Below are 55,932 nucleotides of genomic sequence, written 5' to 3' on the forward strand. Positions count from 1 at the left end.
ACCAGGCCGACGAGCATGATGAAGAACGCCATCAGGTAGACGACGTGCACGCTGTCCGAGAAGCCGACCTTGAACGGGTGGGCGACGACGTCGGTGAGCTTGTTGATGAACGACGTGTCGCTGAGCCCGCCGCCGCCCTGCGCCTGGGCCAGCAACTGCTGCTGAGCCGGGTCGGCGGCGGCCTTGACGAACTCGGGGTTCTTCGCGGCGTCGGCGTACGCGTCCTTGATGTTGCCGGGCAGCACGTTGAACAGCACCGACAGGAAGACCGCGGTGCCGAGCGTGCCGCCCATCGAGCGGAAGAACGTGACCGCGCCGGTGGCGACGCCGATCTCCCGCGGGGACACCGCGTTCTGCACAGCGGTGATCATCGGCTGCATGTTGCCGCCGAGGCCGAGGCCCATCAGGACCATGACCAGCATGGTCCGCCACAGCGGGGTGTCCGCGCCGATCAGCGAGAACAGGAACAGCGCGATCACCATCAGGGTGCTGCCGATGATCGGGAAGATCCGGTAGCGACCGGTGCGGGAGATCAGCTGACCGGAGATGATCGAGCCGGACATGATGCCGACCACGAACGGGATCATCTGCAGGCCGGCCGCGGTGGCCGAGGAGCCCTTGACGATCTGCAGGTAGAGCGGGACGGTCATCAGGCCGCCGAACATCGCGATGCCGAGGATGGTGCTGGCGCCGGTGCCGACCGCGATCGTGCGGTTGCCGAACAGGCGCAGCGGGAGCAGCGCCTCCTCCTTGTAGGCCCGCTCGGCGAAGATGAACGCGACCAGGCCGATCACGCCGATCGCGTAGCAGGCGATCGACCGGCCGGAGTCCCAGCCCCAGTCACGGCCCTGCTCGGCGACGGTCAGCAGCGGCACCAGGCCGACGATCAGGGCGACCGCGCCCGGCCAGTCGATGCGGTGGTTGACCCGGGTGTGCGGCAGGTGCAGCACGCGCGCCACCACCAGCATCGCGGCGATGCCGATCGGCACGTTCAGGTAGAAGACCCAGCGCCAGCCGTCGACCCAGAGCAGCGTGTCGGCGCCGGCGAAGAAGCCGCCCAGGATCGGGCCGAGCACGCTCGCGGTGCCGAAGACGGCCAGGAAGAGGCCCTGATACTTGGCGCGCTCGCGGGGCGGCACGATGTCGCCGATGATGGCCAGGGCCAGCGACATCAGACCGCCGGCGCCGATGCCCTGGATCGCCCGGAAGGCGGCCAGCTCGTACATGTTCTGCGACAGGCCGCAGAGCATGGAGCCGACGATGAAGATGCCGATGGCGAACAGGAAGAACGGCCGCCGGCCGTAGATGTCGGACAGCTTGCCGTAGAGCGGCGTCGAGATCGTCGACGTGATGAGGAACGCCGTGGTGGCCCACGCCTGCAGGTTGAAGCCGTTCAGGTCGTCGGCGATCGTCCGGGTCGCGGTGGCCATGATCGTCTGATCGAGGGCGGCGAGGAACATGCCCATCATCAGGCCGCCGAGGATCGTGAGGATCTGGCGGTGGGTGAATTCCGCGGCCGGTTTTCCGACCGCCGTGGGGTGGCTCACAGGTTCTCCCGTGGTGGTGCGCCGAGGTCGGTGCGCAGCAGCGCCTCGACGGAGGTGTTGAACTCTTCGAAAAGCCGGGCGAAAGCGTCGACCCGCTCGGCCGGCCAGTCGCTCAGCGCCCGCTCCAGCAGGGCGATGCGGGCAGCGCCCAGGCGCTCGCACGCCTCGAGCCCGGTCCCGGTGACCGCCAGCCGGGAGGCCCGGCCGTCCGCCGGGTCCGCCTCCCGGCGGGCCAGACCGGCCTTGACCAGCTGGGCGACCTGGCGACTGATCGTCGAGGGATCGGCCTGCTTCAGGTCGGCCAGGTCGGTGACCCGCATCGGACCGTTCGCCCGCAACGGCAGCAGCAGCATCAGCGCGGAGAACTCGGCGCCGAGATCCCCGGTCTTGAGCATGCCCCGGAACCGCGGGCCCATCCGGATCAAACGGATGATCTCGTCGGAGAGCCGGGCGACTCCGGGGTTGGCTTCCTGCTGGTCCTGCACGTGGTGGCCGTCCTCCTGGGCGCCGGGTCAATGCGTGTAGCGTACAAGTTGTTGCGTGGTGAACGCATCTCGGAGGTCAGCGCATCCGCCAGATCCCGGTCCGCAGCTCGCCGGTCTCCTCCAGACTCTCCGGCACGGGTACGACATATTCGGTGACCAGTGCGAAGAGCCGCTCCGGGAAATACCCCCGGCCGGGGTCGCCAACCAGCACCGATGCCCCGTTCCGGCGGAACGCGCGCAGCTGGGCGGTGATCTGCGGGGCGACCGAGGGGCTGTAGTAGACGTCACCCGCCAGCACGACGTCCGGCTGCTCCACGGCATCGGCCAGCGTGACGTCGTTGGCCACCGCGTTGCGGCGCGCGGCGGCGACCGCGGCCGGGTCGATGTCGGTCGCGGCGACCTCGGCGGCGCCGGCACGGGCGGCGGCGATCGCGGCGACCCCGGAGCCGGTGGCCAGGTCCAGCACCCGGCGGCCGGCCACCTCACCCGGATGATCCAGCAGGTGACGGGCGAGGGCCTGGCCGCCGGCCCAGACGAACGCCCAGAACGGCGGCGGTGAGTCGCTGTGGAACTCGCCGCCGGTCAGGTCGAAGAGCCCGAGCGGCGCGTCCACGAGATGGAGCGAGATCTCCGGGGCCAGCGGCACGGGCAACAGCGCGATGGGGACGTCGAGCACGCGGCGATTCTCCGCCCAGGGCCCGCTTCGCGCTCGCGGTTTACCGCAGATTCATGGCGTACGGCGATTTGCCGCTTTTCTCAGATGGCGGCGTGACCCGCCGGGAGCTTCGCCCGGTACTTCGCGCGCAGCTCAGCGGCCCAGGGCGTGTCCTCGTCCTCCAGCAGGGGACGGGTGGCCAGGAACGCGGCGGCGGTCAGCGGACGGACGGCACGCTCCGGGGAACGGCCCTCGGCGGCGGCGATCAACTGGTCGAACGTGGCCACGTCCACCCGGACACGCTCGGTGTCCAGGCGGTAGCTCCCGCTGTTGCCGACCACCACGGAATCACGGCCGTGCACGCCTGGCTCCAGGCGGTCGCGCAGCACCTTCAGATCGGCCTTCACGGTGGCCGGCGGGGCGCCGATCAGGTCGGACAGCTCCACAAGGGACTGCTCGCCGTGCAGCGCCAGGAGGGCGAGCAGCTGACGCGGGCGGTCACCGCCGAGGTCGTCGCCCGCGAGGCGGACGCCACGGGTACGGACCTCGATGCGGCCGAAGAGCTGGATGTCGTACATGATTCAGAATCGTGTCCGTCGCCGTCGTGGACCGGCAAGCCCCAATGCGGGGGGTGCCCTCGGCCGAAAGACTGGTGAGAACCACCGCTCGGGTGGCAACCTGGCGTCGCCGTGGCACAACGCTCGCCTATTGGTAGGGCGGCACGGTGGTGGGTAGTCCTTAGACTGCGCGGGGCCCGAGCGGGCTGACCGTTGGACAGAGGATGGTGTGCGCATGGGGAACGACGAGGCGATCCGGGTGCTCGTCGTCGACGGTCACCAGACCTTTGCCGAGCTGCTGGGGCACGCTCTGGCCGGGCAGCCGGACCTGCTGTGGGTGGGGCACGCGCGGACCGGTCAGGAGGCGTTGCACCTGGCGTCCGAGCTGTCGCCGAACGTGATTCTGCTCGATCCCGACCTGTCCGATGCGGACGGCCTCGCGATCGCTCAGCTCATCCTGGTGCGCCAGCCGGACATTCGTGTGGTGATCCTCACTGCCCGCGAGGACCCGGCCCAGATCGGCCGGGCCACCGCGATCGGCGCCGCCGGTTTCATCTCCAAGAAGGGCGCGCTCGCCGACGTGCTCAACGCCCTGCGGACCGCGCACAGCGGCGGCATGACCGTCTCCACCGACATCATGGCCCGCCTGCTGCGCAGCACCAGCCCGGCCACCGTGACCAAGGCGCCCAGCGGGCTGACCGCCCGTGAGGACGAGGTGTTGCAGCTGATGGCGGCCGGTCTGGACGCGCGTGCGGTGGCCCGCCGGCTGGGCATCAGCGTGCACACCTGCCGGGGCTACCAGAAGGCGGTCCTGGCGAAGCTCGGCGCGCACAGCCAGCTCGAGGCGGTGGCCATCGCCACCCGGCGCGGGCTGGTGCGTCCTGAGCTCCGGTGAATTCCAGGTTTCGTTCATGGATCACCTGATCCGCGCAGCGCTGCTATCCGTGTTCTCTTGCGGGCGCCACGTGACGGCGCTGCAGGGGAGAGGACATCGGCCGTGGACCGCATCGCCATCGACGGCGTGATGCCGGAGTCGGGAGCTCCGGCGCCGTCACCGTCACCTTCGTCATCCTCGTCGGCCGGGTCCTCCGCACTGCCGCAGCGCCGCAAGGACGGGCGGGACCGGATCTATCGGCAGCCGGCCGGGCAGCAGGGCAGCTCCGCGATCGGACCGGTCGAGCCGCCCGCGGGTGGCTGGTTCGGGGACGCCGAGGACGCGGGCGGTTCCGAGCCCGTGCCGCCGTCACCGGGCGCGCCGGCGACCTCCTCCTACGAGCCTTCGAGCGGGGCGCACTCCTACGAGCCGCCGGCCGCCGCGCCGGACTACGGGCCCGCGTCGCCTGGCGGGCCCGGGCGGGCGTCGTTCGGTTTCACCGCCGGCCCGATCAGCGGGAACCGGCCGCTGGGCGGGCGGGACGACGACGGCGCTTTCCCGGTGGCCGAGCCGGAGGCGGGCGGGCTCCCGGTCGTCCGGCGCCATCCCGGCGAGCCGCCGGCAGCCCCGCCGGTGGCAGCGGCCGCGGACCGGGCAGCGCCGCAGGCGCCTGCCACGCAGCCGTCCCCGGTGGACAGCGGCTTCCCCTCGTGGGAGGGCGCGACCTGGGCGGACACGCTCGACGTGCCGCGCGCGATGCCCGGTCAGGCGCCCGCCGCCGCTCCCGCCACCCGGCCCGCGCCGTTCGTTCCGCGCCGGCGATCGCGGCTGGTCACGGCCGGCATGAGCCTGCTCGGCACGATCGCCGTGCTGGTGATCGCGGTGACCGGGGTCGTCTACTACTCCGGGCCGGATTCGAAGATCACCGACGTGCTGAACCTCGGCGGCGGCAGCTCCACGACGACCACCTCACGGCTGGTCACCGCGCCGATCAACGGACGGACCAAGGCGGCGTTCGAGATGCTCGCGGCCAGCGACCGGATCCGGGTCTCGATCGCCGACATCGGCGACGACCTGTTCCGGATCAGCACGCCCGACGGCTCGCCGCTGCGACCCAGCCCGCAGCTCACCGACGATGCGGTACGCCTGCAGGTGAACCGCGACGGCGCCGGAACGGACGGCCAGGTCGAGGTGGTGCTCGCCGCGCGCGTGCGGTGGACGCTGCGCTTCTCCGGGTACGCCGCGGAGTGTGACGTCGACCTCGGCGAGGGCCGGGTGGACGGGATCGAACTGGTCGGCGGGACACGACGGGCCGTGATGGCGCTGTCCAAGGCGTCCCGGACCGTGCCCGTGAAGATCGTCGGCGGGGTGGAGGACCTGACCCTGCGCGCGCCGGCCGGGAACCCGATCCGGGTCAAGGTCGGTGGCGGGGCGACCACGGTGACCGCGGGAGCGCGGACCCTTCGTGATGTGGCGCCCGGGTCGACGCTGACGCCCAAGGACTGGAACACCACGGGACGGTACGACGTGGAGACCGCCTCGAAGATCGCGCTGCTCAGCGTGGAGGCGGGGTAGGGCGGGCGCGCGTGATCGCGTACCGGCGAATCGGTTGATCGTGATCGCAGGAAACGGGCCCTCCCGGTGGGGAAGGCCCGTTCCGGCGTGGATCAGGACAGGACGCGCAGGCGGACCGTCTGCTCCATGGCGCGCAGCTGCTCCAGCACCGAGTCGCTGTAGCCCTTGCCGATGTCGGTGATCAGATATCCATACTCCCCGCGGGTGCTCAGGAGCTGACCCTCGACGTTCACGTTGTGCTCGGCGAGGATGCGGTTGACCTGGGCCAGCACGCCCGGGGTGTTGACGTGCACGTGCACGATCCGGTGCAGGCCCGGCTGCTCGGGCAGGACCACGCCCGGCAGGTTCACGCTCAGCGTCGTGTTGCCGTCGATCAGGAACTTCGCCAGCTTGTTCGCCACGAAGCCGCCGATGTCCGACTGCGCCTCCTCGGTCGAACCGCCGATGTGCGGGGTGAGGATCACATTCGGCAGGCCGCGCAGCTCGGACAGGAACTCGTCGCCGCGACCCTTCGGCTCGGTCGGGAAGACGTCGACGGCGGCGCCGGCCAGGTGACCGCTGCGCAACGCGTCCCGCAGGGCCAGGTGGTCGACGACGATGCCGCGGGACAGGTTCAGGAACAGGCTGCCGGGACGCATCCGCGCGAACTGCTCGGCGCCGAAGAAACCGGCGTTGCCCGGGCGGCCGTCGACGTGCAGGGTGACGATGTCGCTGGTCTCCAGCAGCTCGTCCATGCTGGCGCAGCGGTGCGCGTTGCTCAGCGCCAGCTTGTCGGCGGTGTCGAAGAACGAGACCGACATGCCCAGGTTCTCCGCCAGGACCGACAGCTGGGTGCCGATGTTGCCGTAACCGACGATGCCGAGACGGCGGCCGCGGATCTCGTGCGCGCCGTCGGCCGACTTGTCCCAGACGCCGGCGTGCATCAGCGCGTTCTTCTCGGTGAGGCGGCGGGTCATCGCGATGATCTCGGCGATCGCCAGCTCCACCACCGAGCGGGTGTTGGAGAACGGGGCGTTGAAGACCGCGACACCCGACGCCGAGGCCGTGGCCAGGTCGATCTGGTCGGTGCCGATGCAGAACGCGCCGATCGCCACCAGGCTGTCGGCGGCCTCCAGCACCTTCGCGGTGACCTTCGTCTTCGAGCGGATGCCCAGCAGGTGGACGCCGGAGATGCGCTCGATCAGCTCGGCCTCGTCCAGCGCGCTGGACACGGACTCGACCGCGAAGCCGTCCTCCTCGAGCCGGGACACCGCATCCGGGTGGATGCTCTCCAAAAGCAGGACTCGCACCTTGGCCTGATCGATCATCATCTTCCGTTCCATGTTCCGTAGGCCGCCGGGGCCTAGATCGGGCCGCCCGGGCCGCCACACCGAAGCCCAGTTCACAGGGCGTCAAGGGTAGTCCCCTCGCCGGGTGCGGACCGGTGCGGTGTGGGTGGGGTCCCATCAGCCGGTCGGGTCGCCGGGGCCTTCGGCCGGTGCTCCGGGCGGGTCGGTCCTGGCTCGCGCTGCAGTACGGGTGGGTGGTGCGGGCGGTTCAGCGGGTCTTCTGACGGAGTTGCCCGTGGTCGTTGCCTTCTCACTCTCGTTCCTCGTGGATGGGCCCGCTCTTGTGCAACGCGCGACGGGGATCGTGGCAGCGCGGGCCGGCGGGCGGAAACGGATTTTCCCGGTGGCTGGGCGCGGCTTCTGCCGGCTCGCGGGCCGGTCCGGGGAAGTGTCGTACCCCGGCGGGAGGATTCCGCCATGACTTCATCGCGTATCGAGATGGTCCGTCCGGCCGGCACCGCGGCGCGCGGCGCCGCGCCCGGTTCTCCCGGCACGGCGCCCTCCTCCTCCGGCGCTGCGCCCTCCAGCGCAGTGCCGGGGGAACGGGAGGCCTGGATGGCGGAGCTGCGGCAGCGGGCCGCGCGGTCCCGGCAACGGCGGGCCGACGCGGCCGCGGCCCGGCAGGAGACGGCGCGGCGCCGGGCTCACGGCCTGGTCGAGCGGCACGCGGCACGGCTGATGCGGGCCCGGGCGCGCCCGCCGGAATAGTTCGTGCCACTTTCGGGTGATCCCGCGCCGTTCGCTCGGTATTTTAGGGCGTGTCCCGCCGATGACCGCGCGGGCGAGGTAGGGGCCGATGGGATCACTGGGGTGGGCCGCCGGGTTGTCCGTGCTGTCCGCGGCCGCCTACGCGGCGGCGGCCGTGGCGCAGGAGCGTCTCGCCGGGCACGGCCATCGTGGGTGGTCGCGCTGGGCCGTGGCGTTGCTGCTCACCGGTGCCGGGGTCACGCTGCACGTGGTCGCGCTGAAGTTCGGGACCGTCGCCGTGGTGCAGGCGCTCGGCACCCTGACGCTGCTGTTCGCGCTGCCCATCCACGTCGTGCGATATCGCAGCCGGGTCACCGCGGCGGCCTGGCGGGACGCTTCGCTGACCGTGGCCGGGCTGGTGCTGATCCTGTCGCTGTCGGTGGACTCCGGCGATCCGGCGCTGCTGACCGAGCGGTTCGTCCGGGCCCTGTCGTCGATCACCGCCGCGGTGGTGGCCCTGTGCGCGGCCGGCGCGTGGCGGTCCGGCCCGCGGATGCGCGCGGTGCTGCTGGCCGGGGCGTCCGGGGTGGCGTTCGGGATCGCGTCGGTGTTGTCCAAAGCGGTGCTGGCGTCCTTGACCAGCGGCGGCGCGGCGCGGGTGTCGGCGACCGCCGCGGTGCTGGTGATGGTGTTCGCGGCCGGCGGTTACCTGCTGGGCCAGCTCTCCTACCGGGGCGCGGGGCTGGCGGCGCCGCTGGCCACCGTCAGCGTCGTGAACCCGCTGGTGGCCGCCCTGGCCGGGGTTGCCGTCCTCGGTGAGGGCGTCCGCTTCGGGACGGTCGGCCTGGTGGCCGCGGCGCTGGCCGCGCTGGTCATGACGGCCGGGGTGATCGGGCTGGCGCGGCGCAGCGCCGGGCCGGTCGACGAGACGGTCCCCGCCGCGACCTGACCGGCGTCCGCTTCCGTGCCCGGCGGCCGCTCGCGACACCGGCGGCCCTTGGCGACGAGCGCCGCCGCGGTGGCGACGACGTCACGGGGCGCGGGGCAGCAGCACCGCGACGTCGAGGCCGCCCTCCTCGCGGGCGTCGGCGCGGACCTCGCCACCGTGGGCGCGGGCGACCGCCCGGACGATGGAGAGGCCCAGGCCGGCGCCCGGAGACACCAGCCGCTCGCTGCGGTACCGGTGGAACGGCTCGAAGAGGCCCGGGACCTCGTACCGCGGAATGACCGGCCCGGAGTTGGCGACGCGCAACTCGACCCAGCCGTCCGGCCTGGTCAGTGTGGTCACCCTGACCCAGCCGTTCACCGGGACGTTGTGCCGCACGCCGTTCTCCACCAGGTTCTGCACCAGACGTTCGAGCAGGACCGGGTCGCCGAGGACGGCCGCCTCGAACGGCTCGGCGACGACCTTGACGGTGTCCGACACCGCCACGTGGTCCACGATGTCGGCCAGGTCCACGTACGACCTCTCCGTCACCTCCCGCTCCGACCGGGCCAGCAGGAGCAGCCCGTCGATGAGCCGGCTGTGCCGATCGTTGATCGCCAGCAGGGTGCTGCCCAGCTGCCGGACCTCCGGGGAAGCCGTCTCCGGGGTCAGCGCGACCTCGAGCAGCGTCCGGTTCAAGGTCAGCGGCGTGCGCAGCTCGTGCGAGGCGTTGGCGATGAACCGGCGCTGCCCGTCGAACGACTGGTCCAGCCGCGCCAGCATCACGTCGAACGTGTCGGCCAGCTGCTTCACCTCGTCGTCCGGTCCCGTCATGCTGATCCGCTCGTGCAGGCCACGATCGGCCGGGGACTCGGCGATCCGCCGCGCCGTCGCGGTGATCTCGTGCAGCGGCTGGAGCAGGCGCCCGGCGACCAGCCAGCCCAGCGCGATCGTCGCCACGCTCACCACGACCAGGGCGATCATGCCCTGGGTGAGCAGGGCGTGCATGGTGTCGGCCCGGGTGTCCTTGATGATCATGTTGACGGCGGGCTGCCCGTCCGGGCCGATCACCGCCTCGGTCGCGCGCTGCATGCTCCCGGCGGTCACCTGGTCCCGCCCGACCAGCAGGTAGATGGCGCCGAACAGCACCAGCCCGGCCAGGACGAACATGCCGCCGTAGACCAGGGTCAGACGGCCCCGCACGGTCAGATCGAGATTCATCGGATCCGATACCCCACTCCCGGCTCGGTCAGCACCACCGGCGGATCGCCGAGCTTGCGGCGCAGCTTCAGGATGGTCATCCGCACGGCATGGGTGAACGGGTCGGCGTTCTCGTCCCACGCCTTCTCCAGCAGCGTCTCGGCCGAGACCGCGGTGCCGTCGGCCCGCAGCAACTCGGCGAGCACGGCGAACTCCTTGCGGGACAGCGGCACGTAACGCCCGTCGCGGTGCACCTCACGCCGGTACGGATCGAGGCTGATCCCGGCCCGGCGCAGCACCGGCGGCGCGGCCGGCCGGGCCCGCCGCCCGAGCGCCGCGACCCGCGCCGACAACTCCCGGAACGCGAACGGCTTCGGCAGGTAGTCGTCGGCGCCGAGAGCGAGCCCGGCGACCCGGTCGTCGACGCCGGACGCCGCGGTCAGCATCAGCACCCGGACATCCGCGTTGCGCTCGGCCAGCACCTGGCACACCTTGTCGCCGTGCACGACCGGCACGTCCCGGTCCAGCACGACCACGTCGTAGTCGTTGACCTCGATGCGTTCCAGTGCGGAGCCGCCGTCGTAGACGACATCGACAGCGTGCGCCTCGTGCCGCAGGCCCTGCGCCACCGCGTCGGCCAGCAACGGTTCGTCCTCGACCACCAGGATCCGCATGACTCCCATAGTCGCAAGATCGGGTGTCAACTCGGTGTCACCGTTTTCCTTGACGCCCGGGAAACCAGCGCCTCGCTCTACTTCGATGCGTGGCAGCCGCACGGCTGCCGGCGAAGGAGACGACGATGAGGACCAGAGCGATTCTCGCGGCGGGCCTGATGCTCGCCGCGAGCATGGCGGGCTGCGGCAAACCGGCCCCGAACGACTCGTCGGTAGCCACCGCCCGGAGCGGGCCGGCGTCGGCGAACCCGTCCGCGTCGGCCGCCGGCACGATCGACCCGGACGCCCCGCTCAAGTTCTCCCGGTGCATGCGGGAGCAGGGCATGACGTGGTTCCCGGACCCGAGCGACGGGAAGCTGAGCATCAGGGTCCCGGACAGCGTCAAGAAGGAAGACTTCGACAAGGCGCAGCAGGCCTGCCGGAAGTGGGCGCCGGACGGCGAGAACGCCCCGCCGCCCAGCGCCGAGGACATCGAGAAGACCCGGCAGATGGCCAAGTGCATGCGGGAGAACGGGGTGCCCAACTTCCCCGACCCGGGCCCCAAGGGCGAGATCGGGATCGACTCGAAGAGCGGCATCGACCCGGACTCCCCGACGTTCCAGGCCGCCGAGAAGAAGTGCGACAGCAACCGGCCCAAGGGCCCCCGGGACGTCACCAGCGAGGGCGGGACCAAGGGCGGCGGAGCATGAGCCGCAAGTGGACGACCGCCGCGGTGGCCGGGGTGCTGGTGGCCGGCGGCGTGACCGCGTACCTGCTGATCGGGGGTCTGCCGGAGGCCGAGAAGCCGGCACAGGCCGGCGCGGGCAACCTGCCGGCCGCGACCGCCGACGTGACCAGGACGACGCTGGTCGACAAGGAGAGCCACGACGGGACGCTCGGATACGGCGACACGGGCACGCTCGCCACCCGGCTCAGCGGGACCGTCACCTGGATGCCGGCGACCGGCGCCACCATCAAGCGCGGCAAGCCGCTGTACAAGGTGGACAGCGAACCGGTGATCCTGATGTACGGCACCCTGCCCGCCTACCGCGCACTGAGCTCCGGGTCCAAGGGCACCGACGTCAACCAGCTCGAGAAGAACCTGTGGGCGCTGGGCTACCGGGGTTTCACCGTCGACAGCACGTTCACCTCGGCCACCGCCGACGCGGTGCAGGAGTGGCAGGAGGACCTCGGCCTCGACGAGACCGGCACGGTCGACCTGGGCCGGGTCGTCTTCGAACCCGGCGCGGTCCGGATCGACTCCCGGACGGTCGAGCCCGGCGCGACCGCCCAGCCCGGCACCGAGATGCTGCAGACCAGCGACATCGGCCGGGTCGCCACCGTCACGCTCGACGTCGCCGATCAGCGGCTGGCCAGAAAGGGCGCGAAGGTCGACGTCACCCTCCCGGACGGCTCGACCGTCCCGGCGAAGATCTCCGGCGTCGAGACCACCGTCGAGGAGTCCGACGACCCGAACGGCGAGGACGAGACGAAGATCAGCGTGACGATCGGGTTCACCCGGGCACCCGCCGGGCTGGACGAGGCCGCGGTCACCGTCCTGTTCGTCGCCTCGCAGCGGGAGAACGTGCTGACCGTCCCGGTCAACGCGCTGCTCGCCCTCAGCGAGGGCGGTTACGGCCTGCAGGTCGTCGACGGCGCCACCACCGAGGTCGTGGCGGTCGAGACCGGCCTGTTCGCCGACGGGCGCGTCGAGGTCTCCGGCGGGGACCTCGCCGAGGGTACGAAGGTGGGTGTCCCGGCATGAGCTCGGTCGTCGAGCTGAGCGAGCCGATGCCGGCCGCGCCCGCCACCGGCCCGGTCATCGAGCTGAGCCGGGTGACCAAGAGCTACCCCGGCGGGGTCACCGCGCTGCGCGACGTGGACCTGACCGTGCGATCCGGTGAACTGATCGCGATCGTCGGGCCGTCCGGCTCCGGCAAGTCCACCATGCTGCACATGATCGGGACGCTGGACCGGCCGACCACGGGCGACGTCCGGATCGACGGGCACGACGTGGCGGCCCTGTCCGACCGGCAGCTCTCCGCGCTACGCGCCCGCTCGATCGGGTTCGTCTTCCAGCAGTTCCACCTGGCGCCCGGCCGCTCGGCGGTCGCGAACGTCGCGGACGGGCTGCTCTACTCCGGCGTACCGCGAAAGGCTCGGGAAAAGCTCGCACGGGACGCGTTGATCCGGGTCGGGCTCGGGGATCGCCTCGGACATCGCCCGCACCAGCTCTCCGGAGGGGAACGGCAACGCGTCGCGGTGGCCCGGGCCGTCGCCGGCAACCCGGCCGTGCTGCTCGCCGACGAACCCACCGGCAACCTCGACTCGGTCGCCGGCGCCGGAGTCGTCACCCTGCTGCGGGAACTGAACGCGGCCGGCACCACCGTGCTGGTGATCACCCACGATCACGAGATCGCCGATTCGCTGCCACGCCAGGTGCCGATGCGGGACGGGCGGGTGGTCTGACATGCCCCGCACCCGCACCCTGCGGCCGGCCCGGCTCAGCGCCACCGACCTGTTCCGGCTCGGCGGCTCCGGCCTGCGCGCCCGGCCGCTGCGCGCGGTGCTCTCCGCGCTGGGCATCGCGATCGGCATCGCCGCCATGGTCTCCGTGGTCGGCATCGGCACCTCCAGCCGGGCCGCCCTCGACCGCGCACTCGCCCAGCTCGGCACGAACATGCTGACCGTCGCGCCCGGCAACACCATGTTCGGCGAGGACGCGACCCTGCCCGACGACGCGCTCCCGATGATCGAACGGATCGGGCCGGTCACCGGCGCGACAGCGGTCGGCACGGTCGCCGGCACCCCGGTCTACCGCTCCGACCGGATCCCGGCCGGCGAAACCGGCGGACTGTCCCTGCAAGCCGCCCAGCTCGACCTGCTCACCACGGTCGGCGCGACGATCAACCACGGCACCTGGCTGAACGCGGCCACGGCGAACTACCCCGCGGTCGTCCTCGGCTCGGCAGCCGCCCGGCGACTCGGCGACGTGCCGTCGGTCTACATCGGCGGCCGCTGGTACCGGGTGATCGGCGTGCTCGACGCGGTGCCGCTCGCCCCCGAACTCGACGGCGCCGTGCTGATCGGCTGGGAGGCGGCGAAGCAGTACCTGAGCTTCGACGGGCACGCCACCACGATCTACACGCGCTCGGTCGAATCGCAGGTCGAGAACGTCCGGGCCGTCCTCGCGGCCACCGCCAACCCGGAAAGCCCCGACGAGGTGAACGTCTCCAAGCCGTCCGAGGCGCTCACCCCGAAACGGGCGGCGAACTCCACGTACAACGCGCTGCTCCTCGGCCTCGGCGCGGTCGCGCTGCTGGTCGGCGGCATCGGCGTGGCCAACACCATGGTCATCTCCGTGCTGGAACGCCGAGCTGAGATCGGGCTGCGGCGCTCGCTCGGCGCCACCCGCGGCAACATCCGCGTCCAGTTCGTCTCCGAGTCGCTGCTGCTCTCCGCACTCGGCGGGGCCGGCGGGGTGCTCGGCGGATTCTTGGTCACCGGGCTCTACGCGATCTCGCGGGACTGGCCGACAGTCGTCCCGGACTGGGTCATCGGCGGCGGCCTCGCCGCGACCGTGGCGATCGGCGTGATCGCCGGCCTTTACCCGGCTATCCGCGCGGCCCGTCTCGCCCCGACCGAAGCCCTCGCCGCGGCCTGAGACGTCGTTCCTCCTGACCTGCGACCCCAGGTCAGGAGTGCACGGCGCGCGTGGCGTGATCTGCTCGGAGGGCGTTCAGGTAGCTCTGTGCGGCATGGAAAGCCTGGCTAGTCCTTCTTCAGGCTCCAGTCGGCGTCGACCTTACCGTTGGCGTCGAAAACGGTCGCGTCGTTGTACTGAGCGCTGTTCGGCTTCGGCCACACGCCGTTCGGAAAGCTGGTGGGATCAACGGTGTCACCGTGCATGGTGATCATGGCTGCGGCTTGAGTGCCCAAGAACCCAGCCAGCGTGGCGGAAGCAGCCCAGAGAGCCGTCGTGCTGAAGCCTGCTTCTTGGAGCACAAGCCCAGCACCCACCCACGAGAAGACCACCGAGCCGAGGGCCGCGACAGCGGCCACGGTCGTCGCGATCAGCTTGGCCAGCACGGCAGCGACTGCGATGTAGAAGGCAAGCCCAGCTCCAGCGCATGTGGCGAGCATGCCAGCAGTGCTACCCGCGATCGAGCCCACACGGGCAGCCGCGCCGGCTTGCGCGCCGGCGGCCGCAAGATAGTTGTCGCGAGCCTTCCCGCGCCAGTCGGAGTCATCGATGACCAGGTTCTGCGTCGAGAGGTCCGTCGACACGGCGTTAGCCGTTCCACGGAGATCCATCCAGTGGTAGGCGTCCACGAACATCCAAATCGGGGCAGTCGCGCCTTTCAGCACGTCGAGAATCCAGTTCAGGATCCCGGTGCCGATCTCGACTGTCTTGTCCGCGATGTAGTTGATCGCCTCAGCGGAGACCGGGTCGATCCACCAGTGGGACGTGGCATTCTTCGCGGCCGGTTTCACCTCCGCGAGTTTCGCCTCCAGCGTCTTCGTGCCGGCCTCGATCTCCGCGATGACCGCTTCGTACTGCGCCCGGCTGAATTCCACGACCTCTCCTTGTCAGTAAATGCCGCTGATCCGATGCGCGCCCGCTTGGTCTTCAGCCTCGTAGGTGTTCGCAGCGTTGCGCAGGGTGCTGGCGATTTCCTTCATGGAAGCCGCGCCTTCGGCGCAGCGGGCAGACACGGCCGAGATGATGTCGTTGTACGGCGTCACGAGCATCTGGAACAGCCCAGCCTCCAAGCGACCGAACTGCATCCCGGCAGCGTCGCCGCTGAGGGTGCTCAGCCGACCGGCCTGCTCTTCCCACTTGCCCGCCTCTGTGCGGAGCGCGTTGGTCGCGACCGAGACCTCTTCCGGGGTGGGCAGGGTCATCGAATGTCGCCTCGTGTCCGGTGCTGCCCGGCAAGGGACGCAAGGGTGGCCAGCCCGTCGCCGAGGTGCGCGTCCAATCCTTGAAGTTGATCCGTCTTCGCTTCCAACTGGCTCTTCGCCCGCTCGAGCGCGCGGGAGAGAGCGGCGCTGATCACCGTTCCGTCGCAGCGAGAGGCCCATCGTGGCTCGATCTCGCAGCTGGACATCGCACCCGCGCCGAGCCGCACGATGACGTGGCGCCCGTCGTCCGTTCCCTCGACCGCGCGCGGTACTTCCGTCGTCAGGCGCTGTGCGTCCTGGAGGTCCTTCAAGACCCGCTCGCCGTACTCGAAATCGTGGTGCGCCCGACCATCCGTACCAAGCTGGGGAGGTGTCTCATACAACTCCGCGGAACCATGAAGATGTTCAGCGTCGACGTCTCGCTGCCGCCCCCACCAGCGGCTGTCGTCAAGACGCCGAGTCCACACCCTCAATGCCTGCCGCAAGGCATCGTTGTGTGACTCGATGACCGCCGCGCCGAGTTGTTCCGCGTCCAGGCGCTGCTGCCAGCCGTTGCGAACGCGTACCTCGGCCGGCAGCCCGTCCCGGCCGAGAACGACTATCACCCAGCCGGTCGCGTCGGTTCCTTCGGACCGCTGTGGAGTCTCTTCAGATAGTTCCTTCGCCAGCTTTGCAACACTCTCGGCGTACTCGTGCAAACGCTTGATGGATTCCGGCTGCATCACCGATCAGCTCTCTCGACTGATGAAGCTGCTCGAAGGACCGCCCGAGTGAGTACGCAGATCGAGATCGTGGCGTGGAGCAGCAAGATGCCGAAGGCGACGAACATCGGGCCGCTGAAGAAGAAGTAGAAGGTCATCAGACCGATGAGAACCGCGACAACAGCCAGAAGGACAGCCGTCACACCCCGAAGGGCAGCTGATGCGCCACGCCAGGCCAGGGTCGCACCGAACGCCGATAGCACAGCAGCGAGCACGGCGACGGCGACGGTTCCCGCTCGGCCGTACGGTGAGGCATCAGCGACTTCCGGGAGTCCCGATGCGGCGAACGCCAACGTGAGCGGCTCGATTACCGCAGGTACGGCCCACAGCAGGAGGGCGAAGCCGCCCATCGGCTGCGCCTCGGCCGGACGTCTTGCCACGCTCCCACCCCCGGTCAGAAAGAGACAGAGTGTCTGATCTCAGCCACCCCATGGAACCCGTGTCATGAAACTGGACCGCGCCTGCGGAGTTGGTCAGCGTCGATGCCATGCCGACCGTAAGAGCAGGCCGCACCGGTATACACCGGCTGAGTCAGGAGGGTTCAGCTGTGGGCATTCAGCCAGGGCCGTCAGAGCCGTCGATCTTCGTGAAGAAGTCGCCGCTGTCACAAGATCTGGTACCGGCGGACGGGGCTTCGGCTGTGGGCCGGCCGTGCGGGTTACTTCAGGTCAAGAGGAGTGGCGCGCCCGGCAGGATTCGAACCTGCGACCGACGGAGTAGGAGACCTGCTGGGTGCGCCTGATCATCGGGAATCACCGATCATCATCCTGAACAGGCAAAAGGCGGCCACAGCCGAGCGGCGTAGTCAGCCGGGATCATGTCGGCTCATTGGCGCTGATGCCGATCGTGGGTAACTAACCGGGTAACGCAGAGGTCGGATGGAACTTGGTTCGTGCCCACAGAGTCAAGGCGCTGCCTCGTCGCTCGCTGCGTTCGATGGGCGTAGGACCTCGCCGGCCGGCAGCCAAGTCGTGAAGTCGTCCGTCATTCGCGTCGACTGAACGATCTTGCACTCGAACGACGTTCGCGCAGCGTCGTGCTCCTGATGGATGGCCTTGCCAATCGAGTTGAGCGATGATACGGCCTTTTTCATCTGCTCAACCACCGAATGGAGCGTCGTCGGGGCAGCCCAGCCGCCTTGGTACGGCGTGAGGTCTATATCGTAATGGGCGGTTTCTACTGGACCGAAGGGGCCTTCGCAGTCAACCTCGAAGCGGCACCGCAGCGGTGACTTGCCCTTGAACGGTTGGAAGCCAACGTCATAGAAGAACTGGCGCGTCTGCCCTGGCGGCATCACCGAGATCGGCTCGGTGAACACTGTCAACTCGTGGAGTTTCAGCCCGTCAGATCGCACCATCTGGTCCAGCGCTTTGATGCGGACGTTCCTCGCAATGGATGCCCCAATGTTCGATATGATCAAAACGAACACGCCAGGGTCGTTCAGGCCGGGTGCGATGTCGACGAGAACGTTGGGCTGAAGCGACTCCCGCCTAGCCTGTTGAGCTGCCGCTTCGACGGCCTCCGCCTGGCTGACTTGCCGGAGCATCACGTCTACCTGTTGTTTGCTGAGCGCGACCTGCTCTCTTGCGCGTTCAGCCTGGTCTTTGGCGCTTCTGGCCTGCCTCCGGGCTGCGGAAGCAGACTGCGCCGAGTAGACGATGCCGGCCAATGCCAACGCGGCTACGACGACGGTTGTTCTTTCAGCGTTGAACCAGCCGATTAGGTCGGCAAGTGCATCCATGGCGTGACACTGTAGACGGCCAGCACAACCCGTCGTAGGCGTTGCAGGAAACTATGCCCTGTAGCTATCCCCTATCTGAGGCGCCTATCGGCCCTGGGTGAGTCAGCGCCTAGGTCAATTTCGCGGTTGTTCATGAGCTTTCAAGGTCAGCAAGCGACGTTCGTGCGATATGAGGTCTTTTTATTTCGGCGCGACCATCTGTACTTGATCGGTTGGAAGTTCTCGCGCGCCCGGTTGTGTCAGAGTAAGGTGGCTAATAGCGCGAACATTCGCTTGCACTAGCGCCAGTGCCGTGGATTGCGGATCATGGAGGATGGTCGGATGAGCACCGTATCATGGGCTACATTGGATCCCAATGTAACTGAGACTCTGTTGTCAATCATGCGGTGCAGGGAGAACCCTCACGCCGTGCGCGTTAGGACTTCGCAAGGTGATGGTGGGATCGACGTCATCTATATCGATTCTGATGGCTGGCATGTCGATCAGATAAAATATTTTCCGACAAAGTTAGATGATAGCCGGAAGCAGCAGATCCGGGACTCATTCAAACGCCTTCGCAACTTTGCGCAAGGGAAGAGTGCGGTTATTGCGGAGTGGAACCTATGGGTCCCGCTAGATCCCAATAATGATGAGCGAGAGTGGTTTCAGAAAATCACTAAGGACGCTGGGTATCCTTGCGAGTGGCGAGGATTGAGTCACTGTGAGGGGTTGGTTGCAAAGTATCCAGAAGTTGTCGATTATTATCTTCAGGACGGAGCGGATCGCTTGGCAGAAACGATGCGGCAGCTAATCGGGCTCTTGGGAATAGAGAACCAGGCAAGCAAACCGGCTGATCTTCTAAAGCCAGCGGATGTTGAGAGTAATCTATCTAAGCTTCATGCGGCCCTAAATTCCCGCGATCCGCACTACCGTTACGATTTTTCCGTCGACGCATCAAATCCGGCGACGCCAGGTGCTGAGCCGTTCCTGGTCGCTGCCGTAATACGCCAGCAGGCGGAGGGTTCTTGGGTTACGTTTAAAATATTCGCGCGAATGGTTGAATCTCTCAAAGAGCGTGAGATCCCAATTAAGATCAACGTTCAAGCTGCGTCGGGAGGTGAGGCCGAAAAGCTTCTTGAAGACTTCAATGTGTACGGGATGCCGTTTTCTATAACTGCAAGCGAAGAAGTTGCTGTTAGCGGTTCGATTGACCTTCCCGGAGGTCTGGGTGCCTCTTTCTCGTCTGGAACTTTGTACGTTGGCCCTGTTGAGGGCGGTAAATCCTACGACCTTCGTATGCAGATCTTGGATGACAACGATGCACTGATTGACTCGGTCGTATTTGGGATGGAGCCGGTGGCCTTCGGTCTGTCTCGGGAGGGAGCTTTCGCCCATGGAGTCGAGCAAGGCGGAGCTCTTGGTATCGAGATCCGCACCGACTTGGCAAGCCGTAAGGTCACCGTTACCCTACGAATCAAGGACCTGAGCGGTTTGAGGCCGATCGAAGTTCTCGCGGGTCTACGGGTGGCGGATTCATTCCATTCTCCAAACAAGATGCGTTTCGCCGAGCGATACGGCCCTGCGAAGCATGCTTCCGTAGAAATCCCTGGCGGCGCTCTGTTCGACCTCAAGCAGGTGATAGTTTTGATTGAGGCACTGATTGCGATCCAGGATTACACGGACGAGCAAATTGTTGTGCCGGATTTCAGCCACATGCACCGCAAAGAGGCCATACAAATACTTAACGCGGCTACATTGCTGCGCGCCGGATCGTATGGGATCACCTGGACTTCCTTCACTGAAGAGCTCCGGGCAGGGACTATAGACCCTGCAGCCGACCTTAGTGTCGCTTCGCCTCTGGTTATCGTCAAACCGCTTGTTGTTAGAGTGGGTGAACTGGATATTCCTCTGGGGTTTGCACGAACTACATTCAACGCAGCGCGAATCGAGTCGGCTCAGCCTAAAGAGGGCGGCGGCCTTATTGTTGTCTTCGCTCCTGGCGACGATAACAGCGGTGTAGTCGAATTCCTTGAATCTCTTCCAGAGGATGGGCAAGATTAATCGATATGTTGTTCAGTCGCGGCCGTCATTCCATTTGCATGGGATGGCTGGGCAGGCAAGCTCGGTGATTCTGGCGGCCGTCAGGTGTTACATCGAGGGAGTGGGGGTGTAACCCCTTGGGGCAAAATGTGGGTACCGCCGCGTGATAGCACCTTAAAACTTGCCACGGTTTCGGAGTCGTTGCGCAAATTTGACCGAGGCTCTAAAAGCTTGACGGTGCGTAGTGTGGCGATCACGATGTATGCGCGCGCAACACCTCGCAACCTTAGAGACAGGGAGTTGGCCGTGCGCCTAACCTTCGTTGCCAAGGACCCGAACTCCAACCCGACGAACTCGCCGACCCTCTACCGGACTGACCGGGGTAGCTGGCTGGTGCAGGGCTTCGTGGTGACCGATCCCGAAGCGCTGGCGGAGATGGACATCCCGGAGGGAGAGTCTGTGGTCGAGATCCCTGACAGGATGATCCAGTTCTTCACCGAGGAGGGCCGTGGCGTCGCTGGATGAGGCGGAGTTTGATCGCCTGCTCCGCACCTTCGAGAGGTCGTCAGACCACCTGGAGACGCGTGACGCCTACGGAACCGAGATCGAGCTTCCGTACATGGCCAAGTGGGCGGCTCAGGAACCGGATGACCTGAGCTGGCTCGATGACTGGTGTGCCACCCTGCGGAGCCATGTGCCCGTAGGCAAGAGCGTCCGTCGGGCACGCGTGGTCTCCGAGCCGTTGAGTGACTACCAGCGATGGAGCTTCAGCATCGCCGGCCCGATGGTTGATGCCGGTGAGGACATCCGTTGGACTCCCCGCTCGCTGGTGTCGTCGCTGGCTCTCCCTGGAAATGACTTCTACCTGTTCGATGATCGGCTCGTGGTTTTCCTGCTCTACACCGGGAACGGGCTGAACGCCGGCATGGAGACCTCGACAGACTCGGCCGACCTTAACCTCTGCCGATCCGCCTTTGACGCGGTGTGGAAGCTCGCGATCCCGCATCGTGACTACGAACCCAAGTAGCTCCGCCAAACAGGCGCAACAGGCGCTGGGCGCCCGACTCCGTGAGATCCGCAGAGAAGCCGGACTCACGGGGCGGGCGCTGGCCGCCGCAACGGGCCAGCACTACACGCGTGTGAGCAAGCTGGAGAACGGAGTTCAGCAGCCGACGGTAGGCGACATCCAGGACTGGTGTCGGGCCTGTGGAGCGGAGGCTGAAGCTGCCGATCTTCTCGCCACGTTGCGGGCTGTCGAGTCGGCGTATGTGGAGTTCCGTCGCCAGGCTAGAGCCGGCATGAAGCGGGTGCTGGGCATCCGCGCCCCGACCCTCTATGAGGAGACCAACCTCTTCCGGATCTACGAACACAATGTGATCCCCGGACTCTTCCAGACTCCAGATTACTGCGCTGCCATGCTGTCGTTCTGGAGCCGGTTCCTCGACGCTCCCAATGACTTGGAGGAGGCGGTCGCCGTCAGGATGGAACGCCAGAAGATCCTGTACCAGCGGGGTAAGCGGTTCGCCGTCATCCTGGAAGAGCAGGCGTTGAGGATTTGGTTCGGGGATGCCGACACCCAGGCCAACCAGCTCGACCGCCTGTTGACCGTCATGTCGCTCCCGGCGGTTGCGCTCGGCATCATCCCGCTCATGGTGGAGCGGGGAGCCGTACCGTCGGCGGGATTCTGGATGTTCGACAACCAGCTCGTGGCTCTGGAGACTCCGACGGCGAGTATTGAGGTCACCCAGCCCAGTGAGATCGACCTGTATGGGCGGATGTTCGAGAACCTGCACCAGGTCGCCTTGTACGGGAAGCCTGCCCGAGACCTCGTTACCCGCGTAGCCGGTGAACTAAGCTGACGCAACTATTCGCAACATCGTGGACCCGTGAGATCCCCCTTACCTAGCGTCTATCCCTGTTGCCAATGAGGGATGTGACCATGGTGCTGATTGTCGCCGTGGCTTCGCTAGTCGTCGGGTTCGTCGGCGGCCTGCTCAGCCTGAAGGCTAAGAACCGTTGGTGTCCCGGTTGCGGGACGAGTCTTGCCTGCCTCGCCTGCGAGGAGGTGAACAGTGGAGCGCCGCGTTCCGCCAACGAAGCGTGAGTTCATGCCCGGCGTCGTGCTCAAGGTGAGCGTCATGGGCGGGTACTCCGTCGAGCGCGAGAACGACTACATAGGCTGGATCCACGCCAGCATCGGCGATCGATGGAGTGCCTACGTAAGGCGTCCGGGTACGAGCGGAGACCTTCTCGGTCGGTTCACCCAGGAAGAGGCGGTGAAGGCCATCGTGGTCGCCTGGGATGAGGGGGCACCCCTCCCGAACGGATGCCGGGGATGACGGAGAAGCGGGAGTACCCGCCGGCCGTTCTCGTGCATTCCGCGGATTGCCCCGACGTAGCGACTTTGCGCCGGTCCGGGACGGCCCTGATCCCGATGATCACACCGGCTATCGCGCGCACCCACCCGAACGGCCGGATGCATAAGTGCTTCCACTTCACCTTGCAGAGTCGAGGAGTTGTGGAGACCGTCCAGTACCCGCCGCATCCGTACGAGGAGTCGACGGTGGTCTACGACGACGCGAGCATGCCGCTGTGTGCGGTGTGCATGGGGACTCACGGAGTCCTGGATCGTCTGATCCTGCCGCCGGGTGTGCGTGGCTGATCGTTGTCCCAAAGACGGCCAACGGCGAGTCTGGGCGGAGCCCCGAGATGACTGGCATCCCGAGACTCCTGCCGCTCGACTGCTTCCGCCGTTGAAAGAGAATAGAGAGATAGCTTCCGTTCTCCCAGCTCACAGCGTTATGAGTTGGTGCTGGAAGCCAATCGTGTCGGCGCTGGGAGCCAACGTTTGCCCGGAAAGTTGGGTGCCCAGATCAATCGAGGTCGTGCACTGGGCACCGCCAGCGAGCCTTCGTCGACTTCTGGAAGACATGGTGGCGGAGCACAAGACACCGCGCGTTCGATTCCGGGGCGATGAAGCCGCGTTTCTTGGCCTCCTTGATGGCTACGGAGACGCTGTCGGGCCGGCGGGCCTTCACCTCGCCTCCGGTGACGGTGCCGATGAGCCGGGCCAACTCGCCCATCCCGAACTGTGCATGTCCCAGCGAGTTCATCCGGCTCATGCCCGCGAACAGGACTCGGATGTGTAGCGCTTCCTTGTTCAGTTCGCCGGCCCACCGGTAGATCTCGTTCTGGGAGAAAGCTGCCCAGGGGCCATTGTTGGCGAACTGGATGCGGTTGTACCTCTCGCTCACGCGCTGGCTCCCACGAGAGAGCGTTCCTCGTAGGCCTCGATGTCGACGAGCCGATACAGGATGCGCCCGCCCAGCTTGAGGTAGGCGGGGCCGATCCCCGCGCTGCGCTGGTTCGCGAGGTGGCCGGCGGTTACGGACCAGCGCTTCGCCAGGTGGGCCGGAGTGAGGTGAGTGGTGTCTTGCTGTGGCACGAGGCGGAACCCCCATGGTTGGACGAGCGTATGGGCATCGGGATGTCCTCTCCTCGGTGTGCTGAGCCTGAGCTTGCGTGATCTACGACGAAGTTTAGCGAGAGATCGTGAAGGTGCCAACCTGACATAATGATTATGGCTTGTAGCTACTATCTGGTACCTTCGTCGGCATGAAGAAAACCCCCTCCAACGCGAGCGAGGCGTTGGCGATGGCCTCGGAGTCCGGCGGCCTGGTCGTATGGCTCGGTGAGAGTGGTCAGGAAGCGTTCGTGGTTCACCGCCACAACGACGGCGACCAGGAATGGCTCGTGGCGTTCCGGCTGGCGGCCTCGGGCGATGCCCTGGGCGAGTGGCGTCCGGTCGAGTTCGCTGTCCGACAAGCGGTCGAGTCCGAATCCCTCGCTATGTCGAGCAAGACCATCCGTGCGCTGCCCATCGGCGAGTTGTTGGCCGCCTCCAGGAAGGCGCTGAGCGCTCAGCGCGGAGGCCGCGCGGGCTCTGCTGGCCTTCGCTTGGTCAACCCGTCTGCGGTCTACCTGGCGCCCTTCTTGGAGGACGCTCGTGGACGTCAGCCTCGTGACGATGTGGCCTACGCCGGCCTCGCCCTTGAGTACTCATTCCTGGTCCAAGACGGCGACCGTACGCCCGCCAAGACGCTCGCTGCCCAGCATGGCGGCGTGAGCGGCACCTGGGCCAACCGCATCGCGGAAGCGCGGCGGCGAGGTCTGCTCACCCCGGTCAAGTCGGGCGAGGCCGGTGGCGGGATGACCGACAAGGCGATGAAGCTCCTCAACCCCGCGTGGTCGCCGGAGGCTGACGCACTGATCGATGCCCAGATAGCTGAGATGGAAGGTGATGCATGAGCAGGCGACCCCTTGGCCTCGGTGAGCACGGCGAGTTCGAAGCGAGCCCGCAGTTGCGGGACGAGGCGGGCAAGTGGAAGCGAGCGCCTATCCCTCGCCGTGCGGAGCGTTGGCGCGCACGTTGTTACTACCGGGGCTATGACGGAGTCGTGAAGGAGGTCTCCCGGTTCGCGTCAACGAAGCGGGCCGCCCTCCAGGCCGTTGAGGCAGCCCTGGCGGAACGTGAACGCGGACACGTTGAGATGACCTCGGGGATGAAGCTGGCGGCGGCAGGCGAGCTGTGGCTTGCTCAGATCCGGCGCACCGACTCCGGACTGAGCGCACGGACCATCCTCGACTATGGCCGGACCTTTACCCGCTACATCGACGTCCCGGGATCAAGCATCCGGGGCCTGACGCTTGAGCAGGTAAACGACCCGCAACGCTTGCGGACGTTTCTCCAGACCGTGGCCGACAAGCACGGAACCGGTGCCTCAAAGATGAGCCGCAGCGTGCTGTCCGGCATCCTCGGGTTCGCGATCGACAACGGCACGCTGACTACCAACGCGCTGCGTCAGATCCGGGCGGTCAAGGCTCAGGTCGTCAAGACGCCGGTCCGCGAGCGGGACACCACCCGAGCGCTGACCAAGGATGAGCGCGATCACGTCCTCGCGTACGCGGACAAGCTCACCTTGTCCGAGACGATCAATCCGCGTACCCGGCGGAAGCGGGAGGCGGTAGCCGACCTCATGGCGTTCATGGCCGGCACCGGCGTGCGGATCAACGAGGCGAGGGCCGTCCGCTGGGCTGACTTCGACCTGGAGGCCGGAACGGTCCATGTGCGCGGTACCAAGACGCGTGGTTCGGATCGGCGGCTGAACCTTCCGTCGTGGCTCACCGGGCGCCTGAAGGCGAGGGCGGAGCGGCTGGGCTCCGATGGGTTGGTCTTCAGCTCCCCGCACCACCTGAACGAGCCCGAACGCATGTGGGACCAGAGCAATTCGGCCAAGGCGCTCGCTCGCATCTTCATCGGCAGCGGGTTCCCCTGGGCGACCCCGCACACCCTTCGCCGTACGGTTGCAACGATCCTCGACCAGTCCGGCGTACCCATCGCGAAGATCGCCGACCAGCTCGGTCACACTGATCCGGCCATGACCGCACGTGTGTACCTGGGGCGCGACCTCATGGGCGACAAGGCGGCGGTGGCGGCGTACCTCTGACGCCGGAACGCCAAAGTAGGTAACAATCCAGGTAACCAGGGCTTGAGCTGGAGCATCGTCAGATGCGTACGCCCTGGTAGATCGAAGTAATTGCGCGCCCGGCAGGATTCGAACCTGCGACCATCGGATTAGAAGTCCGGTGCTCTATCCGCTGAGCTACGAGCGCTGGCCAGCACATACTAGGCGGTCGTGCCGGACTTGTCGTCCGCCTCGTCGGCTGCCTTCTCGACAGCGGCCTCGGCCGCCTCCAGCACCATGGCCCGGCCGCCCTGATCCTCCGGCGCGGGCGGGATCCCGATCTCCGGCGTGCCCGGCGCCGGCAGGTACGCGTCGACCCAGCGGCCCACCTCGCGGAAGACCTCGGCGCGGACCTCCTTGCCGGAGAGCGTCAGGTCGTGCTTACCCCCGTTGAACTGGGCGATCGTCACCCGCCGGCCCAGCCCGGGCGCCCACCGGACGATGTGCTCGACATCAAGAACAGAATCGGTCACATGTACGTCGTCGTGCCACGCCTTGCCACGGAACGTCCGGTCCGAGCAGGCGACCAGCACCGGCGCGTCGATGCCCAGGCCCGCCTGCAGGCGCTGCTGACCACGCCGGATCGCCGCGAGCCAGCCCATCCTGACCGGGAAACCGAGGATCGGCTTCCACGCCAGGTCATAGGCCCATTCGCCCTGGTAGTCGCGGTGCAGACTCTGCCCGTAGAGCCCGAGACCGGCGGTGGGCATCTTCCGGTACGGCGTACGGTTGGTGAGCGCGATCACCAGCGAGAGGGCCGGCCGCCGTACCGCCCAGGGCAGGTTGAAATCGAAGAAAGGACTGTTCAGAAACAGTCCGTCGACGATGCCCTGCCCGCGACGTGAGTGTGCCCACAGCGAGGTGATCAGACCGCCCGTCGAGTGCCCGGTCACCAGCAACTGGTCGTGACCGTCGTCCTCGCGGATGATGCGCGCCGCCTCGTCGAGCTCCGGGTAGTAGTCGGTGAGGCTGCGGGCGAAGTTCGGCGTCTGGTGGGGGAGCAGGCTCCGCCCGTACTTCCGGAGGTCCAGCGCGTAGAAATCCCAGCCGCGTTCGACGAAGAAATCCGCCAGATGGGTCTGGAAGAAATAGTCCACGAAACCGTGGACGTGCAACACCGCCCTGCGGGTCGGCTGCTCGGCGCGCCGCCGGACGAGGGTGGCCACGACCGGGCCCTCGTCGTCGGTGCCCAGCTCGATCGTGTGCCGCTCATACGGCCAGCCCAGGACGTCGGTCTCCACCCCGTCAGGTTACCCAGCAGTACGCGGTGGCGCGCCATAACAGATCGACCACGGTCCGGGCCGTTATCCACATTCCCGCCCTGTCCACAGGGAGCTCCGCGCCGCGACGCCGTACCCGCCAATCTCTGACTCGTCCGCCGCGCCGGCAGCTCGCCGGCCGGAACCGACGACAAGGAGAAAGCTGTGTTCGACACCAACGTCACGATCATCGGCAACGTGCTCACCCCGCCGGAGTGGCGCCGCACCCAGCAGTCCAACCAGCTCGTGGCGAACTTCCGGATCGCCTCCACGGCACGCCGCTACGACCGGGAGAACCGCTGCTGGGTCGACGGCAACAGCCTGCGGATCCGGGTCTCCGCCTGGCGCCGGCTCGCCGAGGGGGTCATCGCCTCGATCAGCGTGGGCGATCCGGTCGTCGCCTACGGCCGCGTCTACACCCGTGACTGGGATGACGAAGAGGGCAACCACCGCGTCGCGTACGAGATGGAGGCGCACTCCATCGGGCACGACCTCGCCCGCGGCCAGTCCCGGTTCACCCGCACCCGGCAGACCGGCCCCACCACGGCCGACGACGCCGAAGCCGAGGCTCTGATCGGCGACCCGGCAGCCGAACCGGACGGCGACCGGCTGACCGAACCGGTCGTCGGCGAGATGGAGCCGGACTTCCTCCGGGTGGTGGCGGGCCTCACCGAGACGCCGGAGGAGGCCGGCGAGCCGCAGGAACAGGAGGAGGAGGAGAAGGAGCCCGAGACCGAGGAGACGCCGGCCGAGCCGGAGCCGGTGTCCACCACCGAGGTCCGGCGGACCCGCCGGACCCGGCGGGAGCCCGTAGCGGCCTGAGACCTTCCCGCACAGCCACCACTCCACGGGTCTCTCCCTGCGGATCCGCGGAGTGGATGGCGCCCGGCGGCCCGGCCGTTATCGGGGTCCGAGGCCGGGCCGCCGGTGCCGGGACGAGCGAGAGGAACCGGAGCCGGGCACCCGGCGCAACCCCACTCCCTCGATCGGGATAGGCCGATCGGGCCGCTTCTCCGGACCGCCCGGCCGAGCGGCCCGGTTGGTCTCGAGACAACTCCAACCGGCAGACTGAGACGGTGATGCTGAAGGACATCCGTGCCATGGCCGCCGAGAGGATCGTGCTCTCGCCGGAGGACCAGGACGCTGAGCACGCCAACACCACCTGGTTCGGCGCGCCACCGCACGAGCGCATGGGCATGTCGGCCGACGAGGTGGTGACCGCGTTCGAGGACACCGCCGTCGCGTTGCGGGAACAGGTGGCCGCCTCCGGCTATCAGGGAACCGCCACGTTCTACGTCTGGCACGACCTGCAGGCCGGTCAGCTACGGTGCTCGGCCTGCACGCGGAAGCCCAGCGACCTGAGTTTCTCCGTTCCGTACCAGGTGACCGACGACCTGCACGCCATCGTGGTCGAGTTCCTCGTGGACCGGGCACCCGGAGCCATTCAGTGGGGCGCGCTCGAACCGGTGCCCTACCCCGAGTCGGAACCCGAGCCGGCGGCGATGGCCGTCTGGGCGTTCGACCTGACACCCCTCGGCCGCTGAGACCGGCAGAGAAAGAAGGAAACACGTGCCGTACCGGTGGACCGCGGACGCGGCCGGACTGATCGCCGGATACCTGCTCGACGCCGCGATCGGCGACCCGCGCCGCTACCACCCTGTCGCCGGGTTCGGCACTGCCGCAGCCGCCCTGGAACACCGGGTCTACCAGCCCCGGCGACGGGCCGGAGCCCTGTTCACGGCGGTGGCGGTCGGCGTGCCGGTCGTCGCCGGGCTGGCCGCCGGGCGGGCGGTCCGCCGCGTGCCGGCCGCGCGGTTCGCGCTCACCGCGGCCGCCACCTGGACCGTGCTCGGCGGCCGCACCCTCCGCAAGGAATCCCGGGTGATGGCCCGCCACCTGCAAGCCGGCGACCTCGCGGCAGCCCGCGGGCGGCTCAACCACCTCTGCGGGCGCGACCCGTCCACCCTCGACGAGCCGGAACTCGCCCGCGCCACCGTCGAATCCGTCGCCGAGAACACGTCCGACGCGGTGGTCGCACCCCTGTTCTGGGGGGCGCTGCTCGGGCCGGCCGGGCTGCTCGGCTACCGGGCGGCGAACACGCTCGACGCGATGGTCGGGCACCGATCGGCGCGGTACGCACGGTTCGGGACCGCGTCGGCACGGCTCGACGACCTGCTGAACCTGGCGCCGTCCCGGCTGACCGGGCTGCTGACGATCGTGGTGGCGCCGGTGGCCGGCGGGTCGCCACGGGAGACGATGCGGGTGTGGCGGCGGGACCGGGGCGATCATCCGTCGCCCAACGCGGGGCAGTGCGAGTCCGCCATGGCCGGGGCGCTGGGGGTGCGTCTCGGCGGGCGCAATGTCTACTTCGGACGTAGTGAGACCCGGCCGTTCCTCGGGGACGGGCCACGGCCGGGAGCGGTGCATCTGAAACGGGCGGCACGGGTGTCCGGTGCGGTGGGAGTGGCGGCTGTGGTGCTGGCGGCCGGGGGTGCGCTGGTTCGTGGTGGCTCGGGGGCGGCGCTGCGCCGTCTCGGGAAGGGCGAAGCTCGATGATCTGGTGGTGGCGGCGGGGGCGGGGGCGGGGCCCGAAGGGCCGCAGACCATGACCGGCGGACTCCTGGTGACAGGCACCACATCGGACGCCGGCAAGAGCATCCTCACCGCCGGCATCTGCCGCTGGCTGCACCGCGAGGGCGTCCGGGTCGCCCCGTTCAAAGCCCAGAACATGTCGAACAACTCCGTGGTCGTCGTCGGCCCGGACGGCCGCGGCGGCGAGATCGGCCGAGCCCAGGCCATGCAGGCCCAGGCGTGCGGCCTGCCCCCGGACCTGCGGTTCAACCCGGTCCTGCTGAAGCCCGGCAGCGATCGTTCGAGCCAGGTCGTGCTGCTCGGCGAGGCGGTCGACACGGTCACCGCCGGCAACTACCGGCAGCTGCGACCGAAGCTCGCCCAGGTGGCCTGGGACACCCTCGCGGACCTGCGCGGCGACTACGACGCGGTGATCTGTGAGGGCGCCGGCAGTCCCGCCGAGATCAACCTGCGGGACGGCGACTTCGTCAACATGGGCCTGGCCCGCCGGTTCGGCCTGCCGTCGATCGTGGTCGGCGACATCGACCGTGGCGGGGTCTTCGCGGCGTTCTTCGGCACCCTGGCGCTGCTCTCCGCCGAGGACCAGGCGCTGGTCGCCGGTTTCGTGACCAACAAGTTCCGCGGCGATCTCGGCATCCTGCGGCCGGGCAACGACATGATCACCGCGCTCACCGGTCGTCCGGTGCTCGGCGTGCTGCCGTTCCACCCGGATGTCTGGCTGGACGCGGAGGACTCGCTGGCCTACGGCACGACGCTGGGCCGCCCCGGCCCGCCGCGCGGCCGCGAGTGGCTGCGGGTCGCGGTGATCCGCCTGCCCCGGATCTCGAACGCCACCGACGCCGAGGCGCTGGCCGCCGAGCCGGGCGTCCGGGTGCACCTGACCGTCGAGCCGGGCGATGTGGCAGACGCCGATCTGGTGATGCTGCCGGGTTCCAAGGCGACCGTCAGTGATCTGGACTGGCTGCGCCGGACGGGTCTGGCCGACGCGGTCCTCGCGCACGCCGCTGCCGGAAAGCCGCTGGTCGGCGTCTGCGGCGGCTTCCAGATGCTGGCCGGGACGATCGACGACGAGGTGGAGAGCGGTCACGGCGTCGTGCCGGGGCTGGGCCTGCTGCCGGTCGGGGTCACGTTCGCGGCGCGCAAGACCCTCGCGCACAGTGCGGGCACGGCGCTGGGGGCGTCGGTGCACGGCTACGAGATCCATCACGGGTACGTCTCCACCGGCACCCCGGAGCCGTTCCTGCACTACGCCGGCGGGCAACCCGAGGGCGCCGTGGCCGGCAACGTCTACGGCACGCACTGGCACGGCGCGTTCGAGTCGGACGAGTTCCGCCGCCGCTTCCTGACCGTGGCCGCCGCGCAGGCCGGCCGGCACGGGTTCACCGTCGCGCCGGACACCCGCTACGCCACGATCCGCGAGCGTGCCCTGGACGTGCTGGGTGATCTGGTCGCCGAGCACCTGGACACCGCCGCGCTCCGGCGACTGGTCGAAAAGGGGCCGCCACCAGGGCTGCCGTTCGTCCCGCCGGGTGCCCCGTAGGGGTCCGACCCTGACGACAGCGTTGCGCTCCGGGCGTACGTTGGGTCCGGCGCGGCGCAAAGCCGTACGCAGAAGACCGCCGTATCAAAAGACGGGTGGGATACATGACGACCGATGACGAGAACCGGCCGGTTCGCCGCCGCGTCACGCTGACCGGGATCAGCTCGCGTGCCTGGGAGCATCCGGCCGACCGGGGCGCCCTTTCCGCGTTGCGGGAGCTGCGTGGTTTCGACGACGTGGTGAAGACGTTCTTCGGGATGTGGAACGAGCGGGGTTTCCGGCTGAGCTATCTGGCCGGTTCGATCCGCGTCGACCACCGGCAGTACCCGCGGGTCTATCAGCGTTTCACCGAGGCGGCCAGCACGCTGGACATCGCCGAGCTGCCCGAGCTCTACGTGAGCCAGTCGCCGATCATCAACGGCTCGGCGATCGGGCTGGACAAGCCGTTCATCGTGATCACCACGGGCGCGGTGGAGAAGCTCGACGACGACGAGCTGCGGGCCATGCTCGGGCACGAGCTGGGTCACGTCCGCAGCGGCCACGCCGTCTACAAGACCATCATGATGATCCTGACCAGCTGGGCGGCGAACATCAGCTGGATCCCGATCGGCGCGATCGCGCTGCGGGCGATCATCGCCGGGATGCTGGAGTGGTGGCGCAAGGCGGAGCTCTCCGCCGACCGCGCCGGCCTGCTCGCCGGGCAGGACCCGGCCGCCTCGCTGCGACTGCTGATGAAGCTGGCCGGTGGCGGCGACCTGTCGCAGATCGACACCACCGCGTTCCTGGAGCAGGCCGCGGAGTACGAGGGCGGCGGCGACATCCGTGACAGCATCCACAAGCTCGGCATGACGGCCTGGAGCACCCACCCGTTCCCGGTGGCGCGCGCCTCCGAGCTGCGCAAGTGGGTCGACTCGGGGGCGTATGCAGCGATTCTCGGCGGCGATTACCCGCACCGCGACTCGGACGGCGACTCGTCGTTCTCCGAGGACGCGAAGGCGGCCGCCAAGTCGTACCGGGAAGATTTCGCGAATTCTCAGGATCCGCTGGTCGGGCTGCTGCGCCGGGTCGGCGACGGCGCGTCGGACATGGCGGGCGCGGCGGCCGGCCGGGCGATGAACTGGGCCAGCGACGCGCGGCGCCGTGCTCGCGGGGACGGCAACGGCGGCGACCCCGAAGCGAGCTGATTACGATCGGGCGATGAGCCTGACTGAATCCGAGCTGCGCGACACGATCGCGCGGGAGATGCCCGGTGTCCGCGCCGACCTGGAACGGTTGGTGCGGATCCCGGGCATCGCTTTCGAGGGTTTCGACCATTCACACGTGGAGCGTTCCGCCGAAGCGGTCGCCGAGCTGCTGCGGGGCTGTGGCCTGGACACGCAGATCGTGCGGCACGGCGGCCAGCCCGCGGTGATCGGCCGCAAGCCCGCCCCGCCCGGCGCCCCGACGGTGCTGCTCTACGCGCACCACGACGTGCAGCCGGCCGGCGACCCCGCGCTGTGGGACGGTGATCCGTTCGAGCCGGTCGAGCGGGACGGCCGGCTCTACGGCCGGGGCGCCGCCGACGACAAGGCGGGCGTGATGGCCCACGTGGCAGCGCTGCGCGCCTTCGGCGACCAGCTGCCGGTCGGCGTCGTCGTCTTCGTCGAGGGCGAGGAGGAGTATGGGTCGGATTCGCTCGACGCGATCATCCAGGCCCACCTGGAGGAGCTGCGCTCCGACGTGATCGTCATCGCCGACTCCGGCAACTGGGACATCGGCCGGCCCGCGCTGACCACCTCACTGCGCGGCCTGGTCAACCTGTTCGTCGAGGTCAAGGTGCTGAAGAGCGCCGTGCACAGCGGCATGTTCGGCGGTCCGGTGCCGGATGCGCTGATGGCCCTGGCCCGGCTGCTCAGCACGCTGCACGACGATGACGGCGAGGTCGCGGTCGACGGTCTCGTCGGTCGCGAGGGAGCCAGCGTCGACTATCCGGAGGACAGGTTCCGCGTCGAGGCCGGGATGCTCGACGGCGTCTCGCTGATCGGCGGCGGCACGATCACCGACCGGATCTGGACCAAGCCGTCCATCTCGGTGCTGGGCATCGACGCGCCGCGCACGCTGGAGGCCGCCAACGCACTGCAGGCGACCGGCAAAGCCAAGATCAGCGTGCGGGTCGCTCCGGGCGACGACCCCAAGTCGGTGTTCGCCGCGGTCCGGTCCCACCTGGAGAAGCACGTGCCGTGGGGCGCGCACGTCGAGGTGACCCTGGAGAGTGACGGCAACCCGTCGGTCATCGACGCGACCGGCCCCGGCTTCGAGGCCGCCCGGGCCGCGTTCCGTTCCGCCTGGGACGGGGCCGAACCGGTGGACATGGGCGTCGGTGGATCCATTCCGTTCATCGCCACCTTCCAGGAGCTGTTCCCGAGTGCGACGATCCTGGTCACCGGTGTCGAAGACCCGCACTCCGCGGCACACGGACCGAACGAGAGCCTGCACCTGGGCGAGTTCGAGCGGGTCTGTGTCGCCGAGGCGCTGCTGCTCAAGAACGTTGCGGAGACCCTGACGAAGTGAAGTAGGACGGAGTCGCTGATGACCGAGCTGACGTGTGAGGTCCTGGTGGTGGGCGCCGGTCCGACCGGTCTGATGCTCGCCAACTGGCTGACCCGGCTCGGAGTGCGGGTGCTCGTGGTGGACGGCAAGGACGGCCCCACCCGCGAGTCCCGGGCGCTCGTGGTGCAGGCGCGCAGCCTGGAGATCTACGACCAGCTCGGCATCGGCGACCAGGTGCTCGACGCCGCTCACCGGGCGGAAGGACTGTCGCCTGGGAGCGGCGCGCGGGTGTTCGGCAGGGTGCCGCTCGGGCCGCTCGGGCGCGGCGTCACGCCGTACCCCTTCCTGGAAGTTCTCGAACAGAGCCGGAACGAGGAGATCCTCTACGACAATCTGCGCAAACTCGGCGGCGACGTGATCTGGGAGACGCCGGTCACCGCGATGGTGCAGGTCGAGGAGGGTGTCGAGGCGAAGGTCGGCAACCACACCGTCCGCGCCCGGTTCTGCGTCGGCTGTGACGGGGCGAGCTCGGCGGTCCGCAAGGCGCGCCGGATCCCCTTCGAGGGCAGCACCAACGCGCACCGGTTCTACGTGCTCGACGCCGCGGCCGCGGCCGGCCTGGTCGCCGACTCGGTCAACGTGCGGCCCGGCGGGCGCGAGTTCCTTCTCGCGTTCCCGATGCCCGGTCGCGGCAACTGGCGACTGATCGGCCTGGTCCGCGACGAGGACGGCGACGGCACGCTCGACGAGGAGGACGTGCGCGGCCGGCTCCGGGAGATCTTCGCGGTGACCTACGGCGAGGCGCGCTGGTTCGCGACGTACCGGGTGCACCACAAGGTCGCCGCGGCGTTCCGCGACGGGCCGTTCTTCCTGGCCGGCGATGCCGGTCACGTGCATTCACCGGTCGGCGCGCAGGGCATGAACACCGGTTTGCAGGATGCGCACAATCTGGCCTTCAAGCTCGCCGACGTGCTGCAGGGGCGGCGCCGGGACTCCTGGCTCGACCGCTACGAGGCGGAGCGCCGACCGGTCGCGAAGACCCTGGTCGCCACCACCGACCGGCTCTTCCAGGGGATCACCGACGACCGGCGGGCGACCCGGGCGCTGCGGACCGCCCTGATCCCGGTGCTCGCGCCGATCGCGACCAGGTTGCTGCCGCGCTCGGCGGGCGGGTCACGCCTGTTCCAGTACATCTCCCAGGTGCGCATCCACTACCCGATCGGGCCCGACGCGCGGACACCGGACGGCAAGCGGGACCCGGTCGTCGGCCGCCGCCTGCCCTGGACAGGCGGGAACTTCGGGGTGCTGCGCTCCGCCGATTGGCAGATCCACGGGTACGGGGGTCTGGAAGGCCCGGAAGCACCCGATCTGGGCCTGCCGGTGCACATCTTCCCGGCCGCCCCGGCGACGTACCTCCAACCGGGTTTCTTCTATCTCGTGCGCCCGGACGGCTTCGTCGCGGCGCGCGCCGAACCGGCCGACGCGGAGGTCAAGTTCCGGCACGCGATGGCCGTGTGATCGGCAGTCGATCCTGTTAGGATTCGAACATGCGTTCGATAACTGCTGTTCCTGCAGGCGGTGGTGGGTCCAGCTTCGCGGCCCGGGCCAAGCCGACCGGCCCGCGTGCCACAGTGGATCGGCTTCGGACTCGCGATCGGATCGAGTCGATCGCACGGCTTCGCGCCGCGGTCCGGGCCCTGGGGGACGTCGACGTCTCCGGGTGGGACGACTCCACCCTCACCGAGCATCTCGACGACCTCTCCCGGGCGCTGTGCGGGCTCGACGCCGAGCTGTCCCGCGTCGCCGAGTCCGTCCGGGCCCGCGGCTTCCGCATCGACGAGCCCCTGGCAGCCTAAAATCAAGATCACATTCTTCATTGCCTGCCTCCGCTGTGGTCCGGATCGTCGCTCCCGCGGGGACCCTTCCGGTCTGAGCAGGGCCGTGGCCGGCCCAGAACGCTCAGCCCGAAAGGGTGATCTCCGTGGGGGGCACGGTCAAGGCCAAACCCCGGTCGGCGTTCGCCGTTCGTCCGGGCTGATGCTGTCGAGGGCCCGGGCCCGGACGGTTCCGCCGATCGGAGTCCGCGACGAGGCCGGTGGGCACGGCAGCGGCGCGCTCGCTCTTCCGGCTGGTTGTCATGGGCGTTATGAGGCACGAATAACGCCCATGACAACCAGCCGGACCCGCAACCCGCGCCGCTGCCTGGGGCCGGAGCGGACTCGCGCTCCGCGTCGGCCGGAGCGGGACTCGCGGCCGGCATTGGCAGGAGCGGGGCTGGCGCCCCGCGTCGGGCGGAGCGGGGCTGGCGCCCCGCGTCGGGCGGAGCGGGGCTCGCGGCCTGCGTCGGGCGGAGCGGGGCTCGTGGCCCGGATCGTATGTGGGCTGCGGGTGGCGTTGCCGGTGCAGGGACGGGGGATGGTGGTGCGGAGGGGCACCGGGCGGGCGCAGCTGCTGTCAGGATGGGGTTCGTGCGGTTCACTGACATTGCCGCCACCTCGGCCGCGGTCGCCGCGACCGGTGGGCGGAAGGCGAAGATCGAGCTGCTGGCCGGCGCGCTGCGACAGCTCGAGCCGGACGAGATCGCGGCCGGCTCGGCGTTCCTCGCCGGCGAGCTGCGGCAACGGCAGACCGGGGTGGGCTACGCCGGGCTGCGGAACCGGCCCGCGCCGGCGGCCGAGCCGTCACTGACCGTCGCCGGGGTCGACGCCGCGATCGCCGAGATCGCGACGGTGGCCGGCACCGGGTCGCAGGCGCGGCGGCGGGAGTTGCTCGGGGCGCTGTTCGGGGCGGCCACCGCGGACGAGCAGCGGCTGCTGGTCGGGCTCTTCGGCGGGGAGTTGCGGCAGGGCGCGCAGGCCGGTCTGCTGGCCGAGGCGATCGCGGTCGCCGCGCAGGTGCCGGTCACCGCCGTACGCCGGGCACTGCTCCTGTCGGGTGACCTGAAGCAGGTCGCCGTGGCGGCCCTGGCCGGCGGCTCGGCCGCGCTCGCGGAGATCCGGCTGACCGTCGGCATCCCGCTCACCCCGATGCTCGCCCAGAGCGCCCCCGACGTCGGCGCGGCGCTGCTGGCCACCGGCGCGCCCGCGGTCGTCGACACGAAGCTCGACGGGATCCGGATCCAGGTGCACCGATCCGGCGACGAGGTGGCCGTCTTCACCCGCAGCCTGGACGAGATCACCGAGCGGCTCCCCGAGGTGGTGGCCTCGGTCCGCGCGTTGCCGCTGCGCGAGGTGGTGCTGGACGGCGAGGCCATGGCGCTCGACGAGCGGGGGCGGCCGCGCCCGTTCCAGGAGACGTCGAGCCGGGCCGCGACGCGCGCCGGCGGAAAGGGCGGCGCCGGGCGGAGGAGCGGCGCCGACGGGAAGGGTGCCGAGGGGCCGAGCCTGGTGCCGTACTTCTTCGACCTTCTGCATCTGGACGGCACGGATCTGCTCGACGAGCCGGGGCGGGTGCGCTGGGCAGCTCTCGCCGACGCGCTGCCGGCCGAGCTGATCGTCGGGCGGACGACGGTCGAGACGGAGGAGCAGGCCGCCGCCGTGTTCGCCGCCGCCGTCGGTGCGGGGCAGGAGGGCGTTGTCGTCAAAGCTCCCGACGCGCCGTACGACGTGGGCCGCCGCGGCTCGGCGTGGGTGAAGGTCAAGCCCCGGCACACTCTCGACCTGGTCGTTCTCGCCGTCGAGTGGGGGCACGGGCGGCGCCGCGGCTGGCTGTCGAACCTGCACCTGGGCGCGCGGGATCCGGAGTCCGGCGGGTTCGTGATGCTCGGCAAGACGTTCAAGGGGCTCACCGACGAGCTGCTGCGCTGGCAGACCGAACGCTTCAAGGAGCTGGCGGTCGAGGACAACGGCTGGGTGGTGCGGGTGCGCCCGGAACAGGTGGTGGAGATCGCGTTCGACGGGGTGCAGACGTCGCCGCGCTATCCGGGTGGGGTGGCGCTGCGGTTCGCCAGGGTGCTGCGCTATCGCGAGGACAAGACCGCGGCGGAGGCGGACACCATCGACGCCGTCCGGGCGATCGGCGGCACGTTATAGGGCGGCCAGGCTGCGTACGTAATTGACCTGCTGATTGATGGTGACCACATCGTCCTCGTGGTCGACCGGGATGCGGGCCACATACTGCTGGGGGCCGCTGGTCAGGGTGACCGTGACAGTGCCCTGCGGCGGCGACTCCTTGATCAGCAGGAGCAGCAGGCTGAGCCCGAACGTGCAGACCGCCAGGCCGAACCCGGCGATCTTGGCCCAGAGCGGGGTGCGGCGCTGGGTGACCCAGAACTCGTTGACCTGCCAGCGGGAGCCCGCGAGCGGGAAGTCGCCGACCGGGGTGCGGATCGTCGACGAGGTGATCTCGATCTCGGCGATCCGGACGATGACCGGCCCGGACGCGACCGGCGGGGGACCGCCCGGAACCTGCGAGGGAACCGGCGGGACCTGCGACGTCACGGGTGGGACCGGTGGGACCTGTGGCGGGACCGGCGGGATGCCGGCGGGTGACGGCGTGGGGACACCCGGAGCCGGCGCGGGGGTGCCCCAGGGATCGTCCGGCGGGAAGGTCATGCCCGGGACATTAATCGGCGCCGTTCTGCGCGGCGAGACGACGGTCCGCTTCCTCGACGCGATCCCCCGATTTCGCGGCTTTCCTGGCGGCGCGGGCGGCGGCCCGAGCAGCGGCCCGCTGGTCGGCCTCCTCGACGCGGTCGCGCGGCTTGGACCGGGCGGCACGCTGATCCTGCGACCGGGCGGCCGGCTGGTCCTGCGGCTGGGCGGCCGGCGCGGGCGCGTCGACCGGTGTGGGCTGCTCGTCCGACGGCTGGTTCTCGCCGCGCGCCTCACGCCGTGCCTGGAAGCCGAAGAGCACCAGTGCCATCACCGCGAACAGCCACCACTGAACCGCATACCCCCCGTTCTGCCAGGCGTCCTCGTGATCGATCGGGATCCGGGAGAAGGCCGGGTCGCCGGCCGGCGTCTGCTCGGTGAGCAGCACGTACGCCCCGTACAGGGGAAATGGCAGGTCCTGCGCGAGTTTCGGGAGACTGACCCGGCGGGTGTCCAGCCGGCCGTCACGTCGCTCGATGGGGGCAGGTCGACTTTCCGACAGGTGCACCTGTCCGACAACGGTCACCTCGCCGCTCGGCGCGGCCGGAGCCTGCGGGGCCGCCAGCGCCCCGGCCCCCGCGGGGGGCACCCAGCCCCGGTCGACCAGGACCGTCGTCCCATCGGCGAGCACCAGTGGCGTGAGGATCTCGAAACCCACCTCGCCGTTCACCGTGCGGCCCCGCGCCTGGATCTCGTGCGACGGGTCGTAACGCCCGGTCACCGTCACCTTTGTCCAGGCCAGGGCCTTACCGGGGGACGCGCCCGGCGTGCCCTGGGCGGTCGGCGCGGCGAGCACCGAGGTGAGCGGGACGGCCGGGGCCGAGTCCGCCGCGTCGATCCGGACGTTGATGTCGTGGCGCTCGTGGTACCGGCGGAGCTGCCAGTTGCCGAGCATCACCATGATCACTGAGGCGACCACGGCCAGGACGGCAGCGGTCAGCCAGCGGGGTGTCAGCAGGAACCGGTACACCCCCCGAGGCTACCCGGCGTGTCGGCAGTGGCCGCCGGAGCCGGGTACTGTGCGAACTCCGGCGGCCATTAGCACGTGACCGCGGGTCCGCGAAACCACCGGGGGATATCTTGATCACCGCCCAGCCTCGTCTGGTCGTGAGTGCGCCGTCGTCCGGCCACGGCAAGACCGCGATAGCCGTCGGTCTGCTCGCGGCGATGGCCTCCCGTGGCGTCCCGACGGCGGGCTTCAAGGTAGGCCCCGATCACACCGACGCGGCCTACCTCGGTCTGGCCGCCGGCCGCCCCGGCCGCAACCTCGATCCACGCCTGGTCGGCGCGCAGCGCATCGCCCCCCTCTTCGGGCACGGCGCCTCCGGGGCGCAGCTGTCCGTGATCGAGGGCGCGATGGGCCTGTTCGACAGTCTCACCGGCCAGCCCGAGATCGACGGCACCGCCGCGGTCGCCGCCGCGCTGCGCGCCCCCGTCGCGCTCGTGGTCGACGTGGCCGCGATGGGTCACTCGCTGGCCGCGCTGGTGCACGGCTTCCGGATGTTCGACGAGATGGTGCACCTCGGCGGCGTGATCCTGAACCGGGTCGCCTCGCCCCGCCACGAGCAGATGCTGCGCAGCGCCCTCGACGACATCGGCATGCCGGTGCTCGGCGCGCTCCGCCGCGGCGACCTGCCGAATGTGCTGCCCTCCCGGGCGCACGGTGTGGTGCCGGTCGCGCACCGGACGGTCGAGGCCGGCCGCGCGGTGCGGCGTCTCGGCGAGGCGGTCGCGCAGTCCCTCGACCTGGACCGGCTGATGGCCCTCGCCGCCTCCGCGCCGGCGTTGCCCGGCCCGCTCTGGACACCGGCCGAGGCCGGCGAGCCGGTCGAGATGCGCCCGGTGGTCGCGCTCGCCGGTGGTCCCGGGGCTTTTTACACGTACGTCGAGACCGCCGAGCTGCTCACCGCGGCCGGCGCCGACGTCGTCATCGTCGACCCCCTCCGCGACGAGACGCTGCCGCCGGGCACGCGGGCGCTGATCGTGGGTTCCGGACTCCCCGAGGGGTACGCCGAGGAGCTCTCCGCCAACCGCAGGCTGTGCGCCGGCGTGGCGCAGCTCGCGCGCGACGGCTGGCCGGTCGTCGCCGAGGGGGTGGCGCTGCCCTGGCTCGGCCGTGAGCTGGACGGCCGGGCGATGTGCGGCGTGCTCGACATCACCGGCGTGACCGGGGAGCAGACCGTCGCCGGCTATCGGGAGGCGACCGCGCCGGGAACGTCGGTGCTGGCGCCGGCCGGGGCGCGGATCACCGGCTACAAGCAGCACCGGGCGGTGGTGACGCCACGGGCCGGCGCCGCACCGGCCTGGACGTGGTCGGGCGGGAACCCGGAGGGGTTCGTCTGGCGGCAGGTGCACGCCTCGCAACTCGGGCTGCACTGGGCCGCGGCGCCGGAGATCGCGAAGCGCGTGGTCGCGGCGGCGGTGGCCGGCCCGGCTCAGCAGCCGCAGATGGCCGGGCCCAGCATGCCGATGAACAACGTGCCTATGAACAGCGTGCCGATGAACAACCCGGTGCCGCAGATGACGGGGCCGGCTCCGCAGGTGGCGCAACCCATGCCGATGGCAGCGCAGGGGATGCCCGGTCCGGTTCCGGCGGGTGCCCCCGGCGGTGGCCCCGTTCCGGCGATGGCGCACGGCTCCGGGCCGATGCCGGGCGCGGGTGGGGCGGCCCCGGCCGGCCCGATCTCCGGGCCGCAGCCGGCCGGTTCCCCGCCCGACCCGGCGCCGGCGCCCGGCCAGGCCCCGGGAATGGCCTCGCCCGACGGTTACGCCGCGATGCCTCAGTCCGAGGGCTATGGGGCGATGCCGCAGGCCGACGGTTACGCCGTGATGCCGCAGGCCGACGGTTACGCGGGGATGCCGCAATCCGAGGGCTACGCGGGGATGGCGGCCCCGCCGAACGGCCCGGCCCCGCAACGGCCCGGCTCCGGCATGCCCAACGGCGGCCCGATCCACGGCGGCCCCCACTCCGGCGCGGCGGACAACCGCCCGACCTCGGACATCCAGATCCCGTCCTGACCGGGCCCCGTCCCGGTTGACCGCTTTCGCTCAGTGCCGCCCCAGGCGCTGCGGCCCCGCGCGCCGGGTCCGTGGCATGCCCGGTGCGCTGACCGTGCGGAGATCCGCCGAGCTGATCGCCGGAAGCTGCCCACCGTGCCAAACGGCGTCCGCGGGTCCGGAAAGTGTCGTACCCGCCTCGTACCTTGAGAGGACGACAACCGAAGGAGGACGATCGTGGCCGCTCGCCTGCCGCTGGATCTGGACCCGCCGGTTCGTCAGATCAGGGCGCTGCTGCTGGGGATCGACGACCGTGAGCTGATCGCTCCGACACCGTGCCCCGGCTGGTCCGTCGCGACCCTCCTCGACCATGTGATGAGTCTCGCCGAGGCGTTCACCCAGGCCGCTCGCAAGGGCGCCGACGCCGCCGGTGACGGTCCGCCGCCGGCGCCGTCCGCGGCTCACCTGTCGCCGCACTGGCGCAGCCGCCTGCCGATCCGCCTGGAGGAGCTGGCCACCGCGTGGAAGGATCCGGCCGCCTGGCTCGGCACGGCCCGCGCCGGCGGGGTCTCGATGCCGGCCCGCCAGATGGGCACGGTCGCCGCGAACGAGCTGGTCATGCACGGCTGGGATCTGGCCCGGGCCACCGGTCAGGATTTCGCCGCCGATCCGCGCGTGCTGGCCGCGCTGATCGACTTCCTCGCGGCCGGCCCGCCCGAGGGCACGCCGGGTTTCCTCGGCCCGCGCGTCGCGATCGACCCGGAGGACGCGGAGGACGACCTGCCCCGAGCCCTGGCGCTGGCGGGCCGCGACCCTTCGTGGCGGCCACCCCGCGTCCACGACGTCCCCTCGGCCCGGTTGCACCGTGAGCAGCCGCCGGCCGCCCGTTCCGCGTAGGCCCGAGCGGGTCGGCCAAGCCGAGCGCCAGCCGGAAGACCCGCGGCCTGACTCGCGTGCCTGCCCCAGCCATCCGCCGGGCTCAGCCGGGCCTGGCCAGCCGGGCTGGGGCCAGCCGATTCAGCGATGCGGCCGGCCTGATGAACCCGCCTGGCTCGGCTGGTCGGTTTCAGGCAGGGCGGGTCACCAGTGGACGAGCTTGTCGGAGGGCGGGGTGAACTCAAGGTCGGGCTGGTCCTTCAGCGCGTCCCGCAACGTCTGCGCCACCGTGTACTTCGAGATCGTCGACCGGCCGTTCCCCACCCGGTGCTCGGGATTGTCCGGGTCGGCCACGAACGCCGACGCCGCCAGCTGCGGGGTGTACCCGCTGAACCACGCGGTCTTGTTGTTGTCCGTCGTCCCGCTCTTCCCGGCGACCGGCCGCCCGAGGGTCCCGAACACCATCTCGGACGTTCCCCATCCGCCGCAGCTTCCGCGGGCCGCGCCGTACCCGGTCGGGCACCGCGCCGCGTCGGTGGCCGCCCGCGCCACGTCCTGGCTGAAGACCCGTTTGCAGCGTGGCGCCGCGATGGGTTTTCCCTTGTAGGTGGCGTTCTTGCCGTCCGGGGTGCGTATCGACAGCACCGGCAGCGGCTCGCAGTAACTGCCTTCCGCCGCGACGGTGGCGAACACGTTGGCGATCTCGACGGGGGTGGCGTCGCTGACGCCGAGCGTGAACGCCCCCCACCCGGCCGCGTGTTCGGGCGTGGCCAGTTTCCGGTCCACCGCCGTACGCCATTTCAGCCCGAGCTTTTCGGCCATCGCGACGGCCTTGTCGGCGCCGACCCGCTGTTCGAGCTGGACGAAGTACGTGTTCACGGACTTGCCGAAGCCGCTCCACATGGTCTGGTTCCCGGTCATCGACTTGCTGGAGTTCTTCGGGCACCAGTGTGTCCCGCAGGTCGCCGGCCCGGGCGCGGTGATGTATTTGGAGACGAACCGTTCGGGCGCGTAGTACGACGTGGACAGCGGCAGCCCGGCGTCGAGCGCGGCCAGCAGCGTGAAGATCTTGAACGTTGATCCCGCCTGGTAACCGGCCATGTTCCCCCCGCCGAGCAGCGGGTTCACGGTGTTGGGGTAGTTACCGCGTACGTCATGCTGTCGCCGATCGCTGTGTTTGCCGTTGTCGTCCTGCTGGAGTGAGTAACGGCGGTTCACGGCCATGCTGACGATCCGCCCGGTGCCCGGCTGGATCACCACTTCGCCGTGCGCGAACGGGCTGTCCCGGTTCTCCTTGTCCAGCACGTGTTCCATCGCGGCGGCCTGCACCTTGGGGTCGATCGACGTGACGACGCGGTAGCCGCCGCGGCGCAGGTTCTCCTCACGTTCCAGGACGTTGCGCCCGAAGGCCGGCTGTTCCCGCCACCAGCTCTTGAAGTAGTCGCAGAAGAAGCCCCAGTCGTTGTGCTTGTCCGGGACCGAGACGCAGTCGTTCGGGGGTGTGCTCAGCTTCAGTCTGATCTTGGCTTTCCGGGCGTTCGCGGCCTGCGTCGCGGTGATCGAGCCCATCTTCAGCATCTGGTCGATCACGTAGTTGCGGCGTTGCAGCGCGGCGTCCTGGTCCCGGATCGCCGGGTCGTACGCGGAGGGCGCCTTGACCAGCCCGGCCAGCAGCGCCGCCTCGGTCAGGCTGAGGTCCTTCGCGGGCTTGGAGAAGAACACCTCGGACGCCGCGTAGATCCCGTACGCGCGATGCCCGAAGTACGCGTTGTTGAGGTACCGCTGAAGGATCTCCTGCTTGCTGAGCCGCTGCTCGACCTCGATGGCCAGGCGCATCTCCCGCAGTTTCCGGCCGGCTGTCTGCTCGGTCGCCTCCAGGGCCTGCTTCGGGGTCCGCGCGCTGTCCCGCAGGGCCATCCGCACGTACTGCATGGTCAGCGTCGAGGCGCCCTGGGACACCCCGCCGGCCTGCTGGTTGGCGACGAAGGCGCGGGCCACGCCTTTCGCGTCGACGCCGTGGTGCTCGTAGAAGCGGGTGTCCTCGGAGGCCACGATGGCCTGGGTGATGTGGGGCGACATGTCCTTGAGCGGGACCTGCCGCCGGTATTCCTCGTAGAACATGGTCAGCAGCGTCTTGCCGTCCTTGGCGTAGACGTACGTGCTCTGCGCCGCGGGCACCTCGACGAGTTGTTCCGGCAGGTTCTCCAGCGCGCCGGTGCCGGCCTTGACACCCATCCCGGCGAGGGCCGTGAGGGGATAGGAGAGGCCGGCGATGACCAGGCCCGCGATGAGCCCGGCACGGATCAGGAGGGCGACTCTTCCGGCTACGGTGGGGCGTCGGTCAGTCACTCCTTGAAGGTATGACAAATCGCCTCATGTTCCCCAGGAATCCGCGGGAGTTCGCGAGTGCGGCATGCTGGGCGCATGACGTTCGACCTCGATCATCACGGCGACGCCGAGGTGGACGCCGGCCTGATCGACCTCGCGGTCAACGTGCGTCACCAGCCGATGCCCGCCTGGCTCTCCGCTCCGATCGGGGAGTCGCTGGCCCGGCTCTCCGCCTATCCGGACGCGACCGGGGCCACCGCCGCCGTCGCCGCGCGGCATCGGCGGGACCCGTCCGAAGTGCTGCTGACGGCCGGCGCGGCGCAGGCGTTCGTGCTGCTCGCCCAGGCGTTGCGCGGGGCGCGGCGGCCGGTCGTGGTGCACCCGCAGTTCACCGAGCCGGAAGCGGCGCTGCGGAACGCGGGTCACCGGGTCGACCGGGTGCTGCTGCGCGAGGAGGACGGCTTCCGCCTCGACCCCGGGCTCGTCCCGGACGACGCCGACCTGGTCTTCGTCGGCAACCCCACCAATCCGACCTCGGTGCTGCACCCGGCCGCGGACGTGGCGAAGCTGGCACGGCCGGGCCGCGTGCTGGTCGTCGACGAGGCGTTCGCCGACACGACGTACCGGGAGCGCTGCGAGACCGAGCCGGAGTCCCTCGCCGAACGCCGTGACCTGCCCGGGCTCGTCGTCCTGCGGAGCCTGACCAAGACCTGGGGCCTGGCCGGGCTGCGGATCGGCTACCTGCTCGGGCCCGCCGAGCTGGTGCCCCGGCTGGCCGCGGCACAGCCGCTCTGGGCGGTGTCCACGCCGGCCCTCGCCGCCGCGACCGCCTGCGCGTCGCCGGTCGCGATCGCCGCCGAGCGCGAGATCGCCGCGGCCGTCGCCGCCGAGCGAATCCATCTGGTGGAACGGCTGCGGCAGGTGCCGAAGGTCACGGTTCCCGGCAACCCGGCCTCCGCCTTTGTTCCGGTACGCGTCCCCGGTGCCGATGAGATCCGCCGTGAACTGCGGAAACGCGGATTCGCGGTACGCCGTGGCGACACGTTCCCAGGCCTGGGCCCCGACTGGCTCCGGATAGCGGTGCGCGACACTGCGACCACGGATCGGTTCGTGCAGACTCTGCGGGAAGTGATCCGAGAGCGCAGCGAGGAGCGACCGTGACCCTGGAGACCACCCTGGCGGCCATCCGCCCGGCCGACGAGCAGGCCATGGCCGCTGCCAGGGAGCTGCAGTCCCGGCTCACCAAGCCGGCCGGCTCGCTGGGCACCCTGGAGGAGCTGTCGGTACGCCTGGCCGGGCTCGCCGGGGTCTGCCCGCCGCCGATGCCGGCGCCGGCCACCGTCGCGGTCTTCGCCGGCGACCACGGCGTGCACGCGCAGGGCGTGAGCCCGTGGCCGCAGGAGGTCACCGCCCAGATGGTGGCGAACTTCGTGGCCGGTGGCGCGGTCGTCAACGCGTTCGCCCGGCAGGCCGGCGCGGACGTGATGGTGGTCGACGCCGGAGTCGCCATCCCGCTGCACGGCGGGCCGAACCTGCTGGACGCGAACATCCGCCGCGGCACCCGGGACATGACCGTCGAGCCGGCGCTCACCCGCGAGGAGGCCCTCGCCGCTGTCGAGCTGGGCATCGCGGTCGCCGGGCAGCTCGTCGCGGCGGGCGCGAAGTGCCTGCTCACCGGGGACATGGGTATCGCCAACACGACCCCGGCCGCGGCGCTGACCGCGGTCTTCACCGGGGCCGGCCCGGAGGCCGTGACCGGGCGTGGCACCGGCATCGACGACGTGACGCTCGCGCGCAAGACCGACGTGATCGCGGCCGCGCTCGCGAGGCACACCCCTGACCCGGCCGACCCGCTCGGTGTCCTCGCCACGGTCGGCGGCCTCGAGCACGCCGCGCTGACCGGGTTCGTCCTGGGTGCCGCCGCGCACCGGATCCCGGTGATCGTGGACGGCGTGATCGCCGCCTCGGCCGCGCTCGCCGCCGCCGCGTTCGCGCCGGACGCGGTCGCCGCGATGGTCGCCGGGCACCGCTCGGCCGAGCCGGGCGCCACCGTCGCGCTCGCCCACCTGGGTCTGGAGCCGCTGCTCGACCTGGGGATGCGGCTCGGCGAGGGCAGCGGCGCGGTGCTGGCGCTGCCGATCGTCGCCTCCGCCGTCCGGGTTCTGCACGAGGTCGCCACGTTCGATTCCGCGGGAGTGTCCGAGAAATGAGTTTGTACCCCCTCGCCCTGCGCCTCGAGGGCCGTCGCGTCCTGGTCGTCGGCGGCGGCTCGGTGGCCACCCGCCGGGTGCCCGCGCTGATCGCGGCCGGTGCGCAGGTCGCGATCGTCTCGCCCCAGCTGACGCCCGCCCTGCAGGCCCATGTCGACGCCGGCCGTGCCACCTGGACCCCGCGCCGCTTCGAGCCCGCCGACGTCGACGGCGCCTGGCTGGTCCACGTCGCGATCGACGACCCCGAGGCGGCGGCCGTGGTCAGCTCGGCGGCGGAGGATCAAAGGATTTTCTGCGTACGGGCGGACGACCGTGACGCCGCCACCGCCTGGACCCCGGCCGTGACCCGGCACGGCCAGGTGACCGTGGCCGTGACCGACGGTGGCGACCGCCGGCGCGCGATGGCGGTCCGTGACCTGGTCGCGCACGCCCTGGAAGCGGCGCCCCCGGCCGCGCCCGAGCTCAAGGGCGTCGCGCTCGTCGGCGCCGGCCCGGGCGACCCGGAGTTGATCACGATCAAGGGCCGCCGCCTGCTGGGCGCCGCCGACGTGGTGGTCGCCGACCGGCTCGTGCCCGGCATGCTCCTCGGCGAGCTGCGGCCGGAGGTCGAGCTGATCGACGCCGCGAAGATCCCGTACGGGCCGTCCGCCGCGCAGGGCGAGATCAACCGGATCCTGGTCGACCGGGCATTGCAGGGCAAGTTCGTGGTCCGGCTCAAGGGCGGCGACAACTTCGTCTTCGGCCGTGGCGGCGAGGAAGCCCTGGCGTGCGTCGAGGCGGGCGTCCCGGTGCTGGTCGTGCCCGGCGTGACCAGCTCGATCGCGGCGCCCGCGCTGGCCGGCATCCCGGTCACGCACCGCGGGGTGGCCCACGAGTTCACCGTCGTCTCCGGGCACATCCCGCCCGACCACGCGGACTCGCTCGTCGACTGGCGGTCCCTGGCCCAGTTGCGCGGCACGCTGGTCGTCCTGATGGGCCTCAAGAACCTGCCGAAGATCGCAGAGCGGCTGCTCGCCGAGGGTCGTGACCCGTCCACCCCGGTCGCCGTCGTCCAGGAGGGCTCGACCGCCCATCAGCGGTCCCTGCGCAGCACGCTCGCGGCGGTCGCCGCCGACGTCACGACCGCCGGAATCCGCCCGCCCGCCGTGGTGGTCATCGGCGAGGTCGTAGCGGTCACGGAGGCGTTCACCCCCGCCGCCGGCTGACCGACGCCCGGCCCCGACGCCGAAGGCGCCGCGCGAGCCGTCCGGCGGCTGAACTCCGGGCCAGAACGCGCTGCGCGAGCTGGTCGGGCGGCTGAGGGTCCCGGCCGTGCCTCGCCGGAACACGCTGCGCGAGCCGGCCCCGGGGCTGAGGTCCCGGCCGCGCCTCGCGGTCCCAGCTGGTTCTCATGGGCGTTATGAGGCACGAATAACGCCCATGAGAACCAGCCGGAACCCGGAACCGCGCCGCGACAGTGCGCCAGGACCGGCTCGCGTGGCACCACACCAGGGGACCGGGCTCACGGCGTACCACAGCAATCGGCGCCGGACCTGAAGCGGCCCGGCGCCGGAAAGCGTGGTGTCAGTCCTCCGACGGCTTGTCGGTGTCGTCCACGCCGAGCTCGTCGAGGAACGTGCGGGCCCAGCGGGCGACGTCGTGCGTGCGCAGATGCCGCTGCATGACCCGCATCCGGCGTTTCAGCTCGGCCGGCTCGGAGTTGATCGCCCGCAGCAGGGCGTCCTTCACCCCGTCCGGGTCGTGCGGGTTGCACAGGAACGACTGGCGCAGCTCCGTGGCGGCGCCGGCGAACTCGCTGAGGATCAGCGCGCCCCCGGTGTCGCCGCGGCAGGCGATGTACTCCTTGGCGACCAGGTTCATCCCGTCCCGCAGCGGGGTCACCATCATGACGTCGGCCGCCGCGTACATCGCGGCGAGCTCCTGCTTGTCGACCGACTGGTGCAGGTAGTGCACCGCCGGCGTGCCGACCTTGCCGAACTCGCCGTTGATCCGGCCGACCTCGCGCTCGACCTTGATCCGCAGCGTCTGGTAGTGCTCGACCCGTTCCCGGCTCGGGGTGGCGACCTGCACCATCACCGCGTCGCCGACGTTCAGCCGCTCGTCGGCGAGCAGCTCGCGGAACGCCTTGAGGCGCAGCTCGATGCCCTTGGTGTAGTCGAGCCGGTCGACGCCCAGGATGATCGTCTTGGGATCACCCAGCTCGGCGCGGATCTGCTTGGCGCGGGCCTGCACCGCCGGGTCGGCGGCCAGTCGCTCCATCTCCCGGGTGTCGATGCTGATCGGGAACGCGCCGGCCTTCACCTGACGGCCGTCCACCTGGATGGACTGCCCCTCGTAGCGCAGGCCGAGCAGGTGCCGGGCCAGCCGGACGAAGTTCTGCGCGGCCAGCCGCTGCTGGAAGCCGACCAGGTCGGCGCCGAGCAGGCCGCGCAGGATCTCGGCCCGGAACGGCATCTGCATGAACAGCTCGATCGGCGGGAACGGGATGTGCAGGAAGAAGCCGATACGCAGGTCGGGGCGCATCTCCCGGAGCATCGCCGGGACGAGCTGGAGCTGGTAGTCCTGCACCCAGACGGTGGCTCCCTCGGCCGCCACGTCCGCCGCGGCCTCGGCGAATCTCTGGTTGACCACGCGGTAGGAGTCCCGCCAGCGGCGCTTGTAGACGGGGGTCTCCACGGCATCGTGGTAGAGCGGCCAGATCGTGGCGTTCGACTGGCCCTCGTAGTAGCGCTCGAGCTCCTCGGCGCTCAGTGGCACCGGGTGGATCTTGATGCCTTCGAGTTCGAACGGCTCGTGGGCGGCACCGTCCCCGCCGGCCCAGCCGATCCAGGTTCCGCGATGCTCGATGAGCACCGGGTGCAACGCCGTGACCAGGCCGCCCGGACTGGGCCGCCACTGGCGTTCCCCGTCCGGGGTAGTGACCTCGTCCACTGGCAAACGGTTGGCGACGACGACGAAGGAACTTCGCTCGGCCACGCTGAGTACACCTCCGGGTGGTTTCTGTTCCCAAGCCGAGCCTACTGTGCGTAGCCAGCCCGGGTCGTACCCGATGCGAGTTGTTCACGACCTGCCGCGACCGGCGCCGCGCCGCGGGACCGGAGACCGGTTCCCACCGTCGTGAACAAACCCTCACCCTGGTCTTGCCGTTTGGAGCGGGGTGCCATCCTGTGCCGGTGGCATCCCTCGATGATCATTCCCAGCCGCGCCGCCCGATCTTCTATCCTGTGGTGATTGCCACGGCGATGCTCACGATTCTGGCCATGATCGGTGGGTATCTGCTGAATCAGCGCCAGAAGGACTCGGCGTCGGGCTCGGAGTCCGGATCATCATCGTCTGCCACCACCCCCTCCACGGACGTGTCGTCAGGGCCGCCGTTGCTGGCGACTGAGGGAACGTGCACCTGGCATACCCAGGAAATGGCGCGTGATGTCGGCGCCGTGGGAACTCTGTCACAGGTTCTGCGGATCACCACGGATCGTGGCTCGGCGGTCTGGATCTGCCAGGACGAGGTGGGGAACCTCTACTACCACGCCAACAAGGGTGGTGCGGACGCCAAGTGGGTGGAGGGCCAGACCGCGCTCTTCCTCTCCGGCGTCGAGCGCCAGCCCAACGGCAGTTTCCAGGTCACCGCGCGCTGGGACGGGACCACCTTCAACGTGAACTCGGACCGGCTGCAGGTCACCAAGAAGAACACGACGCCGCGGGTCGAGAAGGCGGTGGGCGGCTGACCCTCCGGGGTTGGCTTTGGTGGCGAGCGCGGGACCTGGAAAGATTGTCCTTTGATTCGGCACCGAACATCGACGATCGCGGAGGTAGGGCACACCGTGGCCCAGTACATCTACGTCCTGGAAAAGGCGCGCAAGGCGCACGGCGACAAGGTCGTGCTCGACAACGTGACGCTGAGCTTCCTGCCGGGCGCCAAGATCGGTGTCGTCGGCCCGAACGGCGCCGGTAAGTCCAGCCTGCTCAAGATCATGGCGGGGCTCGACAAGACGAGCAACGGCGAGGCCCGGCTGATGCCCGGCTACACCGTCGGCATGCTCGCGCAGGAGCCGCCGCTCAACGACGCCAAGACCGTCCTCGGCAACATCGAGGAGGCGGTCGCGGAGACCAAGGCCAAGCTGGAGCGGTTCAACAAGATCGCCGAGCAGATGGCCACCGACTACACCGACGAGCTGATGGAGGAGATGGGCAAGCTCCAGGAGGAGCTCGACCATCTCGACGCGTGGGACGTCGACTCCAAGCTCGAACTGGCGATGGACGCGCTGCGCTGTCCGCCGCCGGACGCCGACGTCACGCAGCTCTCCGGTGGTGAGCGCCGCCGGGTCGCGCTGTGCAAGCTGCTGCTCGAGGCGCCCGACCTGCTGCTGCTCGACGAGCCCACCAACCACCTCGACGCGGAGAGCGTGAGCTGGCTGGAGCAGCACCTCGCGAAGTACGCCGGCACCGTCCTGGCGATCACCCACGACCGGTACTTCCTGGACAACGTGGCCGGCTGGATCCTCGAGCTGGACCGTGGCCGGGCGATCGGCTACGAGGGCAACTACTCGACGTACCTCGAGAAGAAGGCACAGCGTCTGTCGGTCGAGGGCCGCAAGGACGCGAAGATGAAGAAGCGCCTCACCGAGGAGCTCGAGTGGGTCCGGTCGAACGCCAAGGCGCGCCAGACCAAGAGCAAGAGCCGTCTCGACCGGTACGAGGAGATGGCTGCCGAGGCGGAGAAGACCCGGAAGCTGGACTTCGAGGAGATCCAGATCCCGCCGGGCCCGCGCCTGGGCAACACCGTGATCGAGGTCAACGGCCTGACCAAGGGCTTCGAGGGCCGGACGCTGATCAACAACCTGTCGTTCTCGCTGCCGCGTAACGGCATCGTCGGCATCATCGGCCCGAACGGCGTCGGCAAGACCACGCTGTTCAAGACCATCGTCGGGCTGGAGCAGCCGGACTCCGGCTCGGTGCGGATCGGCGAGACGGTCAAGCTGTCGTACGTCGACCAGAGCCGTTCCGGTCTCGACCCGTCCAAGACGCTGTGGGAGGTCGTCTCCGACGGGCTCGACCACATGATGGTCGGCAAGGTCGAGATGCCGTCCCGGGCGTACGTGGCGGCCTTCGGCTTCAAGGGCCCGGACCAGCAGAAGCCGACCAAGGTCCTCTCCGGTGGTGAGCGCAACCGGCTCAACCTGGCGATGACGCTGAAGATCGGCGGCAACGTGATCCTGCTCGACGAGCCGACCAACGACCTGGACGTCGAGACCCTGTCCAGCCTGGAGAATGCGCTGCTGGAGTTCCCCGGCTGCGCCGTGGTCATCTCCCACGACCGGATGTTCCTCGACCGCGTGGCCACCCACATGCTCGCGTGGGAGGGCACCGACGAGGAGCCGGACAAGTGGTTCTGGTTCGAGGGCAACTTCGAGGCGTACGAGAAGAACAAGATCGAGCGTCTCGGCGCTGACGCCGCCCGTCCGCACCGGGTCACCTACCGCAAGCTGACTCGTGACTGATCGTTTCATCCATGACGTGCCCGTGCGCTGGTCCGACATGGACGCGTACGGGCACGTCAACAACGCGCGCTTTCTCACGTTGTACGAGGAGGCGCGCGTGGCGATGTTCTTCGTCGGGGCGCGCGAACGGGGCCTCGGCTCGTTCGAGGAGGGCATCGTGATCGCCCGCCACGAGATCGACTATCTGAAGCCGGTGGACTTCGGCGACCCGGTGCGCGTCGAGATGTGGATCTCCGAGCTGCGGGCGGCGGCGTTCACGGTGTCGTACGAGCTGTTCGACGACGGTGTGCTCGCCAGCCGGGCCAAGTCGGTCTGCGTGCCGTACAACCTGGCCGCCGGGCATCCACGCCGGCTGACGCCGGAGGAGAAGGAGTTCCTCCTGCCGTACGCCGGGGGCGGGTCATGAGTGGGCACGGCCTGCTCGGGGTTCCCGACGCAGGCGCGTTCCTGGCCCGCCTCACCAGGCTGGACCCGGGAGCACCGGTCCGGCTCCGGTCGGCCGGTGGCCGCACCGCCCTCTGGGCACATCTGCCCTGGGACGTGCTCGTCACCCGGGAGGTGGCCGGTCCGGGGCCGGGCGACGCCACCGTCTCCGCCGCGGGCCTGCTCGCCGCGCTGGCCGCCGGCGGCACGGAGTTGCCGGAGCGGCGGGACACGCAGTGGCGCTGGCCGCTGCCGCCGCCGTCCAGCACCGCCGTCGAGTCGGTCTCCGGCGAGGAGCTGACCCGGCTCGCCACGGCGGCCGCCGGGACCCTGCGGGAGATCACCGCGGGCGGTGTCGACGGTCGCGCGGTCGGTCAGCGGGCGGTCCGGGACGCACTTCTGGATCATGTCGCGCTGGTCGTCACTCCGGAGCACGGCAACCCGGTCGAGGTCTCCCAGAGACTCGTCCAGGCGGTCGCCCGGATGGGTTTTCTGGGTCCGCGCGGGGCCGGCCCGGTGGAGGCTCGCGTGCGGACCTCGAGCGCTTGGGTGGGAATTTCAGCACCATATGGAGTCGCGTGGCGACAGAGCGCCCACAAATTGACCGTTATGCCGATGGCGAGTCACCCGAAAGGATGAGTCTGTATCGGCCTTCCGGTCCCGCCCTCCCGTTGGGGGGATGACCTTTAGGAAACGGTTGGGTACCGTCGGCCCTCGGATCTACTGCAACGTCCGGCAGCGGGTCTGTTGGGGAGCGAGGTGCGCACAATGCCGTGGTGGTCTTGGCGTCCGGGAACGGCCGCGGATAACGAGCCGGATACCGGTGGCGAGGTGGCGGTGCAGGGCACCGTCCGCGTGAGTGTCCCGGCCCAGCGCGAGCCGGGTCGCACGAGCCCACCGGCGGAACTGCCGTCCACCGGGTCCGGCGACCAGGTCGAGCAGGTGTCGCTGGCCCGCATCGGCAAGGCGCTCGACCTGCTCGACATCCGGTTCCTGGCCGACGGCGGCGGCAGTCTGCTGGCGATGTGGGAGCGGCACGCGGTGCTGTTCACCCTGGAGGGTCCGGAGGACGAGATCCTGGTCATGCGGGCCCGTCCGCACGCGACCGTCCCGCCGGACTGGGCCGACCGGGCCTACCGGATCGTCAACGAGTGGAACCACACGCGGCGCTTCTGCAAGGCGTATGTGGGGGACCCGACCGAGCGCGGGCAGCTGCCGATCTACGCGGAGCTGCAGGTGCCGCTGGCCGCCGGAGCCCACGATCCGCTGCTGGTCGAGCTGCTGGACTGCGGCGCCGCGGTCGCCACGTCGTTCGTCGACTGGCTCCACGACGAGGGCGCTCTGCTCTGACCCGCTTCTCCAAGATCAACCTCAAGATCTTCATTGCCTGCCTCCGCTGTGGTCCGGATCGTCGCTCCCGCGGGGACCCTTCCGGGCTTCGCAGGGCCGCGAGGCGGCCCAGAACGCGAAACCCGCAAGGGCGGCGTCCGTGGGTGGGCACGGTCAGAAGAACCCACGCGACGTCCCCGTCCGGTTCCGCAAAGCGGCGCGGCGCGGCGCTCCAGCTGGTTCTCATGGGCGTTATCCGGCCCGGATAACGCCCATGAGAACCAGCCGGAAACCCCGCGCCGCCCTACTGTCTCGACCCGGCGTGGTGTGCCTCAGCTGAGCGGGAACATGCCCAGGCGGCCGTGGTACTCCTTGCCAAGCTCGTCGGTGTCGGAGCCGACCAGCAGACCGCGCGGCACGGTCAGGAACGCCCGCACGCCGACCCCGCGCGCCCGCGTCGGGTTCCAGGAGAGCGCCCGGCCGGTCGTCGGGCTGACCGCGCCGATGCCCGGGCGGGAGACCGCGCCGGGGCCCGGGCCGTTGCCGTCGGTGCCGTAGGGGTTGTCGAACCAGCGCTGGTGCCCGCCCAGGTAGACGGCCGGCCCGGTGATCGCGACGGCGTAGAGCGAGTCGCCGCCGGTCCGTTGCACCCAGGTGGGCCGCTGCTCGCCGATCCGGTTCGCCTCGAAGCGCGCGGCGGAGTCGCAGAGCTTCTGCGCGGAGGAGGCCCGGCCGGTCGCGGCGACCACGAAGTACGACCCGTCGGGCGCGAACTTCACCTGGCGCAGATAGGTGTCGAAGCCCTTCATGCACTGCGGCTCGTAGGCCCGGGTGTACCACCGGTTGAGCTCCGCGGACGAGCCGCCGACGTCGAACTGGGCGATCTGCACCCGGGTGTAGCCGTCGGCCTTGAGGAACGCGCCGACCGCGACGAGCTTGCGCCCGTCCGCGGTGACGTCGAGGTGCTCGACCCGGACACGGCTCAGGCCCGGCCCGCTCAGCTGTGCGTCGAAGCCCTTGTCGACGGCGCCCGTCTCGGCGTCCAGACGGGCCAGGGCGACCCGGTCCGTGCCGTTGATCGCCGTGAACGTGCCACCGGCGTAGAGGCGGTCGCCGCGGGTGGCCAGCACCCGCACGTCACCCCAGTTGACCTTGGCGCGGAACGACGTGTCCCGGTTGCCGCTGCCCAGCCAGAGGCGGGTGATGCCGCGTTGCCCGGCGCCGTTCACGGTCTTGAAGGCGCCACCGGCGTAGACGGTGCCGTCCGCGCCCGGCGCCAGCGAGTAGATCGCGCCGTCCACCTCCGGCGCGAACGAGCGGATCGAGCCGTCGTCCAGGTCGAACGCGAAGATGTTCTTGCGGGCCACGGTGGTGTGCCGGCTGCTGTCGGCGACTTTCGTGAACGCGCCGCCGACGATCACCGTGTCGCCGACGACCGCCAGCGCCCAGACCGTGCCGTCCAGCACGTGCGGGGTCCAGTCGACCGGGTTCGCCGAGACGATCCCGGACTGGGCGATGTCGGCCGCCGCCGGTGGCGGGAAGGCGACCAGGCCGGTGAGGAAAACGGTGGCGACGGCCAGTAGGCGACGGCGCATGGGGCGGCTCCGGAGATCGGTGACGGACAAACCGATCAACGAGTCACCGGCGGCGGCGTCACGATCAGCGCGTCGGCTCCGTGGGATCCATCGTGTTCACCATGAAGTAGGCCGCGCGCTCCAGATAGTCCCAGAGCATCGTGTGCTGCGGCTCGGGAAGCCCGAGCGAGTCGACGGCCGCGCGCATGTGGGTCAGCCAGGCGTCCCGCTCGGCCGGGCCGACCCGGAACGGCGCGTGCCGCATCCGCAGCCGGGGGTGGCCGCGGCTCGCCGAGTACGTGTTCGGGCCACCCCAGTACTGCATCAGGAAGAGCGTCAGCCGGTCCTCGGCGGGGCCGAGATCCTCCTCCGGGTACATCGGCCGGAGCAGCGGATCCGCGGCCACCCCCTCGTAGAACTTGGCGACCAGGCGGCGGAACGTGGGTTCGCCGCCGACGGCGGTGAAGAAGCTGGCCTCTTCCGGTACAGGTGCACTCACCCGTCCATCCTGCCAGCCGCGGCTCAGACCGCCGAGCCGCCCGGGCGCGGATCGTCGGCCGGCGGGGTGCCACCGGCGCCCGGGTACCAGGACGGCGGCACCGCCGAGCGTGGCGCCAGGCGCGAGGCGGCGATCCGCTCGGACAGCCCGCTGGTCTCCAGCGACTCGGCCAGTGCCCGGCGCAGCTCCCGCTGCACTGTCAGCTGGCTGTCGGCGGTGGTCTTGGCGATCGTCCGGATCGTCGCG

General features: G+C 69.8%; 57 protein-coding genes and 1 tRNA gene (2 of these 58 running past the window's edge). 35 read left to right on the forward strand and 23 right to left on the reverse strand.

Annotation, left to right across the window (positions count from 1 at the left end):
* The 4 genes from Acy02nite_RS11935 to Acy02nite_RS11950 all read right to left on the reverse strand — a co-directional run.
* Positions 1–1,547: the 5' portion of an MDR family MFS transporter gene (locus tag Acy02nite_RS11935; RefSeq protein WP_203740020.1), read on the reverse strand. It extends 115 nt beyond the left edge of the window; 1,547 of the gene's 1,662 nt are visible here — the first part of the coding sequence; it begins with the start codon at positions 1,545–1,547; its stop codon lies beyond the left edge, outside the window.
* The gene (locus Acy02nite_RS11940) at positions 1,544–2,032 is read right to left on the reverse strand and encodes a MarR family winged helix-turn-helix transcriptional regulator (RefSeq protein ID WP_203740021.1); all 489 of its coding nucleotides are present in this window, start codon (positions 2,030–2,032) and stop codon (positions 1,544–1,546) included. The genes Acy02nite_RS11935 and Acy02nite_RS11940 overlap by 4 nt, the downstream gene beginning before the upstream one ends.
* 76 nt (positions 2,033–2,108) lie before the next feature.
* Positions 2,109–2,708: a class I SAM-dependent methyltransferase gene (locus Acy02nite_RS11945; RefSeq protein ID WP_203740022.1), complete on the reverse strand. Its 600-nt coding sequence runs from the start codon at positions 2,706–2,708 to the stop codon at positions 2,109–2,111.
* An 80-nt stretch (positions 2,709–2,788) separates the two neighbouring features.
* Positions 2,789–3,265 (reverse strand): AfsR/SARP family transcriptional regulator, encoded by a 477-nt coding sequence (locus Acy02nite_RS11950; protein WP_203740023.1) that lies wholly within the window; start codon positions 3,263–3,265, stop codon positions 2,789–2,791.
* Positions 3,266–3,479: 214 nt separating this feature from the next.
* Between Acy02nite_RS11950 and Acy02nite_RS11955 the strand changes: the two genes are divergently transcribed.
* Together Acy02nite_RS11955 and Acy02nite_RS11960 are read left to right on the forward strand one after the other, a co-directional pair.
* Entirely contained in the window at positions 3,480–4,139 is a 660-nt protein-coding gene (locus Acy02nite_RS11955) for a response regulator (RefSeq protein WP_203740024.1), read from the forward strand.
* Positions 4,140–4,241: 102 nt separating this feature from the next.
* Positions 4,242–5,693 carry a hypothetical protein gene (locus Acy02nite_RS11960; RefSeq protein ID WP_203740025.1) on the forward strand — a complete coding sequence of 484 codons (1,452 nt, stop codon included), beginning with the start codon at positions 4,242–4,244 and terminating at the stop codon, positions 5,691–5,693.
* Between the two features lie 92 nt (positions 5,694–5,785).
* Here Acy02nite_RS11960 and serA read toward each other — a convergent pair whose 3' ends face one another.
* Positions 5,786–7,003: a phosphoglycerate dehydrogenase gene (gene serA / locus Acy02nite_RS11965; protein WP_203740026.1), complete on the reverse strand. Its 1,218-nt coding sequence runs from the start codon at positions 7,001–7,003 to the stop codon at positions 5,786–5,788.
* Between the two features lie 435 nt (positions 7,004–7,438).
* On the opposite strand from serA, the gene Acy02nite_RS11970 reads away from it, so the two are divergent.
* On the forward strand, positions 7,439–7,729 hold the full coding sequence (locus Acy02nite_RS11970) for a hypothetical protein (RefSeq protein WP_203740027.1): 291 nt from the start codon (positions 7,439–7,441) through the stop codon (positions 7,727–7,729).
* Positions 7,730–7,817: 88 nt separating this feature from the next.
* Positions 7,818–8,657, forward strand: a complete 840-nt coding sequence (locus tag Acy02nite_RS11975) for a DMT family transporter (RefSeq protein ID WP_203740028.1) — start codon at positions 7,818–7,820, stop codon at positions 8,655–8,657.
* A gap of 81 nt (positions 8,658–8,738) precedes the next feature.
* On the opposite strand, the gene Acy02nite_RS11980 is transcribed toward Acy02nite_RS11975, so the two are convergent.
* Both Acy02nite_RS11980 and Acy02nite_RS11985 read right to left on the reverse strand, forming a co-directional pair.
* Positions 8,739–9,854, reverse strand: coding sequence for a sensor histidine kinase (locus Acy02nite_RS11980; RefSeq protein WP_203740029.1), 1,116 nt, complete (start codon positions 9,852–9,854; stop codon positions 8,739–8,741).
* Positions 9,851–10,507 (reverse strand): response regulator transcription factor, encoded by a 657-nt coding sequence (locus Acy02nite_RS11985; protein WP_203740030.1) that lies wholly within the window; start codon positions 10,505–10,507, stop codon positions 9,851–9,853. Before Acy02nite_RS11985 ends, Acy02nite_RS11980 begins: the two co-directional genes overlap by 4 nt.
* A gap of 125 nt (positions 10,508–10,632) precedes the next feature.
* On the opposite strand from Acy02nite_RS11985, the gene Acy02nite_RS11990 reads away from it, so the two are divergent.
* Genes Acy02nite_RS11990 through Acy02nite_RS12005 form a run of 4 tightly spaced genes read left to right on the forward strand, consistent with a single transcriptional unit; the run spans position 10,633 to position 14,150 of the window.
* Positions 10,633–11,196 (forward strand): hypothetical protein, encoded by a 564-nt coding sequence (locus tag Acy02nite_RS11990; RefSeq protein WP_203740031.1) that lies wholly within the window; start codon positions 10,633–10,635, stop codon positions 11,194–11,196.
* Positions 11,193–12,251, forward strand: coding sequence for an efflux RND transporter periplasmic adaptor subunit (locus Acy02nite_RS11995; protein ID WP_203740032.1), 1,059 nt, complete (start codon positions 11,193–11,195; stop codon positions 12,249–12,251). The genes Acy02nite_RS11990 and Acy02nite_RS11995 overlap by 4 nt, the downstream gene beginning before the upstream one ends.
* Positions 12,248–12,955, forward strand: a complete 708-nt coding sequence (locus Acy02nite_RS12000; RefSeq protein ID WP_239174607.1) for an ABC transporter ATP-binding protein — start codon at positions 12,248–12,250, stop codon at positions 12,953–12,955. The genes Acy02nite_RS11995 and Acy02nite_RS12000 overlap by 4 nt, the downstream gene beginning before the upstream one ends.
* Position 12,956: 1 nt before the next feature.
* A complete protein-coding gene (locus Acy02nite_RS12005) occupies positions 12,957–14,150 on the forward strand; it encodes an ABC transporter permease (RefSeq protein ID WP_203740033.1) in 1,194 nt (397 codons plus the stop codon).
* A gap of 107 nt (positions 14,151–14,257) precedes the next feature.
* On the opposite strand, the gene Acy02nite_RS12010 is transcribed toward Acy02nite_RS12005, so the two are convergent.
* The 5 genes from Acy02nite_RS12010 to Acy02nite_RS12030 form a co-directional block, all read right to left on the reverse strand.
* On the reverse strand, positions 14,258–15,064 hold the full coding sequence (locus Acy02nite_RS12010; protein WP_203740034.1) for a hypothetical protein: 807 nt from the start codon (positions 15,062–15,064) through the stop codon (positions 14,258–14,260).
* A 12-nt stretch (positions 15,065–15,076) separates the two neighbouring features.
* The gene (locus Acy02nite_RS12015; RefSeq protein WP_203740035.1) at positions 15,077–15,391 is read right to left on the reverse strand and encodes a type VII secretion target; all 315 of its coding nucleotides are present in this window, start codon (positions 15,389–15,391) and stop codon (positions 15,077–15,079) included.
* On the reverse strand, positions 15,388–16,116 hold the full coding sequence (locus Acy02nite_RS12020; protein WP_203740036.1) for a hypothetical protein: 729 nt from the start codon (positions 16,114–16,116) through the stop codon (positions 15,388–15,390). The genes Acy02nite_RS12015 and Acy02nite_RS12020 overlap by 4 nt, the downstream gene beginning before the upstream one ends.
* Positions 16,113–16,532 carry a hypothetical protein gene (locus tag Acy02nite_RS12025; RefSeq protein WP_203740037.1) on the reverse strand — a complete coding sequence of 140 codons (420 nt, stop codon included), beginning with the start codon at positions 16,530–16,532 and terminating at the stop codon, positions 16,113–16,115. Before Acy02nite_RS12025 ends, Acy02nite_RS12020 begins: the two co-directional genes overlap by 4 nt.
* Before the next feature lie 524 nt (positions 16,533–17,056).
* Positions 17,057–17,893 carry a DUF8453 domain-containing protein gene (locus Acy02nite_RS12030; protein ID WP_203740038.1) on the reverse strand — a complete coding sequence of 279 codons (837 nt, stop codon included), beginning with the start codon at positions 17,891–17,893 and terminating at the stop codon, positions 17,057–17,059.
* Positions 17,894–18,214: 321 nt separating this feature from the next.
* Here Acy02nite_RS12030 and Acy02nite_RS12035 point away from each other — a divergent pair, with 321 nt between their 5' ends.
* The 6 genes from Acy02nite_RS12035 (at position 18,215) to Acy02nite_RS12060 (ending at position 22,574) form a co-directional block, all read left to right on the forward strand.
* Entirely contained in the window at positions 18,215–19,933 is a 1,719-nt protein-coding gene (locus Acy02nite_RS12035; protein ID WP_203740039.1) for a hypothetical protein, read from the forward strand.
* A 225-nt stretch (positions 19,934–20,158) separates the two neighbouring features.
* Complete coding sequence (locus tag Acy02nite_RS12040) at positions 20,159–20,437, forward strand: hypothetical protein (protein WP_239174609.1); 279 nt, start codon at positions 20,159–20,161, stop codon at positions 20,435–20,437.
* Complete coding sequence (locus tag Acy02nite_RS12045) at positions 20,421–20,939, forward strand: DUF6879 family protein (protein WP_203740040.1); 519 nt, start codon at positions 20,421–20,423, stop codon at positions 20,937–20,939. The genes Acy02nite_RS12040 and Acy02nite_RS12045 overlap by 17 nt, the downstream gene beginning before the upstream one ends.
* Positions 20,920–21,771, forward strand: coding sequence for a helix-turn-helix domain-containing protein (locus tag Acy02nite_RS12050; RefSeq protein ID WP_203740041.1), 852 nt, complete (start codon positions 20,920–20,922; stop codon positions 21,769–21,771). Before Acy02nite_RS12045 ends, Acy02nite_RS12050 begins: the two co-directional genes overlap by 20 nt.
* Before the next feature lie 213 nt (positions 21,772–21,984).
* On the forward strand, positions 21,985–22,251 hold the full coding sequence (locus tag Acy02nite_RS12055) for a hypothetical protein (RefSeq protein ID WP_203740042.1): 267 nt from the start codon (positions 21,985–21,987) through the stop codon (positions 22,249–22,251).
* A complete protein-coding gene (locus Acy02nite_RS12060; protein ID WP_203740043.1) occupies positions 22,248–22,574 on the forward strand; it encodes a hypothetical protein in 327 nt (108 codons plus the stop codon). Before Acy02nite_RS12055 ends, Acy02nite_RS12060 begins: the two co-directional genes overlap by 4 nt.
* Before the next feature lie 211 nt (positions 22,575–22,785).
* Here the strand turns inward: Acy02nite_RS12060 and Acy02nite_RS12065 are convergent, their stop codons facing one another.
* Together Acy02nite_RS12065 and Acy02nite_RS12070 are read right to left on the reverse strand one after the other, a co-directional pair.
* Positions 22,786–23,166, reverse strand: coding sequence for a hypothetical protein (locus Acy02nite_RS12065; protein ID WP_203740044.1), 381 nt, complete (start codon positions 23,164–23,166; stop codon positions 22,786–22,788).
* The gene (locus Acy02nite_RS12070) at positions 23,163–23,357 is read right to left on the reverse strand and encodes a helix-turn-helix domain-containing protein (RefSeq protein WP_203740045.1); all 195 of its coding nucleotides are present in this window, start codon (positions 23,355–23,357) and stop codon (positions 23,163–23,165) included. The genes Acy02nite_RS12065 and Acy02nite_RS12070 overlap by 4 nt, the downstream gene beginning before the upstream one ends.
* 170 nt (positions 23,358–23,527) lie before the next feature.
* Here Acy02nite_RS12070 and Acy02nite_RS12075 point away from each other — a divergent pair, with 170 nt between their 5' ends.
* Positions 23,528–24,220 (forward strand): hypothetical protein, encoded by a 693-nt coding sequence (locus Acy02nite_RS12075; RefSeq protein ID WP_203740046.1) that lies wholly within the window; start codon positions 23,528–23,530, stop codon positions 24,218–24,220.
* A gap of 149 nt (positions 24,221–24,369) precedes the next feature.
* Positions 24,370–25,419: a tyrosine-type recombinase/integrase gene (locus Acy02nite_RS12080; RefSeq protein ID WP_203740047.1), complete on the forward strand. Its 1,050-nt coding sequence runs from the start codon at positions 24,370–24,372 to the stop codon at positions 25,417–25,419.
* Between the two features lie 93 nt (positions 25,420–25,512).
* On the opposite strand, the gene Acy02nite_RS12085 is transcribed toward Acy02nite_RS12080, so the two are convergent.
* Together Acy02nite_RS12085 and Acy02nite_RS12090 are read right to left on the reverse strand one after the other, a co-directional pair.
* A tRNA-Arg gene (locus Acy02nite_RS12085) sits at positions 25,513–25,585 on the reverse strand.
* A gap of 13 nt (positions 25,586–25,598) precedes the next feature.
* Complete coding sequence (locus Acy02nite_RS12090; protein ID WP_203740048.1) at positions 25,599–26,678, reverse strand: alpha/beta hydrolase; 1,080 nt, start codon at positions 26,676–26,678, stop codon at positions 25,599–25,601.
* Positions 26,679–26,861: 183 nt separating this feature from the next.
* On the opposite strand from Acy02nite_RS12090, the gene Acy02nite_RS12095 reads away from it, so the two are divergent.
* From Acy02nite_RS12095 to Acy02nite_RS12135, 9 genes are all read left to right on the forward strand, one after another.
* A complete protein-coding gene (locus Acy02nite_RS12095) occupies positions 26,862–27,518 on the forward strand; it encodes a single-stranded DNA-binding protein (RefSeq protein WP_203740049.1) in 657 nt (218 codons plus the stop codon).
* Positions 27,519–27,775: 257 nt separating this feature from the next.
* Complete coding sequence (locus Acy02nite_RS12100; RefSeq protein ID WP_203740125.1) at positions 27,776–28,240, forward strand: hypothetical protein; 465 nt, start codon at positions 27,776–27,778, stop codon at positions 28,238–28,240.
* Between the two features lie 25 nt (positions 28,241–28,265).
* Positions 28,266–29,252 carry a cobalamin biosynthesis protein gene (locus tag Acy02nite_RS12105; protein WP_203740050.1) on the forward strand — a complete coding sequence of 329 codons (987 nt, stop codon included), beginning with the start codon at positions 28,266–28,268 and terminating at the stop codon, positions 29,250–29,252.
* 49 nt (positions 29,253–29,301) lie between these two features.
* On the forward strand, positions 29,302–30,828 hold the full coding sequence (locus Acy02nite_RS12110) for a cobyric acid synthase (protein ID WP_203740051.1): 1,527 nt from the start codon (positions 29,302–29,304) through the stop codon (positions 30,826–30,828).
* Between the two features lie 104 nt (positions 30,829–30,932).
* A complete protein-coding gene (locus Acy02nite_RS12115) occupies positions 30,933–32,012 on the forward strand; it encodes a M48 family metallopeptidase (protein WP_203740052.1) in 1,080 nt (359 codons plus the stop codon).
* A gap of 19 nt (positions 32,013–32,031) precedes the next feature.
* Positions 32,032–33,378 carry a dipeptidase gene (locus Acy02nite_RS12120; protein ID WP_203740126.1) on the forward strand — a complete coding sequence of 449 codons (1,347 nt, stop codon included), beginning with the start codon at positions 32,032–32,034 and terminating at the stop codon, positions 33,376–33,378.
* A gap of 18 nt (positions 33,379–33,396) precedes the next feature.
* Positions 33,397–34,875 carry an FAD-dependent monooxygenase gene (locus Acy02nite_RS12125; RefSeq protein WP_203740053.1) on the forward strand — a complete coding sequence of 493 codons (1,479 nt, stop codon included), beginning with the start codon at positions 33,397–33,399 and terminating at the stop codon, positions 34,873–34,875.
* 29 nt (positions 34,876–34,904) lie between these two features.
* A complete protein-coding gene (locus Acy02nite_RS47730; protein ID WP_425548216.1) occupies positions 34,905–35,213 on the forward strand; it encodes a hypothetical protein in 309 nt (102 codons plus the stop codon).
* A gap of 603 nt (positions 35,214–35,816) precedes the next feature.
* Positions 35,817–37,388 (forward strand): ATP-dependent DNA ligase, encoded by a 1,572-nt coding sequence (locus Acy02nite_RS12135; protein WP_203740054.1) that lies wholly within the window; start codon positions 35,817–35,819, stop codon positions 37,386–37,388.
* Here the strand turns inward: Acy02nite_RS12135 and Acy02nite_RS12140 are convergent.
* A complete protein-coding gene (locus Acy02nite_RS12140) occupies positions 37,383–37,910 on the reverse strand; it encodes a hypothetical protein (RefSeq protein WP_203740055.1) in 528 nt (175 codons plus the stop codon). The genes Acy02nite_RS12135 and Acy02nite_RS12140 overlap by 6 nt on opposite strands.
* A 10-nt stretch (positions 37,911–37,920) precedes the next feature.
* Positions 37,921–38,919 (reverse strand): SURF1 family cytochrome oxidase biogenesis protein, encoded by a 999-nt coding sequence (locus Acy02nite_RS12145; RefSeq protein WP_203740056.1) that lies wholly within the window; start codon positions 38,917–38,919, stop codon positions 37,921–37,923.
* Between the two features lie 137 nt (positions 38,920–39,056).
* On the opposite strand from Acy02nite_RS12145, the gene Acy02nite_RS12150 reads away from it, so the two are divergent.
* Together Acy02nite_RS12150 and Acy02nite_RS12155 are read left to right on the forward strand one after the other, a co-directional pair.
* The gene (locus Acy02nite_RS12150) at positions 39,057–40,967 is read left to right on the forward strand and encodes a cobyrinic acid a,c-diamide synthase CobB (RefSeq protein WP_239174611.1); all 1,911 of its coding nucleotides are present in this window, start codon (positions 39,057–39,059) and stop codon (positions 40,965–40,967) included.
* Between the two features lie 216 nt (positions 40,968–41,183).
* Positions 41,184–41,843, forward strand: a complete 660-nt coding sequence (locus Acy02nite_RS12155; RefSeq protein ID WP_203740058.1) for a TIGR03086 family metal-binding protein — start codon at positions 41,184–41,186, stop codon at positions 41,841–41,843.
* A 183-nt stretch (positions 41,844–42,026) separates the two neighbouring features.
* On the opposite strand, the gene Acy02nite_RS12160 is transcribed toward Acy02nite_RS12155, so the two are convergent.
* Entirely contained in the window at positions 42,027–44,171 is a 2,145-nt protein-coding gene (locus Acy02nite_RS12160) for a transglycosylase domain-containing protein (RefSeq protein WP_203740059.1), read from the reverse strand.
* Positions 44,172–44,246: 75 nt separating this feature from the next.
* Here Acy02nite_RS12160 and cobC point away from each other — a divergent pair, with 75 nt between their 5' ends.
* From cobC to cobA, 3 genes are read left to right on the forward strand one after another with little or no spacing between them, the layout of a single operon-like run.
* Positions 44,247–45,311 carry an Rv2231c family histidinol phosphate aminotransferase CobC gene (cobC, locus tag Acy02nite_RS12165; RefSeq protein ID WP_239174613.1) on the forward strand — a complete coding sequence of 355 codons (1,065 nt, stop codon included), beginning with the start codon at positions 44,247–44,249 and terminating at the stop codon, positions 45,309–45,311.
* A complete protein-coding gene (cobT, locus tag Acy02nite_RS12170; RefSeq protein ID WP_203740061.1) occupies positions 45,308–46,360 on the forward strand; it encodes a nicotinate-nucleotide--dimethylbenzimidazole phosphoribosyltransferase in 1,053 nt (350 codons plus the stop codon). Before cobC ends, cobT begins: the two co-directional genes overlap by 4 nt.
* Positions 46,357–47,565 carry a uroporphyrinogen-III C-methyltransferase gene (gene cobA / locus Acy02nite_RS12175; protein ID WP_203740062.1) on the forward strand — a complete coding sequence of 403 codons (1,209 nt, stop codon included), beginning with the start codon at positions 46,357–46,359 and terminating at the stop codon, positions 47,563–47,565. The genes cobT and cobA overlap by 4 nt, the downstream gene beginning before the upstream one ends.
* Positions 47,566–47,923: 358 nt before the next feature.
* Here cobA and Acy02nite_RS12180 read toward each other — a convergent pair whose 3' ends face one another.
* Positions 47,924–49,336, reverse strand: a complete 1,413-nt coding sequence (locus Acy02nite_RS12180) for an alpha,alpha-trehalose-phosphate synthase (UDP-forming) (RefSeq protein WP_203740063.1) — start codon at positions 49,334–49,336, stop codon at positions 47,924–47,926.
* Positions 49,337–49,797: 461 nt separating this feature from the next.
* Here Acy02nite_RS12180 and Acy02nite_RS46445 point away from each other — a divergent pair, with 461 nt between their 5' ends.
* The 5 genes from Acy02nite_RS46445 to Acy02nite_RS12205 all read left to right on the forward strand — a co-directional run bounded on the left by Acy02nite_RS46445 (position 49,798) and on the right by Acy02nite_RS12205 (position 53,634).
* The gene (locus tag Acy02nite_RS46445) at positions 49,798–50,088 is read left to right on the forward strand and encodes a hypothetical protein (RefSeq protein ID WP_239174616.1); all 291 of its coding nucleotides are present in this window, start codon (positions 49,798–49,800) and stop codon (positions 50,086–50,088) included.
* A 96-nt stretch (positions 50,089–50,184) separates the two neighbouring features.
* Entirely contained in the window at positions 50,185–51,861 is a 1,677-nt protein-coding gene (ettA, locus tag Acy02nite_RS12190; RefSeq protein ID WP_203740064.1) for an energy-dependent translational throttle protein EttA, read from the forward strand.
* The gene (locus Acy02nite_RS12195; RefSeq protein WP_203740065.1) at positions 51,854–52,267 is read left to right on the forward strand and encodes an acyl-CoA thioesterase; all 414 of its coding nucleotides are present in this window, start codon (positions 51,854–51,856) and stop codon (positions 52,265–52,267) included. The genes ettA and Acy02nite_RS12195 overlap by 8 nt, the downstream gene beginning before the upstream one ends.
* Positions 52,264–52,923, forward strand: coding sequence for a DUF8185 domain-containing protein (locus Acy02nite_RS12200; RefSeq protein ID WP_203740066.1), 660 nt, complete (start codon positions 52,264–52,266; stop codon positions 52,921–52,923). Before Acy02nite_RS12195 ends, Acy02nite_RS12200 begins: the two co-directional genes overlap by 4 nt.
* A 129-nt stretch (positions 52,924–53,052) precedes the next feature.
* Positions 53,053–53,634, forward strand: coding sequence for a type III secretion system chaperone family protein (locus Acy02nite_RS12205; RefSeq protein WP_203740067.1), 582 nt, complete (start codon positions 53,053–53,055; stop codon positions 53,632–53,634).
* Between the two features lie 311 nt (positions 53,635–53,945).
* Here the strand turns inward: Acy02nite_RS12205 and Acy02nite_RS12210 are convergent, their stop codons facing one another.
* The 3 genes from Acy02nite_RS12210 to Acy02nite_RS12220 all read right to left on the reverse strand — a co-directional run.
* The gene (locus Acy02nite_RS12210; protein ID WP_203740068.1) at positions 53,946–55,208 is read right to left on the reverse strand and encodes a delta-60 repeat domain-containing protein; all 1,263 of its coding nucleotides are present in this window, start codon (positions 55,206–55,208) and stop codon (positions 53,946–53,948) included.
* A 64-nt stretch (positions 55,209–55,272) separates the two neighbouring features.
* Complete coding sequence (locus Acy02nite_RS12215; RefSeq protein ID WP_425548219.1) at positions 55,273–55,713, reverse strand: globin; 441 nt, start codon at positions 55,711–55,713, stop codon at positions 55,273–55,275.
* Positions 55,710–55,932, reverse strand: the end of a protein-coding gene (locus Acy02nite_RS12220; protein ID WP_203740129.1) for a mechanosensitive ion channel family protein. It continues 821 nt past the right edge of the window; only the last 223 of its 1,044 coding nucleotides appear in the window; the start codon falls outside the window, past its right edge — the gene reads right to left on this strand; the stop codon is at positions 55,710–55,712. Before Acy02nite_RS12220 ends, Acy02nite_RS12215 begins: the two co-directional genes overlap by 4 nt.

Source organism: Actinoplanes cyaneus, assembly GCF_016862095.1.
GTDB classification, from domain to species: domain Bacteria; phylum Actinomycetota; class Actinomycetes; order Mycobacteriales; family Micromonosporaceae; genus Actinoplanes; species Actinoplanes cyaneus.

Bases quoted from the DNA above. Each gene is read 5' to 3' on its own strand.
- Acy02nite_RS12140 (WP_203740055.1), bottom strand. From the start codon at position 37,910: ATGACCTTCCCGCCGGACGATCCCTGGGGCACCCCCGCGCCGGCTCCG.
- Acy02nite_RS11990 (WP_203740031.1), top strand. From the start codon at position 10,633: ATGAGGACCAGAGCGATTCTCGCGGCGGGCCTGATGCTCGCCGCGAGC.
- Acy02nite_RS12135 (WP_203740054.1), top strand. From the start codon at position 35,817: ATGGGGTTCGTGCGGTTCACTGACATTGCCGCCACCTCGGCCGCGGTC.
- Acy02nite_RS11975 (WP_203740028.1), top strand. From the start codon at position 7,818: ATGGGATCACTGGGGTGGGCCGCCGGGTTGTCCGTGCTGTCCGCGGCC.
- Acy02nite_RS12035 (WP_203740039.1), top strand. From the start codon at position 18,215: ATGAGCACCGTATCATGGGCTACATTGGATCCCAATGTAACTGAGACT.
- cobA (WP_203740062.1), top strand. From the start codon at position 46,357: ATGAGTTTGTACCCCCTCGCCCTGCGCCTCGAGGGCCGTCGCGTCCTG.
- Acy02nite_RS12005 (WP_203740033.1), top strand. From the start codon at position 12,957: ATGCCCCGCACCCGCACCCTGCGGCCGGCCCGGCTCAGCGCCACCGAC.
- Acy02nite_RS12200 (WP_203740066.1), top strand. From the start codon at position 52,264: ATGAGTGGGCACGGCCTGCTCGGGGTTCCCGACGCAGGCGCGTTCCTG.
- cobC (WP_239174613.1), top strand. From the start codon at position 44,247: ATGACGTTCGACCTCGATCATCACGGCGACGCCGAGGTGGACGCCGGC.
- Acy02nite_RS12060 (WP_203740043.1), top strand. From the start codon at position 22,248: ATGACGGAGAAGCGGGAGTACCCGCCGGCCGTTCTCGTGCATTCCGCG.
- Acy02nite_RS12015 (WP_203740035.1), bottom strand. From the start codon at position 15,391: ATGACCCTGCCCACCCCGGAAGAGGTCTCGGTCGCGACCAACGCGCTC.
- Acy02nite_RS12205 (WP_203740067.1), top strand. From the start codon at position 53,053: ATGCCGTGGTGGTCTTGGCGTCCGGGAACGGCCGCGGATAACGAGCCG.
- Acy02nite_RS11970 (WP_203740027.1), top strand. From the start codon at position 7,439: ATGACTTCATCGCGTATCGAGATGGTCCGTCCGGCCGGCACCGCGGCG.
- serA (WP_203740026.1), bottom strand. From the start codon at position 7,003: ATGATGATCGATCAGGCCAAGGTGCGAGTCCTGCTTTTGGAGAGCATC.
- Acy02nite_RS12100 (WP_203740125.1), top strand. From the start codon at position 27,776: ATGCTGAAGGACATCCGTGCCATGGCCGCCGAGAGGATCGTGCTCTCG.
- Acy02nite_RS12115 (WP_203740052.1), top strand. From the start codon at position 30,933: ATGACGACCGATGACGAGAACCGGCCGGTTCGCCGCCGCGTCACGCTG.
- Acy02nite_RS11985 (WP_203740030.1), bottom strand. From the start codon at position 10,507: ATGCGGATCCTGGTGGTCGAGGACGAACCGTTGCTGGCCGACGCGGTG.
- Acy02nite_RS12030 (WP_203740038.1), bottom strand. From the start codon at position 17,893: ATGGATGCACTTGCCGACCTAATCGGCTGGTTCAACGCTGAAAGAACA.
- Acy02nite_RS12125 (WP_203740053.1), top strand. From the start codon at position 33,397: ATGACCGAGCTGACGTGTGAGGTCCTGGTGGTGGGCGCCGGTCCGACC.
- Acy02nite_RS11950 (WP_203740023.1), bottom strand. From the start codon at position 3,265: ATGTACGACATCCAGCTCTTCGGCCGCATCGAGGTCCGTACCCGTGGC.
- Acy02nite_RS11955 (WP_203740024.1), top strand. From the start codon at position 3,480: ATGGGGAACGACGAGGCGATCCGGGTGCTCGTCGTCGACGGTCACCAG.
- Acy02nite_RS12000 (WP_239174607.1), top strand. From the start codon at position 12,248: ATGAGCTCGGTCGTCGAGCTGAGCGAGCCGATGCCGGCCGCGCCCGCC.
- Acy02nite_RS12210 (WP_203740068.1), bottom strand. From the start codon at position 55,208: ATGCGCCGTCGCCTACTGGCCGTCGCCACCGTTTTCCTCACCGGCCTG.
- Acy02nite_RS11995 (WP_203740032.1), top strand. From the start codon at position 11,193: ATGAGCCGCAAGTGGACGACCGCCGCGGTGGCCGGGGTGCTGGTGGCC.
- Acy02nite_RS12110 (WP_203740051.1), top strand. From the start codon at position 29,302: ATGACCGGCGGACTCCTGGTGACAGGCACCACATCGGACGCCGGCAAG.
- Acy02nite_RS11980 (WP_203740029.1), bottom strand. From the start codon at position 9,854: ATGAATCTCGATCTGACCGTGCGGGGCCGTCTGACCCTGGTCTACGGC.
- Acy02nite_RS47730 (WP_425548216.1), top strand. From the start codon at position 34,905: ATGCGTTCGATAACTGCTGTTCCTGCAGGCGGTGGTGGGTCCAGCTTC.
- Acy02nite_RS12075 (WP_203740046.1), top strand. From the start codon at position 23,528: ATGAAGAAAACCCCCTCCAACGCGAGCGAGGCGTTGGCGATGGCCTCG.